Origin of the sequence: Sphingobacterium sp. UBA5789 (assembly GCF_002418355.1) — a bacterium.
GTDB lineage: Bacteria > Bacteroidota > Bacteroidia > Sphingobacteriales > Sphingobacteriaceae > Sphingobacterium.
Genome location: NZ_DIDX01000001.1, coordinates 576715 through 634385, shown reverse-complemented (window position 1 = coordinate 634385; position 57671 = coordinate 576715). Strand labels below are relative to the sequence as shown.

The following is a 57671-nucleotide window of genomic DNA, read 5'->3' as shown; positions in this document are numbered from 1 at the left end:
GGCAAAGTCCAGACAGAAGCTGGATATTTTTGAATATGAGCGACCTATCGGCATCCAGATCTTTGGATCAGAAATCGAACATATGCGTCAATCTTCCGAAATATGTTCTCTGGCAAATCCGGATCTGATTGATATTAACTACGGTTGTCCCGTAAAAAATGTAGTGTGTAAGGGTGCCGGTTCCAGTCTGCTTCAGGATATAGACAAAATGGTAGCCATGACCAAAGCTGTAGTAGAGGCTACTCACCTACCTGTGACTGTCAAGACCCGCTTAGGCTGGGACGATAATACTAAAAATGTTTATGAAGTCGCAGAACGTCTTCAGGATGTAGGCATCAAAGCTCTTTCTATTCACGGACGCACACGGGCACAGATGTACAAAGGACAGGCGGACTGGTCTATGATCAGAGACGTAAAACGCAATCCACGCATCAAAATTCCGATTTTCGGAAACGGAGATATAGATTCTGTAGAAAAAGCTGCTGCCTGGAGACAAGAGTTTGAAGTAGACGGTATCATGATAGGACGGGCTTCTATCGGATATCCTTGGATATTCAGAGAAATCAAGCATTTCTTTGAAACCGGACAACGGTTAGAAGGACCTACAATTGCGGAACGTGTGGAGGTATGTCGCACACACCTTACCAAATCTATTGAATGGAAAGGCGAAAAAACAGGTATTTTTGAAATGCGCAGACACTACGCCAATTATTTTAAAGGTATTCCTAATTTTAAAGAATACAGAATGAAACTAGTGGGGCTTCAGTCGCATCATGAAATTCATGAGGTGCTGGATGAGATCCAACATCAGTTTGCAGAAGAAATTATTTAATCCGTATCCAGGAAACAGACGAACCTCTCCCTAGCCATCTCCTTAAAAATGAGAGGGAATAGCAATTACCAGTTTAAAAAGCAAGTATTAGAATCATCACGAATAGACTTATATTGATTGCAGCGACTTTACTTTGATAAAAAGAACTTCTCACTAGCCCTTCCGACGAGTCGGAACAGGTTTTCCTTAAAAAGGAGAGGGAAATATTCTCATCGTTTCAGAACAGCTCTTATTTTCTTATGCTCTGCAATAAAAATACCTGTCAGAAACAATATAAACAGTCCGTTACCAATAATCAGATTGCGGTCAAATACAAAATTGGACAGGTACGTAATTCCGGCACCTATTAACATATAGGTCAGCATTTTCCCTACTTTATAAGGTATAGGATAATTTTTCTGCCCCCATATATAAGACAGAATCACCATAGATAAATAGGCCAGAAAAGTAACAAAAGCGGCTCCTACATAGCTGTACTTTGGAATCAGAAAATAATTGGCAACGACCGTTATCAATGCCCCTATTCCTGAAATATAAAGTGCATATCGCGTCTGATCTGAGAGCTTATACCACACTGAAAGATTCATATATATACCCAGAAGTACATAGTTAAACAGCAACAGCGGAACAATAAACAGCCCCGACCAGAAAATTTCACGATGGGAAGCGTCACCCTTGATAAAGAATTTCAGCCATTCTATATTAGCCGATATACCCACCATCACGATCATCATCGCAATAACCAGATATTCCATTATAAATGCATAGGTAGACCGAGCATTAGCATTCTTTGAATAAGAGAAGAAAAACGGTTCTGCTCCCAGCCGGAATGCCTGCACAAATATACTGAGAAACATCGCCAGCTTGGATACCGCTCCATATATACCATTATCCCGATCGCCTATTTCTTTTGGCAAATACATAGGCATCACGATCTTATCCAGATTCTCATTGATAATAAAAGAAATATTGGCAATCAGAATCGGAAAGCTATATGAAAGCATGCTTTTGATCAGTTTCCTGTCCGGCTGAAAGCTGAATTGGCGCATTTCCGGCAACAGCAGAATAAGAGTAAGCACACTTGCTACCAGATTGGAGATAAAGACATATCCAATCCAGCCATCCCTAAACCATTCCGCAAACCAGTCTCCGAATGCTCCCCCGTTCGATATAAGTACAGGAACTACCAGAATGAAAAACAAGTTAAGCCCTATCATGGTCAGGATATTGACCAGTTTGATTATGGCGAACCTGATTGGCCGTCCCTGTGACCTGAGTTTGGCAAAGGGCACAACTGCAAGTGCGTCTGCGGCTAAGATAATGGCAAAATATTGAATGTACTGCTGGTAATTACGATTAAATTCTCCTTTATTAAGCAACGCGGAGATTTGCCCCGAGAATACGTTTGCAGTGATGAGAAACAACAGGGCGAAAAAAGCTATAACAATAAAGCTGTTGTTAAATACCTTTTGTTTATCCTTGTCTTCTACCTTCTGAAGATACCGAAAATAGGTTGTCTCCATTCCAAATGCCAACACGGCATTGATCATAGAGGCCCAAGCATACATGTTGGTAAATATTCCATACGCTGCCGGAGGATATTTACTGACATAAAGAGGGGTCATGATGAAATAGAGTAACCTCGAGAAGATGGTACTCAATCCATAAATCATCGTTTGACCGGCAAATTTTTTGAGAACTGACAACGATCTAAGTTTTAATGACTGACTTTCTTTATTACTTCAAAATTTTTGAAGCCTTTCCACTCGCCATCTGTTGCTGAGATTTCCGCAACTTCTGCTCTTTCGGGTCCTTCTTCACAAAACTCAAGCAGAGACTCTAAAGCAAAGTCATCCCCCTCGGCTTCTATATATACAGATCCGTCAGGCAAATTGCTGACAAAGCCTTTTACCCCTAATTGATCAGCGACTGCCTTTGTCGTAAGTCTAAAATAAACCCCCTGTACTTTCCCCCTAACAGAAATATTCCAATGTTTCATATCAGAAACAAAAGTACAGAAGATTTTGAGGAATTGCTACGCTATTCGTTGAACAGTTACATTAGAAGTCAATCTCAGGTTTTCCATGCCTTCCAACAGGATCAATCCCGGTTTTTTACCTACTTCCAGCGAACCTAGCTTATCGTCAAAATTCAGAAATTCAGCTCCGTTAATAGTTGCCCAATTAATTGTTTTAGTAAATTCCAATGCAGGAAAAGCCTCATGCAATACTTTTAATTCTTCCAGAATATCAAGGGTATCGTTAGATGCAAAGCTATCTGTACCCAACACAATCTTCTGGTCATCATTAACAAAATTCATCACTTTAGGCAATGTTCCTTCAATATAAAGATTTGCTTTAGGACAGAAACACCATACAACTTCACGATCCATACGACGTACAAAGTCCAGATCTTTCAATGAAGTATACGTATTGTGCACCAGCATCAGTTTGTTACGAACCGGAAGATTCGGAAGATACGACTGGATAGAATTGCGAGCCTGTGCTTTGAAGTCCGCAATATTGTATCCTATCTGCTCGTAAAACTTCAGAAACTCACCCTGTTTATAACGGAAGAGTTTGTTTTCCGCTTCGCTCTCCTGATTGTGAATACTGATAAGGCTGTCACTTGGGGTAAGTTTTTTGAAAGCTTTTAACAGTAATTTGGAGCAAGAGTAAGGTGCATGTGGCGTAATGGAAGAGTGTGTGTCATTAAAGTGGTATCTCGTTTCCTGTGCCTCTTCAAGCCGGGATTCGACCTGATCTTTATTCAGTCCCATAGCTTCTACGAAGGTGTGATACTTGATACTGCTTCTTTCCTTTACAGCAGCGGAAAAAGAAGTGTTGACATGATCTCCTACAGCCTGGATACCATTGTCATACATCAGCTTGTCAGCTTTCTCGATGTGCTTAATAACTGTCTTTTCATTTTCTTTTCTTGATGTCATCACCGCACTGATAAACTGGGGAAGGCCAGTGCGTTGCGCAATCGCGCCTTTAAGATAGGACAATTCAATGTGGCAGTGGGCATTAATAAATCCCGGTATCAAGACTCCATTTAACAATTCGATCTTTTTACCAACCAATTCTACAGCATCATTGGCATACACCCCTTGAATCACCCCGGAGTCGTCAATAGCAACGACACCCCGCTTAATAGGCAGATTAGTAATCGGCAATACGTAATCGCCAGAATAATATTTAACCATTTTTCTTTGTTTATAAAATGTCCTAAGAGTAGGAGGTTTTACTTAATGTGATACACAAAAGTACTCATTTTATTCTAAAATCCCTGATAATAAACAATTTTTTAAATTGTACTACAAAAGAAAAACTAAAACCTACTAATAAAACTTTTAAATAAAAAGAAAGAACCGTGCCAAGCTTTTTTTTTCACATTATTTTAACATATACCTCATTATTCATCATTAATTTTGCTACCTTCGAACCATCAAATAGGGGTGCCTTGTTCTATGAACACGAATTAAGGCTGAGATTATACCCAACAAGAATATTCTTGTGCACCTGATCCAGATAATGCTGGCGGAGGGAAGAGGTTAGTTAAATTATAACGCTGTTGTAGCCCCTTGCAATAGTTTGTTTAACTCAAAAAAATTCATCTTTATTATCATGATTAAATCATTAATCATCGTTCTGTGGTTCTGCGCGCTTACAACGATCACTGTTGCACAGCAAACATTAACTGTAAAAATTCAGGACAAGTTAAAATCCACGGCACTTCAGGATGCTACTGTCACCCTGACCGGGCGTACCACACAGACACTGACAAGCAATAGTGCAGGTATCGTACAATTTACAAATCTGCAGGCGGACAACTACGTCCTTAAAGTGAGCTATATTGGCTACAACACTGTACAACAAACGGTTCGTCCGGGACAACAGGGACAGATTACAATTGAAATAGAACCCCGTTCCATTCATACAGAAGAGGTGCTCGTACAGGCTACCCGTGCACGAAACAACTCCGCTACTACGTATAAAAACCTGAGTAAAGAGGATATTGCAAAGAATAATCTTGGACAGGACATCCCCTACCTGCTGGATCAGACACCTTCGGTAGTCGTCGGGTCGGATGCCGGTGCAGGTATAGGATATACGAATATGACGATCAGAGGATCCGACAACCAACGCATAAATGTAACATTGAACGGTATTCCGCTGAATGATGCTGAAAGTATGGGTTCCTTTTTTGTAAATCTACCTGATTTTGCTTCTTCAGTAGAGAATATACAGATACAACGAGGAATCGGTACATCTACTAACGGAGCCGGATCTTTTGGTGCTTCTCTGAATATTCAATCGAATACTCTGGAAGAAAATCCATATGTAGAGCTTAATAATTCATTCGGATCCTACAACTCGTGGAAAAACACACTGAAGATCGGATCGGGACTAATCAACAATAAGTTTGCATTTAATGCCCGACTATCACGGATTCTGAGTGATGGGTATATTGAACGTGCTTCTTCAGATTTAAAATCTTTTTATATCGACGGAGGATACTACAGCAAAAAGCATATTGTCAAAGCAATCGTCTTTTCCGGCAAGGAAAAGACCTATCAGGCCTGGTATGGCACACCAGAACCTTTAATCAAGGGAGATCGTGCAGCTTTGGGTGATTATGCCATGGCTATGGAATTGTCCAAACCGGAGGATATCAATCGTCTCCTGCAGGCGGACCGTCGCTACAATATCTACACATACGATAATCAGACTGACAATTATACTCAAACGCACCATCAGTTACATTATACCTATTTCATAAATGATCAGCTGACATTGAACACGGCTCTTCACTACACACGTGGTGCCGGATACTATGAGGAATTTAAAGAAAATGATAAATTCGCCAAGTATGGCCTGCCAGATATCACTATTGATAGTATCACCCATAAGAAAACAGATCTTATCCGTCGCCGCTGGCTGGATAATTACTTCTATGGAGCAACTTACTCGCTTAACTACAATCCGAGCAACGATCTTAAATTTACACTGGGTGGTGCATACAATCAGTATAAAGGAGACCACTACGGACAGGTTATGTGGGCCAAGTACGATACCGTAAGTACTCCGGGGTATAAATACTATGCCGGAGACGCACAAAAGAATGACCTCAGTCTGTTTCTGAAAACAGATTACCAGATCGGCAACTGGCTCTTAATGGCTGACGTACAATATCGTAATATAGATTACAAAATCCGTGGAAATGATGACAAGATCAAAAACATGGATTTTCACTCCAGATTTAACTTTGTAAATCCAAAGGTCGGCTTCACGTACCTGATTAATGCTACATCCAATGTATATGCTTCCTATGCTTATGGCAGTAAAGAACCGGTTCGTAAGGATTTCGTAGAGAACACCAGCGGTGTAGATCCTAAACCGGAGAAAATGCAGGATGTGGAGTTTGGATACCGTCTCCGCAATGAATATCTGAATGTCGGCATTAATGGTTACGGCATGTTTTACAAAGATCAGCTTATCCCTACAGGCGCAATTAACGATGTCGGATCTGCTATACGCCAGAATGTACCGGACAGTTACCGGATAGGGCTTGAATTTGACGGAGCGTGGCGTATTTCAGATCAGTTTACATGGAAAGCAACTGCCGGTCTGAGTCAGAATAAGATTAAAAATTTCGTGGAATATCTGGGTGAAGAGACCATACAGTATACCAAAACTAATATTGCGCTGTCTCCTTCCGCTATTCTTTCAAATGAACTGGCCTATAGCCCGATATCACCGTTGACTTTTGCTCTGGCTTCCAAGTATGTATCCAGACAGTATCTGGACAACTCCTCAGCAAAAGAAAGAAGCATTGATGCTTTCTTTGTCAATAATCTGCGCACGTATTATACCTTCAGCATGTGGGGAATACAGAAAATTGATCTTAGCCTGAGCATTAATAATATTTTCAATGAGAAATATGAAACCAGCGGATATACCTGGGGCTATCTGGATGATAATAAAAATCGTCTTTATTATAATTTCTACACACCGCAGGCTACGACTAATTTTATGTTGGGACTAAATGTCAGATTTTAGAAACTACGGATGTTAACTCCTTATGATCAGGAGTAATAAAGGGGATATTTTCGACTTGAAAATATCCCCTTTGCTATTTTAATTGCCCTTGATAGCCCGGATTATTCCTTCCAGATTTTCATTAAATTCCAGCAGTTGCGCAAAGACTTTGTCATCTTTAGCCATACCGCCATGTTTATTATTCTTTCTGAAAATTTCACGGATCTCATCCAGTCGCTGCTGTTCTTTATCCGTGATCAATCCGGCCACTTCTTTCAGTTTCAGAAGATTTGATTCTGTATCCGCAGTAAGTGTCTGTGATTCACTTTCATAATGCGCCAAAATCAACTGATCAATCTCCTTATCATTCATCATGGGTAATACAGGTGCGACCAGCTTACTCATATTACGGTAAGATCCCTGCATTTTGAAAGGAGGTTCGGTACGGTAACTGTCCTGCATAGCTGCACTCTGAATATACTGCTGATTGACACGAATCACGATATCTCTGATTTTAAGAATATGCCGTAATACATGTATAAAATCATCAATCTCCTGCTTCAGATAATTGCCTTCCAGATCCGGAAGCTGTTCGCTCCCCTGCTGTACATATCCGATCAAAGCATAAAAATCCTGAAAAGATTTACCGGCTATTTTTTCCAGATACGGATTTTCAATAGCGGCATTTTCAATAAGGCTCAGATTGAATAAATGCGCTGTATCGCCTATTACATCTCCCAGATTGTAGACATCTGCTCTGTTTGCCAACATATCCGGAATCTGAAATTTGGAACCACTTTCGGTATACGGATTTCCAGCCATAACGATACAGAAACGTTTACCCCGCAGATCATAGGTCTTACTCTCTCCGTCAAAAATACCGTCTATCTTACGCTGTCCATCCGCCAGAGAGATAAACTTCTGCAAAAATTCAGCACTCAGGTGCTGAATATCATCCAGATAGAGCATTACATTATCGGCCATTTCAAACGAAAGGTTTATCTTTTTCAGTTCTTCCCTTTCACCCGATGTTTTGGCTTCAACAGGATCTATCGAAGTAATAGAATGGCCGATAGTCGGTCCGTTGACTTTTACAAAATGTAAGCCCAGAATCTTAGCCAGGTACTCCATCAATGTTGTCTTTCCGTATCCCGGAGGAGAGATTAGCAGCAACATACCCATACGGGCAGTACGCTTATTGTCTCCCGCAGCACCTAGCTGCTTGGCAAGATTGTTTCCGATCAAAGGAAAGTAAACCTCATTGATCAGTTTATTTCTTACGAATGATGTCAGCACTTTCGGTTCAAATTCATTGATCTTGAGTTGTTTTTCATAAGATTTACCTAGCTCATCTTTCCATTTGGAAAAGGCTTCAAAACGGGGAACACTAACTGTCGCAAAATTTTCCAGTTTCCCTATAAACTGATGGTAATCCAGTGAATAGACTCCCTGATCGAGAATCGGATGATTGCCCTTTAATCCCTCAATCACAGCAGTATCTTTCGCATAAATCCATTCGTAGGCATCCTTTGGAAACAACAGGATTGTAGCCGCTTCTTCCAGATATTTTCGGTCAGCCTCAAATTTGACATGCTCATCAACAAAAGAATGCAGCCAGTTCAGGATAAGATAAAAACGATCCAAAAGACCGAATTGGGCATGGTCCAGATCTGCTTCAAATGATTTTAACAGCTTTTTCTCTTCAAGAAACCGTACAAATGCCTGCTGCAGGAGATGAGCGGATTCGCTCATTGCAAATTTATCATACCTGACAAATGTTCTAAAAAGATAAGCGGCTACCTTTTGCTTCTCTTCGTGCTTTAATGCAACAGGAGCTTTCCAATTTTCTAATCGGAAAAGGATGTCACCGATCACCGACTGAAAGCGGTTTGTCTGCGGAAATGTCTTTAACACCGTCCCTGCACTATGGATTAATGCTTTCAACTTCTGAAGTTCATCTTCGGCTAAACTATGCCAGAATATACAGGCAACAGATCGTACATGTACATCATATCGCAGCAGGTCCAGCTTTTCATCCATCTGTTTGATGACGGCATACAATTGGAGAGCATCTGCATTGTGTACTCCTTTAATATAGGATTCCGTATATTTTTGTTCAACATACTGATTAATAAACTGTTCTGCATTAAAATCAGACTGTCCTGAAGCCAGAAATGCCTGATAAGCCAGATATTCAGCACGATAGACTACTGCATTTTCAGAGACCACTTCCTGATCCCACACATCCTGATAGTTAGCCAGCTCTATGTTTTTAACCGGCTGATAAAAACCTGTACCGGTAAGATGGTAAAACAACTCATTCTGCCTGCGTAGCAAAGTAAGACTGAGAGATTGATTGTTGACGGTGAACTTATGTTTACCTAACGCAATGATGTTTTCCCCGTCGACATAAAGCTCGGACTTATCACGAAGTGTACGTAATGCATCTTCCTGAGACTTCTTAAGCTGATTTTCCAGATTTTCTGCTTTAGAAACATCCTGCAGAGTATGCAGTTCAGAAACCAACTGACGGACTTTATCGATCATCAGATCTGAAGCATAGAAGCTCAGAATATCTTCCCGGGAGGCTAGCGTTTTTGATTTGTTTTCAATATTTTTCAATACCCTTAAGCCGATCTGCTCGAGAGAGGAGGTTCGTTTATTGATCTGCTCGACCAATTGTTCTTTTTTCGTATTGAAGGCCTTTATGATCTCATCTCTTTTATCTGCGATCTTAAGTGCAAAATCATCAAAGCCTGAAAACTTGCTTTCCAGTTCTTCCAGCTGCACGACTATTTTGGTGTAGTAGCTATCTGCCTTTTCGGCAGATGTGGACAACTCCAGATAGTTTACGACTGACTGCTCCAGCAAGGTCAGTTGTGCTGAGAATTCCGCAACAGCTTCCTGACTTTTAAGTGTATTGAGTTTACGTGTCAGCTGTGCCCGTACCTCATTAAGCATAGAGAATATAACGGAAATCTTCTCCACGATTTTAGTGGTCTGCGTAGCATCTTCTATCTTGAGACTATTCAGAATATCAATCAGTAATTCAAGATCTCCCGATATCGTGCCATTGGCTTCTTCGATTGCCTGTGCATCAAACACTTTTGTGATAGCATCGACCTTTACTCTCTGGTCGCTGACTTTTGCTTCGTATGGAGCCAGGGCTTCTTCGCGCAATAAGAAAGCAACAGTCTTATCTGATAAGTCGGTAATAATTGTTCCCAATTGTTCGGACAACTTATCAACAGCAGTCAAATCAATATATCTTACATTCTTGAGATCAATAATTTCTCCCTGCAGTCTGCGCGCATTTGCCAGATGTAGCACGAGTTGATCCAGCGATTCGTATACCGTACTGTTTACACTAAAGATCAGTTCTTCCAGTTTTTTGGAAGTCGTCTGCATGACCTCTTCAGCATGTTTGCGTTGAGCCTGCACTTTGACAAATTCATCAATAGCGGTATTTGCCACTTCCCTGATCTGCGTCAGCGGCGCACCTATATCCATCAATGCATCGTCGTGTACCCAAAAATAAGAGTCCAGCAATGCATTAGACTTTTTCAGAATATCTTCGTATAGACCTTCGTATGAATCTTCCTTATTTACCAGTTGTACCACTTCCTGAGCTTCCGCCATCGCCTGCACAATCTGTTTATTCCCCACCTTATACAGTGGATCATCTTTACGGGACTCATTTTCTTTCAGTACAGCCATGTATGGGGTTTCCCATATCTGCACCTGATGATGACGTGTAGCTTCTGCTTCTGTACGAAAATAGATCAGACTCCCGTCTTTGAAAATGGTAAATCCGTTACAGATAATCGGTGTCTCTACAGATTGCTGTATAATATTGTAGGACATCAGGATATAGGTATTGCTCTTATCCTGAACAAAGACATACAGAAAATCCTCTCCGTTTGGAGAAGCAATCTTTCTCAGAAACTGTACATCGTCCAGCTGGGCATCAAATGTCTTATTCGTTCCATTCTGCAGATAGTATCCGTTTGAGAAGATTACACCCTGATTATCAGGCAACAGAATAGCGGATTCATTGAGAGACCTGAGATTGACAACTTCTTTGGTTCTGAGGTTGAAAATAAATGCTCTGAATTCTTCCTGATAGGGTTTGATACGGATAGCAATCAGGTTGCCCAAGTCAGCATAATAGTATTCTGCATCATCCAGCTGCTGATCGAGATTCGTTACTTTTTCCGAGTAAATTCCTTTGCCGCTATCTGTATTATTCTCTATTTTGAAGGTAATATCTCCATGCAATGCTTCTATAAAAACTTTATCCAGAATGGAGATATGAGGGAATTTCCCTAATCTCCTGTCTTCCAGCGAAGTCTTTATCCATTCAAATTCATGCTGAGCAGGTTTTTTGACTTCATGAATACTTCTGTCATCCTGGTAATGTAGCTTTCCATCTTTGATCAGCCATTTAAAAGCTTTCAGATCGTCCGCATTCTTACTAGTCTGAAATATCATATACAGATAGTTCTCTGTACGGCGGAATTTTGAAAAAATAGAATCGCGGTAATATTTATACAGATTCTGATAATCTGCCACAAAATCAGGATCATTAATAAGGTCTAAGGACTGTGCTACAAACTGATCATTCTCGAAGAGGTATACACTGAAAACATCATTCAATTGTATTTCAGTACGCAGTCCGAAGTGTACATTATAACCAAAAATACAGAGCTTATCAAAAGCAATAATACCACGTGCTACACAATTATTTTCTGTCGTGATTCTTTGATTGGCTTTCAGCACAAAACTGGTGGAGTTAAAAACTTCCTTTCTTGCCTGATTCAATTCACGCAATCGTGCGGAAAGATCTTCCTGCTGAGCCAGAAGACGCTTTCTTATGATTTCGTAAGCTCCCGAATCCAATGTACTGGTATGTTGTTGAAAATCTTGTTTTTCTTCCATAAGATTAAAGTAGAAATCTTCGAATTATTTACTTTTTTTAAATTCTATTTCTCTACCACTTTGATAAAGAGTCTTCTCATCAGATAAAAAAGTATTAATAACCTTTTTCTAAATGAGCTGACAGATTGTATCCGGGTACTCCCTTCCATAGAAGAATGCACCTCGGATACAATGTGTTTATGCTATTAAAGTCCCAGCTTCTTATTTGATATACCCAGGTTTTTGGCCATACCGAACAATGAATTTATAAATCCGGCATTTTCATCATCATTTGATTCTTTTGCAGCCTGTTGCAGCTTAATCAATGCCGCAGAGACTGTCAGATTCTTGATATCATTGGATGAGATACCATATTTATCAGCCAGTCCTTTGATCTTTTCTGCCAGATCTCCATTGCCATCAGGTCCTATCAGGGAATTCTTGATGTCCAACGCATGCTTCGAATTATCAATCAGATGATCAAATCCTTTGGAGTTGGATACCTGACGCACAATATTTTCAAAGAACATCGTTTCACCACCCACGATATCGATTTTCGCCGATTTGAGTGCTTCAGACAATACTGCAGACTGCGCGTCAGCAATATCTTTCTGAATATGGATATGCGCCAGTTCTACATCTTTTTCCTTCTGTAACTGCAATTTGAACTCCTCATGCTCTTTACCTACACCGTCCAGCTTCTTCATCGCTTCAGCTTTCTCTTCGATACCGGATGCTTCTGCCAATGCTTTCTCCCGTACGACTTCCGCCTGCATTAATCCTTCTTTACGCATTGCTTCTGCTTTCTTCTCAATAACCATAGCAGCCGCTGTCCCCTGACGTTCTTCTGCTTCGGCCTTAGCAATCATTACTTCTGCCTCCGAAAGACCAATAGCTGCTTCTTCTTTTGCCTGCGCCTCCGCAATGATTTTTCTTGCTTCAGCTTCTTTTGAGGATGCTTCTTTTTTAGCTTCAGCTTCAATCAGCAATTCCTGCGCTTTTTTCTCTGCAATTTTACGTGCCGCTTCCGCATCGATTACTTTTTTCTCTGCTTCCTGTTCTGCCGCTATTTTAGCAGCTTCAGCAGCTTTTACGGTAGCAATTAATTTTTCTTCTGCTTCTTGCGATGCCAGAATAACACCAGCCTGTTTCTTACGCTCTACTTCACGGAATACTTCCAGATCTTTGACACCTTGTTGTTCTTCAATTACCCCTTTTTCCAGTTGTACACGTTCTTTAATGACATTTTGTATTCCTTTTTTCTCCGTCTCGATTGAGCGTTCCTTATCGATCTGAGCCAATGTCACAATACGCAGGCGCTCTGTCTCCTCGAGTGCACGGTCTTTCTCTACACGTTCTGTTTCTACAGCATCTGTACGAAGTTTATTCTTTTCCGCAATAATAATCTGACGCAGCTTATTTTCTTCCTGTACTGCTAAGGATTCTTCTGTCGAAATACGGACAGTTTCGGATTTTAAACGTTCTTCTTCACGCACTTTAGCGATCTCGGCTTCTTCTCTTGCACGGATATTATCAATTTCTCTCTTCTGACGTTCTTCTTTTTCTGCCAGTTGACGATCCAGTTCCAATATTGCCTCACGTGCTTCCACATTCTGTTTTTTGATCACTTTTTCTTCTTCACGACGAATCAGATTGGCATTCATATTCTGTTTTGCTGTCAATTCAGTGATCTTCTTGATCCCTTCCGAATCCAGTATATTTTCAGGACTCATAAACTTGAGCTCCGTCTGTTCGAGATAATCAATCGCACAGTCATCCAGAATATAACCATTCAGATCTGTACCAATGATATTAAGGATTTCATCTCTAAATTCGCGACGTGCTTCATAAAGCTCAATAAAGTCAAACTTCTTTCCGACAGTCTTCAATGCTTCAGAAAACTTCGATTCGAAAATACTTTTTAAGGTCTCCGGATCACTGGCGCGGTCACAACCCAGGTTCTGCGCAACATTGATCACATCGTCAACGGACTTATTGACCCGCACAAAAAAGGCAACTTTTATATCTGCGCGAATATTATCCTTACAAATCAGTCCTTCCTGCTGCATACGGCTAATCTCAATCTTTTTGACAGAGATATCCATGATTTCCATTTTATGAAATACCGGGATGACATACATTCCCTTATTGAAAGCAACTTTGGTCCCTCCGATACCTGTTCTGACAATAGCCTTCCCCTGCGGAATCTTTTTGTAGAACATACTCAGAATAATGAAAAAAGCAAAGATCAGGAAGAAGACTATACCGATACCCAGGAGGACCACCATAGTCAATCCGTCTATAAATAAAAGTGTATTACTAGTCATTGGTTAATTTGGTTTTAGTGATTAAATGTTATCTAAATTAATATCTTTTGTTACGTAATAATATTTCTTGTCTGCCGACTCATCTACAATAATGACCTGATCTCCGTAGCTGATCTTTTGTCTGTCATTGCTCTTCACATTCAGCCGGATGACATCCTGCTGAATCACAAATTCTGCAGACCCGATATGCTCTCCTTCTATGGACGATTTCATCTTTCCTACTCTTCCCATCAGATCAAGTGCCTCCTCACCATTGTATCCGACATTGGCGTATACTCTTACCAGGGGCTTTGATACCCAGTGAAGGATAAAATAAGTCAGAACAAATACGGGAATCAGAATCAAAACAGATTTAGTTCCGTATTCAGCAAGATGAAAAACAAGGGATGAAACGAGTGTTATGATCCAGCCGATAAACTTAAAAAGCGTGATGATTACCATTACGGGGACTTTTCCGATGTTGATATAATCCATCATTTTAGTAAAAAATGAGGGTTCTGCATCAGTGTCCACATTTCCGTCATCCGCAGTATCTGTATCCGGCACATCTGCCGCCACATCCATATTGACATGGGTATCTCCAAAATCAAAACCGTCGCCCATCAGCATGGTAAAAAGCCAGTAGATCAGAGATATACCTGTCAATGCAGTCATGATTGCATTGGACAGCGGGTTAAAAAGCAGGTCAATAATTTCTTTCATCGTTTTATAATTAATCTTGCACTAACACAGTTTCCAAAAGACAGTAAAACCTTCAAAACATTATCCCGGCAGATCGCACCTCTCCGGAGGATACGCTATTCCGGTTTTACTTCATCTTTTTGGAAAGAACGAAAGCAGACGACATCCGTAGATTATGCCGGATTATCCGGTGTAATCCCCAACTGTCGTTTCAGTTCTTCCAGTTCATTACTAACGGATTCAGGACCACCAATTGCTTCGTCTATCTCTTCACGGGCAGTTTTATTGCCTTTGGCAATCTCTCCGTATGCCTGGCTCAGCGCTTCATCTTCTTCCACCTTTTCTTTCATCCGCTCCAGCATACTGATGGTACTGTTGGAATCAATATTTGCCAACTGCTTATTTACCATCTTAGTGGCTGCGGACACTTTCACACGCGCTTTGAGTGTTGTCAGTTCATTTTCCCATTTAGAGATATTGAACTTCAGGATATCTACATTTTTCTGAATTTCTTCAGCAGAAGCTTTGTGAATAACCGTCTGTTTTTCCAGTTCCCGCACTTCCGCCAGCAATTGATTCTTCAATAACAAAGCTTCTTTTGCGAGCGACTCCGCTTTTTCAACTGAAAGCTCTCCTTTTTGATTTTTTTGCAACAGCAAAATTGCCTTCTGCTCAAATTCTGCAGATTCCGCACGTTTCTTATCCGTATTATTCTCTGTACGGATAGCCAGTGCTTTTACTTTGGCATATGCCTCCAAAGCCTGCGCCAGATCATCTTTCATTTCACGGATACCCTGTTCCGTCATTTTGATGGGATCTTCCATCTTCTCTACTACCGAATGGATTTCTGCCTGTCCTATCCGGAAAATTCTCTTAAAAATATTCATTATCTTAATGTTTTGAAAAACTAATTAACTGTTCTTTGTATTCACTCATCAACAGACTCAGGGAACTCAATGCAGCCTGAAATTCATTGAGATCCAGATTATGAATCTGCAGAGTATAGCGATAAATCACTTTTTCACCATCCTCTGTCAGCGCAAACCCTCCGTGAATAATATCACGATTCTTAACGAGCAACTCTTTAAACATCTCCAGACTCTCATTTCGAATTGTAAACAGGTATTGTTCAAAAATGATTATCGGCATAGCTACTCCTACAATTAAATTGCGAATCCCATCCAATTCATTCTCGATAACAAAGACTCCTTCATCTTCATTTTTATGAACAATCTTATACCCTGTTTCTGTGATATATTTTTCAATTTTTGAGAAGCTCATAATTTATTTTTTATATATTGCACATATTGTTTGCATAAAGTTAAATAATGCAAAAATATTTTGCAAATTAATTTTACATATTTTTTCAAAAAATGTCGAATATAGGCTATAATATTAAAAAGTTAAGAAACGTAAAAGGCCTCAGTCAGCAGGCTTTTGCAGAATTGTTTAACTTAACAAGAGGTAACATTTCCTCGTATGAAGAAATGCGTGCTGAACCAAAAATAGATATTGCGCTTAAAATTGCAAATTATTTTAGCATACCATTGAGCAATCTGATTGACAAAAAGCTGTCTGTAAATGAAATTCTCAATTTCAACGACTATTTTGAGGCAAATACTTCCATTGCTCCACCAAAAAATTTAGCAGGCATTCCTTTCCTTTCCCGTGAACGTGTATTTCTGGCTAAAGAATTATACGATAACCTCGAAAGTATTCCTAAAATTTTCTTTCCCTTATATGGACAGGAGAATTATCTTGCTGTAGAAAACAGTCACTTTATACCCAAACATATAGAGGCTAATAATGAAGAAAACAACATTCTGTTCTTCGGCATGTTGCAGGTTGACAATCTGCATACGCTGACAGACAAATTTGGTTTGTACTTTAGCAAAGAAGATTTTTTCATTGGTAAATTCCAACAAAACGGAACGGAGATATCTCTTGTCCTCAACGAATGGAAATCCCAACCGGTTTCTATCGACCAGCTCGGTGACTTCTGGAAACTGGAAGGTAAATACAATCAGATTCCCTGAGTAGCCGGATTTTGTTTAAAAACACAGCAGATCCCGTCTCTCTTTTGAATGCTTGTCTTATGATTTTTATTAATATTGCAGGATGCGAGCAGTAATACAACGTGTAACACAGGCATCATGTACAGTAGAAGATGTCATCACCGGAAAAATTAATCAGGGTCTGCTGATCCTGATTGGTATCGAAGATGCAGATACGGAAGAAGATATGAAATGGATGGCTCAAAAATTTGTCAACTTACGCATCTTCTCAGATGAAAACGGACTTATGAATAAATCCGTCCAGGATATTGATGGTAATATATTACTGATCTCCCAATTTACTTTATTTGCACAGACTAAAAAAGGCAACAGGCCATCCTTTATCCGTGCCGCACGTCCGGAAAAAGCTATTCCGATGTACGAAGCTATGTCGGCCTGCCTGTCTCAACTGTTAGGTAAAGAAGTACAGTGTGGTATTTTTGGTGCGGATATGAAAATTGATCTTCGGAATGACGGTCCTGTCACGATCATTATGAATACACAGGATAAAGATAATTTCTGATGGCGTATCCTATCTGTCCGAAACCTTTACTTTTGATCATAGCCTTGCTATGTGTTCACTTGGCTGCCACAGCTCAGAAACAGGCCAGCATGAACTCATTTAGTCAGGCAGAGCAGCTTTATACAACTTACGAAGCTGAACACGGTAATTATATACAAACTCCAAATGTACGTCTTCATTATCTCAGCTGGGGTAACAGTAAGCACCCTGCAGTTGTGTGGCTGCACGGAAGTCTGACAAATGCATATGAGCTGATGTCTATCGCCCCTCACCTGGCAGATGCAGGATATTTTGTGATTGCGATCGATTATTACGGACACGGACAGACTCCGATTCCGGCACATGAAGTATCCCTTTATCATGCGGCAGATGATGTACATTTTCTTTTGGATAAACTAAACATTTCAAAAGCTTATATCGGTGGATTTTCCAGAGGAGCTTATATAGCCACAGCCTTTTATGATAGCTATCCTTCCAGCGTTCGCGGACTTATCCTGGAAGAAGGTGGTACTGTAGCATTTAACAGTTACTTCCATAAACTTAATGATACTGCATTAGACAGTCTTATTCAAAAACAGACCGCTATTTCTCCACAAAACAACCCTTACCTTCAGGAATTTGAATCCCAACAGGCTGCTTTTGATTTTTTAAAAGATTCAACAGATCAGTCCTCACAATTTGAACTCCTGTCGTGGATTTCAAAGAATAAACAGGGAAAGTGGATCATTTACAAAGATCTGGAACCCTTTCTTGGGCTTTCCACAGCGGAAGATTTCAAAAACACAGTACTTCGACCAAGCAAAAGCCCCATGTTTGCCCGTTCTATAACGTCTATAGATCCGCTGATTATCTATCGTAACCTGCATATTCCGATATTACTTATGGAAGCCTATTCGGAGGCTGATCCATTACCATTCGACGAAGAGAACCGTATATTTACGAAACAGTTCAAACCCTGGGTTACGCATAAAAGATATCCGGACATTGAACACAATATTCATTTTGAACAACCAGAACTGTTTACAAAGGATATTATTGAATTTTTAAATCAACACAATCATGACGATCAAAGAAGCACAGGAGACCATTGATCAATGGATCAATACTACAGGAATACGTTATTTTAACGAACTGACGAATACAGCTATGCTGATGGAAGAAGTAGGTGAAGTGGCCAGGATTATGGCCAGACAATATGGAGAGCAGTCTTTTAAAAAGTCGGATAAAGAAGTGAATCTGGCGGATGAAATGGCTGATGTCCTGTTTGTGCTTATGTGTCTTGCAAATCAGACAGGAATAGATCTGACGGATGCACTGCAAAAGAATCTGGAGAAAAAATCTATACGGGACGCTGACCGACATAAAAATAACGAAAAGCTCAAGTAACAAAGTTTTAACAGCAGGATCTATTTAGAATAAATACAAATAGATTATATTTGTAGATAAGGATGGTTATCAAGGCTAAAATAAAGGATCATAACGAATGGTTATTCTGGGAAGAACTGCCTGAGCACCCGCATGCACAGACAGCAATTTCGGAGAAACACATCGCCATCAACAAATTTCCGATTGATATCTCTACGTATCAGATCTTAAGCCGTGGAATCTTTATCCTGCAGGCTGATATGCGATTTGCGCAGCAGAGTAAAATTATATCCGAAATCGACAGCGAAGCTATTGTCAGCCAGTTTATTCTTTCTAAAAATGATTCTGGAAGAGGTTATACCTTCAGCAAGCATAATATCCGCTATATTCCCTCGCTGTATGAAGAACATGATGTAGAGCCGGGACAGCAATTCCTTTATTTTCTGCTGATCATGACACCGGAGTTTTATAATAATCTGGTCACTATCCCAAGTCCTTTACATGCACTTTTCAAAGAGCGTATGAAAAGTAAAACAGTTACTTCTATCGTAGAGGACGATCTCTTTGCTACCACAGAGATGATCAAGATAATAGAAGACCTGCGCACCACCAATACCAAAAATGAGCTCAAGCAGATTTTTGTCAATGCCCGTGTACTGGAACTGATCATGCTGCAGTTTGAGCAGTTCAATCATGTGGGAGGAAAGCTGGATGACAGCCTTCGGGCAGAAGATATCCAGAAACTGGAAGAAGTACTGCGTATACTGAGAAATCAGTTTGTCAGTCCGCCTACACACAAGCAGCTTTCAAAACTGGTTCTGCTGAATGAGTTTAAACTAAGAAACGGCTTTAAGCAGCATTTCGGTACGACAATATACAATTACATTACACGTATCCGTATGGAAGAGGCAAAACGCTTAATTATACAGGAACAAAAAAACATGTATGAAGTCGGAATAAAGGTAGGTTTTAAACACCAGGCCAGCTTCACACATGCTTTCAAAAAATATTACGGAATTCTTCCGAGTGAACTTATCAGAGGCTAATACGCACTTCCCTCTCTGACAGCTACCAGATCCCGCCAGGACTGCAATTCTTCTACACCAGGCTTACGTTTTCCGAAAATCTGAACAATCAGTTCTCCGTGACTGTCATAGGCCTCGAGCGCATGTACATCTCCGTCTGTGGAAGGTTTGCTTACGATCCAGACCTCTTTGATCTGATCCATATTCAGATGAAGATTAAACTTGGGATCGAGTACATTAAACCAGTTTGCCATCTTTGCTACCTTGTCTACCTGTCCTGTATGGATCTGAATACAACCTTTATTGGCAACAAAAATCATTAATGGCACCTGTAAGGAACTGGCAGATTCTATACGTTCAGTCAAAGATTCCACTTCTATTTGCTTAGTTCTTCCTTCCGGAGCCAGTCGCAACGCCTGCGTACGTTTGAGATTATATTTTCTTAATATTCCAAAAAATTCATGACTGTCTTTCATCGCTAACCAGTCTTTTTGAAAACCTGTCACATCCACTTCGCTATCCGGAATATGAACATCTACATATTCTTTTTCTGATTCCAATGTAAAATAGTTTTGATCTGCAGCTTTAAATCTGCCGACAAGACGGTGATAGGCTTTATGGTCGCTCTCCTCCGTCAGATAAATTTTGTGTACAGCAGTTCCGTTCTGATCAAAAAACTGTAAACCGTAAAGCGGACCCATCCGAACCGCAAATGCATAGTGCCATTGGCTCAGAAAGATACGCAGATCTATATCTTCATCATTGAACAGCAACACATGATCAGTAGCTGTAGGCACGGGATATACACCTTTGCGTTCGTGCACACAGCTTTCATTACGGGTCAAGGCCATTACATAGCCGAGCTGATTTATTTCCTGCAGAATGGAAATCATTTCGGGCTGTAGCAAAACAACATCGTCAGAAAGCTGAGTCAGCAGTAATTGCATTTCACTAACCTGCAAAGCTTTGGCACAATCGTAAATCCGTGCCTTAGGATTTTCTTTTTTATATGCTTCGTATTTTAATTTAAGTTCCATATGTTGATAGTGTTTATAATTTGAATTGAATGTTGTCGCTGTAAATTCAACTGTCATCGGATCTATACGTGGTGTCAGTGTTTCAGGAATAATAGAAACCTGAGAATGTACCCCAAATATGGTAAATATATTTTGCGGAGTAAGGACTTCCATTGGCGCCCCGTCCCACCATTTGCGGCCGGATTTCATCATCAGTACCCGGTCTGCATATTGCGCGACCAGATTAAGTTCATGCAGAATCGCCACAACCGTAAAACCCACTTTCGTCAGAGCCTTTGCAATGGCCAGTGTTTTATGCTGGAACTGCATATCCATACTGCTGATGGGTTCATCCAATAACAACAATACATTCTTTTGATCCCATACCTGCGCTAATACACGCGCCAGATGTACACGTTGCTGCTCCCCTCCGGATAATTGTTGAATCTTACGATCGGAAAGATGATCTACAGCACATATTTTCATGGTCTCCGCTACCGCTATTTCGTGTTGTTCCACTGGTGTTGAAAGGTGATAACGCCCCATTCTTACAATCTCTTCAACAGTAAAGGGCATACTCATTGCATTCGATTGGTGAAGCAATGCCCGGTGTAATGCCAGCTCTTTTAGTTTATAATTCTTTACCGGCTTGCCTTTGAATAACAGTTCGCCATCCGAAGGTTTCAGATCACCGGCAATGAGGCGAAGCAAAGATGTCTTCCCTGCTCCATTTGATCCGATAATCGCTAAGAACTCGCCTTCAGAAACCGAGAAATCAACATCTCTGACAATGGTTCTTCCTTTGACCTGATAAGATAAAGAATGTGCCTGCAACATCATCATAATTACATTTTACTTTTATCCCTAATCAATATATATAAAAACACAGGTGTACCCAGCAGTGCCGTAATTACCCCGATAGGAAGTTCTAGCGGCTGAATAACGGTACGTGATACCAGATCTGACAAGGTAAGAACGAGTGCTCCGGCCAGTGCCGAAGCGACCAGCACATACCGATTGTCCACTCCTCCTACCAGACGTATGGCATGCGGCACCAGCAGCCCTACAAAACTGATAACTCCCGAAAAAGCAACCGCAGCTCCTACAGCCAATGTAGAGAACGTAATCACCAGTACCTTTAGCTTTCCGGTATTGACACCCATCATCTCTGCCTGTGACTCTCCCAAGGCAAATACATTCAACTTCTTCCCGAAGAAGGGTAACGCCACTATAGGAATCAGCACACATGGAAATAAAACTTTTATAGTATCCCAGTTGGCCCCGGCCAGACTTCCCAGTGACCAAAAGGTAATGGAACGAAGTTGTTGTTCCGTAGCCAGATAACTCAGCAATCCGGTAAGAGCTCCTGCAAATGCATTAATAGCAATACCGGCTAACAACATCGTTGCAATATGAGGTTTGCCATCCGTTATAGAAATACGGTACACAAAGAATACAGCCAGTGAAGCTCCCACAAAAGCCGCAAAGGCCAGCATGTAGGAATTGAATGCGGCAGATACAGCTGCTGCAAGCGCTGCCTCAAAAGAAATGACAATGGCTGCAAATAATGAAGCTCCTGTAGAAATCCCCATAAGACCCGGTTCGGCAAGCGGATTCCGGAATACACCCTGTATAGCAGCTCCGCTGACACCTAATGCCGCTCCTACCAGTACGCCAAGCAAAATCCTCGGCAGACGTATCTGATAAATAACATTAGCATTCAGTTCATCCATCGTTCTGTCGGAAAACATATGCAGTTTCTGTAACAGAATCACCACTACATCCTGACTTGGAATACGTATAGAGCCCATACCCAGAGAAAAGATCATTACCAGAACGAGCAATATACTCAGCAAACTGTAAATCAAGATATATTTCATTCCGGACATACTAATTAGCCGATATTTTATCGTGCAATGTACGGATAGCAAGTGGCAGACGAATGCTGAAATTATTGAGCAATGTAGCATCCATCGTCACAATTCGTTTGTTTTTACCGGCTGTAGTCAGATTGACTCCCGGCATTTTGAGAACACCTTCTTTTCCGCCAAGACTGGAAAGACCAAAGTCAAATAATAATATAGCGTCCGGATTGGCAGCAACTAATGCTTCCGTGTTATATGTTTTGAATCCGGTGAATCCTTTCAGTGCATTCTGGCCTCCGGCCAGTTTAATAACAGCATCAACCGCTGTGTTATCTCCGGCCACACTCATCGCTCCGGCACCCCGTGCATAGACAAACATTGTCTTTACTGCTTTTTTGGATTTTGAAGCCGCAACGGCCTGATTGATATCCTTCTGTAATTGTGTCGCCAAAGTATTGGCTTGCGTACTCATATTCACAGCACTACCTACTGATTTCACTAACTGCACTACGCCATTAACCGTAAATTCCTGCTTTATTAATGCTACCCGTATTTTCAGTGCTTTTAACTGGCTCTGGACATCGGGATTAAGTTCACCTTCTATAGCCAATACCAGATCCGGACGAAATGCAGATACTCCCTCCGCAGATACAGATCTGTTTTTACTCACTTTTGGGAGAGACTTTACATAGGCAGGATAATCACTTGTTACATCTGTAGCAACAATAGATTTACTTAATCCCAAAGCATCCACGACCTCTGTAAGTGTACCATTCAGACTGACAATACGTTTGGGTACAGATTGCTGAGCAAGACTTACCTCTCCGGACAACACCAGTATAAGTGCAATAAAAAAAATGTTTAACCTCTGCATATTTATATGATTTGATATTTTTTCATGAATTTGAATACAACAAAGCAACCCTTTATTTAAACCAATTCCAAATAGATTACTGCATAAGAATACATCTGAAAGAGGATGTGAAAACAACTAAATTTTAAAAATAAAACACTGTAAAACAACTATTTATAATCCTAATACCTGATTACGATCGAAACATAAAAATACGTTTTGAACAAAATAAAATACAGAATAAACAAATAAAATTACAGATAACATAAATACTTTATGGCAAAGTTTGATGATACTTGCAAAGTTATTTAGATTTATTACAAATAAAAATTGAAGTATTTTATTTCTCTTATTCTCATCATGATGTCTGTTGCAGGAAACATACAGCTTGCACAAGCCCAGAAAAAAAACGTATTCACGGGGATCGTCCTCGATGAGTCAGGTCATCCTGTACCTCGTGCATCTGTTATTCTGGAGCCGGATCATATTGTTGGTTCAGCAGATGAAAAAGGAGTATTTCGGTTTAACAAGCTTTTTCAGGGCACCTATCAGTACAGTATATCAGCCATTGGTTTCGTCACCGATACCGGGTCGGTATACATAGCGGGTACAAGCGGTGCCCAGCGCGAATTTGTACTTAAAAAATCAAATAAAGTATTGGATGAGGTCGCCATCACACAAACTAACAAAGCCAGACCTACGCTTATAGATCCGGCCAATGCAGCCATGCCGGTAACTGTAATAGATCGAAAAACAATCGAACTGATGGGTAGCAGAAGACTGGATGAGATACTGAAAGAACAAACGGGTATTGCTATTGTAAATAATACTTCCGGTGGTGCGCGGTCTGTAGGTGTGCAGATGCAGGGATTCTCAAGTCAGTATATTATGATTCTGATCGATGGACAGCCTATGCTGGGACGCAACTCCGGAAACTTTGATCTGTCCCGCATATCGGTGGCAAATATAGAACGCATAGAAATTATAAAAGGAGCATCTTCCTGTCTCTATGGAAGCGATGCTTTAGGCGGAGCAATCAATATCATTACCCGTCTGGGAGCGATTACCCCTCAATTGCATGCCAGTCTCAACTATGGAAGTTTCCAGATTCTGGATGCCACACTAGAAGGAGAAACATCATTTAATAACGGTAAGGGCTCTGCTCTTGTATCTGCTAATTATTATCATACCAATGGATTTAATAACAATAAACAATATATGGAAGGGGGAACTAGCGTTCCTCCGTATACTAACATGGCTATCCAGGGAAAAGTGCGCCATCAGATCGGAAGTGATCAGCAGCACATCGGATGGAACGCCAGACTGAACACCCGATCTTCGGATATGACGCGAGTCTACAGTGAGAATTACGCTACAGAAGACAGACAACGCGAACATGATTTTAACACTTCTGTCTATTTTGACAAAAGATTTAATGAACAGTGGAAATCATTATCAACTTATTATTTCTCTTACTACAAGTCTGATATCAATGTCAGGACGCAGCAACAGCAGGCAACACTGACAAATGATAAATTTAGCCAGTACATCCACCGCCTGGAACAGCAGGTAGCATATAACAGTGAAACTTTTAATGCAACTTTCGGAGCCGGATTTAATCAGGAACATATGGAAGCTGTCAATAACTTTGCAGCACGTAGCCAGAACTCTTACTTTGCTTATTCTCAAGGCAACAAAGAACTTCTGGAACAGCTCAAGCTGACAGCAGGACTGCGCTATGATTATACGGAAGGATTTGGCGGAAAACTAAGTCCAAGCCTGGGACTTCAGTATACCGTAGTTCCTCAGCTAATTCTGAAGACTGGCATCGGAAGCGGCTTTAAAGCTCCTGATTTTAAATCCAGATATCAGGTATTCTATAACCCGGCGGCCAACTATTATGTCATAGGTAATGAAGTATTACAGGAAACATTGACAAGAATGGAAGAAGCAGGTGAGATTTCGGAGATCAGAAAATATGTTGTCAATCAATTGGACCGTAATCTTCAGGCGGAAAAGAATACATCATTCAATGCCGGATTTACCTGGCAGATCAGTAAACAATATACTGTAGAAGGCAGCTATTTTCACCATAAACTCAAAAACCAGATCAACAGCATACAGGTCGCTACCGGAACACGGAATATGGCCGTTTATTCGTACCAGAATCTACCTGAATCGGTCAATAAGGGGTTTGATGTAACAGTCACAGCTCAGCCTGCAGAGCATCTGACACTCAATGCCGGCTATCAATACCTTATCGCTAAAGATCTCAGTGTAGAAGACAGTATACGCGCAGGGAACTGGCCATATAATCAGAATATACACGATCCAGCTACAGGCAACTCCTACCCTCCTACAGCAAAAGATTACTGGGGACTCGAAAACCGCTCGAGACATCAATTCAATGTAGGCCTTATGTATACCTTCAAACCCTGGAATATGACACTCAATCTCAGAGCCAATTTCAGAGGGCGTTATCCTTTCGGAGATGCAAACGGCAACCAGTTTATAGATAGATATGATGTATTTGTCAATGATCATATCCTCTATAATGCAACTATAGAAAAGAAATTTGATAAGCTCCCGTTAACAATCCGGCTTAACGGAGAAAACTTATCCAACTATATAAATTATCTCATACCTGGTCAGGTCGGAAGGACACTGATAGCAGGCATATCTTACAGATTAATAAAACACTAATCATGAACAAATTCAGATACGCTATTATTTGCCTTACAGCAATGATTTTATGGACAGGCTGTTCCAAATCCAATGACGGTCCCAATGTCGAACTGAGTGATGGTACCAGTACAGTGATTACTGACCTGGCAGGAGATGTAGACGCTTCTGTAGGTAACAGTGCTCCCGGAAAAGAAAAACGCGATTTCCATACTTTTCTCTTCCGGTTTTCGGACCAGAAACAAACCTGGTTAAAGACAGCAGCCGATTCGGCTAAATATATTAAAGGAACAGACTGGGATATTGCATTTTCCGGTTTATACAACAGTACTTTATTTATTAATAATGGTCAATTAACAGGCAATCCTGCATTTGGCAATACATCCCGACATAAGGTAATACTGATGAAAGAATCTTATGACAAAGTCAGTACAGCGCCAAGTGATGCAGATTTTGACAAGAGCCAACTCAATGATTTTGGAATGATCATAAATGAGGATTCTCAGGGTTGGTATGATTACAATGTCACTAATCATCTTGTAGTTGTAGTACCAAACAGAACTTATGTGATCAGATTAACGAACGGAAAATATGCCAAACTACAAATTGTAAATATCTATAAAGGCAATCCACCGGCTGTCACTGATCTTAACTGGCCGGCGCCGTACTTTACATTCAAATATTTCGTCCAGGAAGACGGATCTAAAAATTTAAAAACCAAGTAATTTATTCTAAAAATTAATACGATATGTTAAACGAGCAAATCAAAGAAGCGACAAAGCAAGGACACCAGGAATTAGAAAAAACGGTTGTATATAAGCTAAAGGCGATTGAAAACAATGCAGATTATGCTGATCTGCTAAAACATTTCTATGTATTCTTTTCAGGGATAGAGCAGCAAATAGACAATTTAATGCCGGAAAGCCTGAAACCTTATTATGCTGTGAGAAGAAATGCATCCCATATTGCACAGGATATTGAAGCTCTGGGTGGATCTCTGGCAGAACTTCCTTCAGTAGTTCTTCCTCCACTCCACAATGCTACACAAGCTATAGGCGCACTATACGTGCTGGAAGGCTCTATTATGGGTGGACCTTATATTGTCAAAATGCTGCAACAAAGAGGCATTGAAACAGGTTTTAATTTCTTCAATGGCTATGGGGAACAATCGCACCAAAACTGGGCTAAGTTTACCGGAATTATCAATGCGGAAGTAACAGAGGAGGCAGCTAAAGAAGAAGCTATTACTGCAGCTCAACAAACCTTTTCTTCTTTCGGACAAACTTTTAATGCAAATATCTTATCCTAAATAATTTTAAAAAAAATGAAATTTACTCAAACCCTTAAACATAGCTTTGCTATTTCACTTTTAGCGTTAACAACTCTTGGATTTAGTTCCTGCTCAGATAACAATAATGATGTTGTACCTGATACTGAATTGAAAGATACACAAGCAAAAGTTCAAAGCCAAACACTGACACCTTCAACTGATTCAATTTTTTACAACATAAAAGCAAATGCCACATCACCAAAGGCTAATGCGCTATTTTCTTTTGCGGGTAAATTTTATAATTTAGATATTACTCCTACTGATTCTGCTAATTACCGTTTTGGCTATTTTGATTCTAAGGCTGCTTCTGTAGATGATATCAACTTAAGTGTTTTAGATACTGCCAAAATTCAATTAGCAAAAACCTTAACAATTAAGATCATTAATAATACTTTTCCTTATACTAATGTTCCGAACTCTTGGTATACATATAATGCACAGAATCATGTGTTAACTCCTATTGCTAACAGATATGCAATTCTTTATAAAGCACCAAAAGGAACTAATTTTAATAGAAAAGTAGAAGAAGCATTTATTGTTCAGTTAAACTCTATTACTCAAAATGATGATCCAAAAACAAGAGCAGTAACAAGTTTTATAATAAAATCTAAAAACTTTACTAAATAACTCTAGTTTTTAAATAGAGAATTATAGGAATTGTTCTTTTATTGATTGACCATTCGATAGCACCGTATTTATTTTTGGAGAATAAATACGGTTTTTTGCTTTTATTAATTCAGCAAAATGCCGGCACCTAAAGAAAATGTAGCAATAGAAGATCCGACTTCATTTAATCGGGTATGTGTAGATTCTCCATTTGAATAGAATAACTGATCTGTACCGTTTTTAGCATTTAGCAGACTATTGTATCGTGCAGAAGCCAAAAAATAAAGTTTAGATGTGGGACTGTAAGTGACATCGAAGACTCCTGACCATTGAGGAGCATCAATCTTGTGCTTAAAACTCACCGGGTGAGCAAATTCCTCTCTCAAATTCCAATTGGCAACAGCAGTATACTTATTTAAGGCAAACTGCGGACTTAAGGACATTTTCCACTTTGGACTTATCACTTTACCCAACTTTAGACCTATTCCCCCTCCCAGCAGCTTACTTTTATATGTACTTCTAAGATCCAGAGTAGGATCAATCATCGTCAATGAGGTATACTGATATTGAGGAAATACATAACCTTCTACATCTATTCCGCCTCTCCACAGCAGATAATTAAGTTGTAGCGTCGCAAAAGAAACATTCCCTTCTCCGCTATCGTATGTCATGTCCCTATCTACCAGCGTTCTATTGTCTCCGGAATAATCTACATCGCGGACAGTTCCGGATACAATAAAGCTATGTTCAGCCTGTAAGGAAAGCTTAATTCGCGGATGCAAAATGACAGAAAATCTGGCCCCTGCACCCCAAGCTACATTATCCTTCCAGGTCAGCTCCGAAAGAATATTCGGGTTATTACCATCTATATTTCCGGCTATTGACCAGTTGCTGTTAATCAGATCGACTTTAGGGTAAACAGAAATATCAATATTGTTCTGTGCAGATACCATAGTACCGTTCACTGTAAAAGAAATCAGGATTAACAGTACGTAATAAAGAGATTTTATCGCTTTCGACACCATTTGAGACTATATAAACTAAAGCATGAATATACAACAATAAACGAATGTATCCATGCTTTAGATTTTTTTAAAATGCAGGGCCAATCTGTGCGCCGTCTGTATTCGGTATACTGACCAGAAACTCTGTTGTAAATTTTTATTTTGGAATATCAGCCATACAATATCAGATAGGGGAATCCGTTATTAATAAACCAAAATAACAATAACACAGTAATCATTATTGTGCTATAAAAAAAGGGATATCTGATGCAGATATCCCTTACTTGTTTTTATTCTTTTAAAGCTTTCTATCAGCGCGTTTTGCTGTATGTACCGACTTTAGATCCATTATCCAGAATCATATTTACTTCCAGTTTCCTGTTATCCGCCTTTACGTGAATAAGTGTCCGGTTTCCCTCTTTAGGTCCACCTCCAATAAAAATTGGATAAGAATGTTTTGCGGTAGCTTCATGAAACCCGTAAGTGTGCGTATGTCCGCTGATCACGACATCCACTTTATATTTATCAAATAAGGGTGCAAATAAGCGTTGTACTTCCATTGGTCCATGCCATTCTCCGGAATAAAATGGCGGGATATGCATAACGACCACCCGGAAAGCGCTCTTTCTGAATGCATCTGAAGCCATTACTTTTTCAGCCCATTTTGCCTGATCGATACGATACTGATCAAAGTCCACTACGCCGGCATATACTTCTGCTGTATCCGGTTTATCCTCTCCGGTATCCAGCATCAGCCAGGAGACAGGCCCTCTGCGAAATGTTCCGTAATACGTATTGTCCTCATATCTGAAAAAGGTTTTAAAATCTCTCGAATAAGCACCTCTTGTCTCATGATTGCCTCTCAGCATAAAAAATGGTTTTTCGCTGGCAAACCGCTCTCCCAGTGGAGTAAGCAGTTTATCATAAAGGTCTTCTTCATTAGTAACGTAATCAAACATATCGCCATTCAGAATCGCAAAATCGAATTCCGGTTTACCTGCAATATCCAGCAACTGTCCGTAGGAATGTGCTCTTCCATGTACGTCATTATAGATAACACAGGATGTAGTTTGACTATTTGCATCCGGAGTTTTAAATACATATAAGGAACTGCTTATCTCTTTGCCATAAACGACTTTGTAGGCTTCAAACGTGAGGATTTCCTTTGCATATACCCGATACTCATATGTCTTACCAGGTTGCAGCCCCGTTATTGTCAGTACTGTACTGAGGGTATTGGCATTAATAAGTCCGTCTTCAGACTGAACGATTTTCCGAAATTGTTGCTCTCCCTGTGCTCTGACTTCCAGCCAGGTAAAACCTTTACGATTAATATGAGTCATGACAGTCACCTGATCTCCCTGCAGATCCTGCAGATAAGGTCTGACGCGAAAATCAAAATCCTGTTGTTGTATAGTGTGTGCGAATGCTTGCTGATGAGCAGATAACGCAAATGTTGCCGAAGCAACGCCCATTGATTTTAGAAAATATCTTCTTGTATTCATAATAGATTTAAGGTATCAAAAAGACCGGCTGGTTATAAACCGGTCTTCAGGTTGTTCAAATATAGCTATTCCCAAAATGGATTCTGAACCAAATTTTCATTCAGTTGCAGTTCCTGAGTCGGTATCGGCCAGAGGTAATCTTTCTTTTCATCAAATACTTTTGCTATATGCGCATTGACAATTATATTCCCTGAGGTTCCGTTTTCCAAAATGATCTCACTTCCCAGTTTTAGAAGCTGAATGCCGGAGGCTGTAGGCTTATTCCCCTCATATATCCACACATCCATCTTGCCGTCTCCATCCAGATCAAACTGTCCGGTTGAAGGAAAATACATCCCTTTAAACTGACGTGTCAGAATCGGACCAACTTTCCATCGCATAATATCATCCCAACGGAAAGATTCCATGACCAGCTCAATTCTTCTTTCCCTGCGGATTTCCAGTACAGCACCTGCCTGACTTCCTTTTACATTTGGGTACTGTGCCATCAGATAGGCATCTGGATTAGCTGTTGCATCAGTGAGCAGCATATTAGGCATAGACACCCGATCACGAAGTAATTTGACAGACCTGTCAATATCAGCCTGGGAAAGATCGTCGAGTTCAGCTTTTGCTTCTGCATAATTTAAAAGAACTTCTGCATAACGAAACAAAGGCATATCATTTTCAGAACGGTTGTAGGAGTCATACCGTACATCGCCCACAAACTTGATCAGCTGATAGCCCGTTACCGAATTACCAAAATTAGGTGTTTGCACTGCAGTACCACCGATTCTCTTATATCCCGGTGTGCGAATGGTCTGTGACAGACGCGGATCCCGATTCTGTGTCTCCTGATAAAAGGACATCGTTGCATATCCAGGTTTATCTGTAAAACGGGAGCCATCCCGCATCAGATACGTATTGACGAGGTCTTTGTTTAGTCCCGGTTTACCGTAAGAAGCGGTGATTGTATAATAATTGACATTGTGCCAGATCTGCAATCCGTCACTGTACTTACGGGCCAGTATGATCTCACCATCAATGGCATTGACAGACGAAAACAGTTGCTGATACCCCATATTGTCCGTTCCCTGATAGATACTGTATACGTTGCCATCCATCACCTGTCTGGAAGCCGCAGCTGCAAGCTCCAGAAAACGTTTAGAATCCGGCAAATTCAGGTCTGTATGGTATTTACGAAAAGTACCTTCGAATAATGCTACACGGGATTTTAAAGCTAAAGCAGTCCATTTGGTTACTTTTTCAGATGATTTGGTAGCACTCAGATTCGCTATGGCAAAGTCCAGATCCGCTATAATGGAATCCATTACCAGTGTTCTGGAATCTCTTTTCTTCAGTAAAGCTTCCATATCGTTTTGGTCGATCGCCTTAGAATACCAGGGCACATCTCCAAATCGCTTGACTTTATCAAAGTAAAAATAAGCTCTGAAAAAGCGGGCTACTGCTCCGTATTTATTCGCTATTTCAGGAGCTAATGTTCTGTTGTAATTCTCTAAAAAGAAATTAATATTCCGCAGATTATCCCAGGTCCAGCCTCCACCACTCACCGGCACCTGACGCTTACCCGTGACCTGATCCGGCAGGGTATTTTTTACAATATTATCAATATCCTCATTATACACTCCTTCTGCATCGGGCAGAGAATTGTAAAAAGAATTACAATATAATGCCAGATCATTTTCTGATCTGAAATAGTTTTCCGGAGTCAGTTTATCCTCCGGAGAGCGATCCAGATAGTTTTTTTCACAGGAAGTAACCGCAATCAATCCTGCAACAACTAAAATATATGAATATAGTTTCATCATGTTAAGCCTAAAAAGTTAAGTCAATACCAAACGAAAATGCCTTGGAAATAGGGTACGATCTGCCGTTCACTTCCTGCGCTGCCTGTTCCGGATCAATATAATCGGAACGCAATTTGGTCGCTGTCCAGAAATTCTCTCCGGAAACAAATACTCTTGCTCTTGATATTTTGACACGTTGCAGCAGTTTATCACTCAGGCTATAGCCTATAGTCAGATTTTTCAGCCGGATATAGGCCAGATCCTGCAGATACCGATCATTTTTTACATTCAGCGATCCCCTGTTGTTCAGGGCAATATATCCTCTCATGAGCGGATAGTAAGCATTTGGATTTTCAGGAGTCCACACATCATCTGCAAAGTCTTTCGGAACGAAGGAATAATATGGCCGGGAATAGGGCCCCCAGAATTTATCTGAATTAGATCCCGGATACCAATGTTGACGTCCGATCCCCTGAAAGAATGCCGATACATCAAATCCATTCCAGCTTGCACCCAGATTTACACCAAAGGTATAACGGGCCCGATCATTTCCGATGATCACCTGATCTCCAGGTTTACTAAGCGTATTGTCTCCCTGATTCACAACACCGTCCCCGTTGACATCTACAAATTTGACATCCCCGCCTTTGAGCTTAGACCATTCTCCGGGAGCCGACAGCCGAACAGCATCAACATAGTCCTGATTTATTTTCCAGCTGGCAGCTTCTGCATCTGAAGCAAATAAGCCATCTACGCGATATCCCCAGATTTCACCCAGCGACTGCCCTACGTAATAGTTACTCAGCAACATTTTGGGATTATCAAAACGGGTAATTTTAGCTTTGGAATCAGACAGACCAACTGAAAAATTATATTTAAAAGGTTTATCTGCCACTGTTCTGGAATCATTCCATGCTACAGCAAGTTCCCAACCCCTGTTTTCCAGATCTCCCGCATTCATCTTCGGAGTAGCTGCTCCGAATACAGCCGGCAATGTTGGTCCCGGGATCAGCATATCCAGTGTTTTGCGAATAAAATAATCAAAGGTTACATTCAGACGGCTGTTCAGAAAAGCCATATCCGTTCCGAAGTTCAACGTATTCGTACGCTCCCAGGTCAGATTACTGGAGATAGGTGTTGGTGCAGATATATATTGTGTCTTTCCTCCTCCTGTGATATAATTAGACCTGCCACTGTTCATCAACGAGATGTAACCATATTCATCCGCTTCCTGCGCATTTCCCAGTTCACCATATGAACCACGGAGTTTGAATTCGTTTACATACTGTTTCAGATTTTCTGCAAACGACTCTTCCGTTACTCTCCACCCTGCAGATACAGAAGGGAAGAATCCAAATCTTTGCTTACTTGGAAACTTAGATGTACCATCATAACGGCCATTCATCTCAAACAGATATTTACCTGCATAATCATATGTGAATCTTCCAAAATATCCTTCCAGTGCCCATGTACGGCTTCCACCGGTAGTCTGCATATTGCCATAGCCCAGATCAAAATCATTCAGATCTTCCGACAACAAACCGTCTACGACACCACCGATAGCATCCCATTTTTGTTGCTCTCTGTTGTACCCTAATACAGCTCCGAAATTGTGCTGACCAACGGTCTTATTGTAATTGGCAAAAAGGTTAATGGCATGTTTGGTGTACACGGGGGTAAGTTTGAAATGTCCCAAAAACGGAAACGGTGAAAAACGCTAAAAGTTGCTTTCATTGCGTCAAAAGGACGTTTTTAACTGTTTAATTGAAATTGTAGGGAATTTTGAAATGTCCTAAAAGGTTAATTTGATGTCCCTTTTACACAGATTTACAAAATGAAATGTAAACAGGTAGTACAAACGTTACTGCAATCTGTAAAAAGTTTCGCCAAACTACCCTAACCCGTATTTTTTGCTTGGTCCTCGTTTCCTTCAATTCTTTGTCTAAATACATCTATTAGGCTCTTTTGAGATTTTATAAGGTCTTTCTGCGTATTAATTACCTCATTTAGAGCATCTATTACACGATCCCTTTCATTAAGTAATTTTTCCAAATGAATTCTACCTAAATCGGGATTTGTTTGATTTAAACTTGCGCTTTCCTCTAAATTAGGTGCCTTATTAGATGCCATTTTAGATGCCAATTTATTGACATGTGAAAACTCCTTAATATTTGAATTTTCTTTATGAATATCTTTTGATAGATCTAAGGTGTATATATTTTCAATTGTTGTGTGAAAATAATTCACAATCAACATGAGTTTATTTAATTTTGGTTCAGTTCCTCTTTCATAGCTGGCCACATTATCCCTTGTTAAGCCAAATAGCTTACCGAAATCATTCTGATTAAGATTTAATGATTCACGTAAATACAAAAGATTTTCTGCCAACAAACTCATTACATAATTATGTGAAAATAATTCACTATTCTTTTGATATGTGAAAATAATTCACATATATTTGTTTCTGTTAATGAGAACAAAGGTAAATTAATTATGGTCACAAAAGCAAAAGAATATAAAAAAGCCTATAGAAAGGGTTTGCCTACCATGATTGCACAAAGTGTGGGATGCTCTGCAAAGTATGTTGAACAAGTCTTAAAAGGTGATCACGATGATCGTGATACCGAGATTGTAAGAAACATCAAGCATAAAGCTTCGGAAATAGAAAATATATTAAAAAAATAGATATGATATTGCTGAACAATATATTGTATCTCACAATGTCTGAAATTAATCAGTCAGGTATTGCTTATTGGACAGCTCAAAAGTGGTCAATAAAAATTAAGGATCCTAATGATCTTCGTTGTGATCTATTTCCTTATGAGCAGATTAAACCTAAATATCAGGAACTCATAAAGAATCATTTTGGTGATGTTTATATATATCAAGCTCACCAATTGATTAAACAGTATTTAAAACCCGATAAAACAGCATTTGATTTCTTTAGTGGCCACACTCTTGAAAATGGTGAGGGTCTTCCTGAAGGACATATAGAAAAATATACAACCGCTGCAAAGTGGCTTAATATGTTAGTAGAAATGTTGTCTGTAAGATCCGGTTTCATTAAAACATATAATATGTCCAGAGCGCAGTTTTGGACATCAACATGTGCGATTATAGTAGCTGAAGGAATTTATCTTCCTTCTTCATACAAAAGACTTTCTGAAAAGGTTAGAAATTATGTCGATCGTGGATATATAGAAATTATCAGTGATAGATTTGATAAAAAGAACCGTCAAATAATTACCCCTGAAGTAGGTGAATGGCTTATCGCAAGATATTCAAGCCAGGTTAACAAATGTCGCATTGAAGATCTTTGGTTAGAGTATAACCAAAAAGCTAAAAATAACGGTTGGAAACGGCTTGAAACTGAAAAGTCAATATATAATTTCCTTCACCGTCCGGAAGTAGAATATCGTTGGTATGCCGGTCGATATGGTGAATTAGAATTCAAAAAGAAATTTGGCATTAAGCAGAAACGTGAACTACCGACATGGCGTGATGCATTGTGGTATAGTGACGGTACAAAAGTCAATTACTATTATAAAACTGCTTCCGGGTATGCTGCAAAGCTTATAGTATATGAAATTATTGATGTGTATAGCGAATGTTTCCTGGGTTGTCACTTTGCATTCTCTGAAGATCACGAAGCCCAATATTTTGCATATAAAAATGCCATCATGTTTAGTATGCACAAACCCCATGAGATCAGATATGATAATCAGGGAGGTCATAAAACTTTAGAAAATGGAGATTTTCTAAAGAGATTGGCGAAAATCAGTCACGTTACACAGCCTTACAACGGTAACAGTAAATCAATTGAGAGTGTATTTGGACGATTCCAAACACAGCACCTGTTTAAAGATTGGTACTTCACTGGCCAAAACGTGACTGCCAAAAAACAGGAAAGCAAAGCAAATATGGAACTTATTCTGGCTAACGTTAAGAACCTTCTTTCTTTAGATCAGGTAAAAGAACAATATATAATGCGCCGGAATGAATGGAATAACGAGTTACATCCAAAATTAGGCATACCACGAATAGAAGCTTATCAAAAAAGCCAAAATCCAAAACCTTACCCTGTAGATTATTTGGATATGATAGATATGTTCTGGATAACATCTGCAGATCATCTTACATATTATGCTGAAGGTATTAAGCCAACGATAAAAAGTAAAGAATATCATTATGAGGTTCTTAATAGTAAAGGTTTACCGGATATGTCCTTCCGGAAAAAATACATCGGGCAAAAATTCTATTACCGCTACGATCCTGCGGATCTCTCACACATTAGACTGTATATAAAGGGTTCTGAAGGACTTCAGTTTGTCGATGTGGCTCAACCTAAAGTAAGTGCGCAAACAGCCGTTCAGTGTCAGCAACCTGGTGATATGGAACACATCAACAACATGATTGATGCAGCTAAACAGGAGCGTGTTGATAATTGGACAGCTTTACTGTCATTACAGGAGAAATACGGAGAAAAAGCAGAACAGCACGGGCTTAAATCGCCAAAACTTAGAGGTATCAGCTCGGGAAAGAAAAAGGCTAAAAAATCACCAGTAAAAGAAAAAGTTCCGGTCAATGACCTTGGAAACTGGTACAAAGATCAAAGTAATGATGATTACGATCCATTAGACCACTATTTGAAATAAAAAATCCCCGGGATGGCAGTCCCAGGGACACAATTAATAAATAAATATTAACCATTTAACACATCAAAAGTATGACAAATGAACAAAAGCACGAAATCAGATTATTAACAATCGACTTCGTAAAATCACATCGGTCTCAAAATCAGGCTGCAGCAAGCCTGATCGGCGTTTCAAGTGCTACCTTGACGCAAGTTAAAAATGAAAATTGGCAGCTTATCAGCGATGAAATGTGGAATAAGCTCGGTAAACAGGTTGGCTATACTGCCCCTGATTGGGTTTATACTGACACAGCTGTAAGTAAGAAGATTATTTCACATATGGAACTTGCACGTGATCGTAAAGTCAGCAATATTTCATCAATTATTGCGCCTGCAGGATCTGGTAAAACCTTCACAGCAGATTACTTTGCGTCTCAATGCAAAGATGCTATCCTGGTAAAGTGTAAGCGAGGTTTGACCGTGCGCAAGTTATATAAATTGATCCTCCGTTCGATGGGCTTTAACCCTGAAGGATATCGTATGGATGATTTAGAAGAAATGATCTATACCCGTATAACTCAACGGGCTAATCCAACTTTGATTTTAGATGAAATTGACAAAGCAAAACCTGAAGTATGGTTAGAGCTGATCTGTCTGTACAATGAGTTTAAAGATAAGTGTAACATTGTCACTCTTAGTACGCCAACATTCAGAACCAAGATCGAAAATGGTGTGCGGTCCGGAAGATTAGGATTTGACGAATTACACAGTCGTTTAGGGGGTTCATTTATCGAAGTTGGCAGTCCTGATTCTTTTGCTGTTGCTGCGATTAGTGTCGCAAATGGTGTAGCAGATCCTTCGTTGATCAGTAAGATCACCGAATCATGTATTCGCATGGAAAAATGCGATTTGCGTGTCGGTTCCGACACAATTAAAGCGATCAAATTAAAAAAAAATAAAGCTGCTTAATGAAAAATACCAATATGATCAATGCTGTACGTAGCGTACAGCATGATGCAGAAAGTAGAGTTCTTTTAATTACTGGAATGAGTAAAGAAGAAATGTTCTGGTTTAAAGTTGATCAGTGCATAGCTTATTTTCAATCCAAAGCACCCAAAGATGTAGATTTTCTACTAAATAAAAAGATCATCTGGAACTGGTGGTTAAATCAGTGGGCTGTTCGTGATCTGCAATTCATTGAAAAATACGGAAATAGTAAGTTTAGCACCCTTCTCAAAAAGAAATATTTGCTGATCAATGATATTGATAGCCTTACTATCAGTCCCCGAAAACTTGCGCTTGAAAAAAGCCTGGTTAAGACGCTTAAAACAGTTGTCAAAAATGAAGAAAGGAGTTTAAAAGATGCTTGATCATAATCACCTGGTTAAATCTTCAGAAATCATAAGCACTGCAGAGCAGAGTTTAAGTTTATTATTTGGTCGTCCCGTATATGTTCGTTTTGATTTTTTAAACATGTCGCTATCTCCGGATCTGATCGTCAATATTGTGGCTGCGTCATGCGGTATTACACCCTTTCAACTTCGTTCAAAGGAAAAGAAAGATGATTTTGCCGTCGCTCGTTACCATTGCTTTAATCTTATGTATCGCCTTTTAAGCATGACCAAATCTGAAATAGGCAGACAGTTTGATCGTGGTCATGATACAGTCATACACGGCTTAAAAATGTTCGACACCATGTATGATACATATCCACAATTCAAGGCTAAAAACATAGAAATAGAACGTGAAATCCTTAAAGCTCTATCGTTATGAAAATCACATTTAAATTAGATCGCCGTCAGCTGCTAATCTGGTTGAATAGTATTGATCTGGCTATGGGAGCAGGTCTATTAACTAATAATGCATTGTCAAAAATGTTTGTAGCTAATCTGGTTAGTTTAAAACAACATTTAACAATTGCTTCAGTTATTGTTAAGCAAAAATACTCTGTTAAAGCCAATGTTTCTGACTGTCTTGCATTTCAGTTTCTAAGCGAAACTTTTGTCCTTCCACTTTCTGAAACTGATCAGGTAGTTATTAATCAAATTATAGGAATTATTGATCAGAAAACAGCATGACACGGATATCTAAAAAGAGGGGCCCTAAACATCTGAAATCATTCTTAAAACATGAATATGGGGTTATGATGAAGAATAACCTGGTTATTATAGATTCTCCACATATACCTGTTTTAGATGGTGCAGTTCGTCAGGTTTTTGATAATTACATACCGTGGAAACTATTTATCAATCATCATGGATATAAACGTTAAGCTATGTATATACCAAATCAATCAGAATACAATCGATTACAGCAGTTTGCTCGTAAAGTTGACTACAATATAGCACTTGACCTGGTGCATGATTCCATTTTAATCAGTACTTCATTCGAAGATTGCCTGAAGAAGATATCAGGAGGAAAGTACTATTATTCGACCTGCAAACTTATCCCTGAAACACGAAAAGTTATATCAGAAACACAATGCAAGGTTTGTAAAGAAATTCTACCTGAATGTATGTTTCCAAGGATAGCTAAGAGGGCCAAAATATCATATTTATATACATGTAAAAAATGTATGGCTGCATGGAAAAGGGAATATTATAGGAAGAATATAGAATCTTTTCGAGAAAAGAAAAATGCAAGCAACAGGCGGTATATGGCCAAAATCAGGAAGCATGAAGAATATAAAGAATATATAAGAAAATATAGAGAGGAAAATAGAGATAGAATCAGAGAAAAATCAAGGATTTATGCAAGGTTTTGGAGGGCTAAAAAAAAAGAACAGCTAAAACTACAAAAGCTAAATCAATCAAACTAAAAATTATGGATACAAGACTAAAAGGCAGACCGGATTTTATAGTCATTGATGACAAAGAATCTGAATATGAAAACTGGTTAAGAAATCATCCGGAAGCTGATCCGGAAGCAATCCGGGAGATACAAAGGAGGTTGCGAGAAATAAGATTAGAAAAGCATTTAAACACTACTAAAACAGTAAAATAATGATTAAAGAAGATTATACACTCGAGGAATTGGAGCAATTACTCGCTGAAAAAAAGAAAGCAGAGAAAGTAAAACAGGAACGTGAGCAAAAGAAGTACTTAAAGGACAAAGATAATACTTTAGACGAGCTTTATTCAGCAGCTGAAGATCTTAGTCTGACATTAGGCCGGTTTAAAAATCTTGTCCATCTGCAGATGGAAGATCAGGCTGTGAAAATGGCTAACTATGGTTCTATCAGAACCAGTTCAAAGGGCGGTTTTACCTTAACTCACACAGACATGACAAAGCGTATCATACGGAGACGTGATACAGATCCTGTATGGGATGAAAGGGGCCATAAGGGTGTGGAACTGGTGCGTGAATTCCTTTTTGATTTTGTAAAAAAACGTGATACCAAACTATTTGAAATCCTTCTTTCATTCATTGAGAAAAATGTTAAAGGAGAATTAGAGTACGCAAAGGTTATGTCTTTATTGCAGCATGAAGATAAATTTACCGACCCAAGATGGAAGGAAGGTTTGCGCCTGGTTAAAGAATCATATTCCCTTAGCTTAAAAGGTTTTGCTTATGATTTTAAATTCAAAAATAAAGCCGGAAAGTGGATCAGATTAGAACTAAACTTCAGTGCAATATGAAAAGACAGGATATAAAACATGTAACTACGGGTTTTATCATGCTGTTTACAGCATTGATTATGGCCTTTGTCGCAAAAAAATACGAATCAGAAAGTATGTATAAAATAGAATTCAGCCAAAACAATCAGGATGTAACTATTTGGTGCGACATTAACGGATTAGTAACAGATGCATCCGTCAATAAAGGTCAATGGACATATCGTGGCGTATACAATATTGATGACCTGAAGGAAGGTAGTTTGATGCAGTATTATGACCTGGCTAATGATACTTTCTTCCAGGATTCTGTACGCATTATCGCAATTACAAAAAAATAACCCTACTATGGAGCATGTCCGGGATCGTATCCCGGATAGGGTTCAAACTAAATTTTAGTATATGAAAAATGTAATGATTGATATAGAAACATTGGGTACTAAACCGTATTCAGTGATTTTGAGTATCGGAGCTATAGAATTTGATATCAATACAGGTGAAATCAAAGATACATTCTATAGAGTTATTAGTACCAGAACCAGCCATGAAGCAGGGTTGTTGACCGACTTAGATACAATAAAGTGGTGGTTATTACAAAACGATGAAAGTCGTGATAAACTATTAAAGGGCGAATCTTATTTGATTCTTTCATTGGTTGATTTAATGCTTTTTGTAGGTGAGAATAAAAATACCTGTGTTTGGTCTAATTCTCCATCTTTTGATTTGAGCCTGATACGTAATGCATGTGAACGCACATCGATTAATGTATCGTGGGAATTCTGGCAAGAGCGAGATGTAAGGACAATTTCATCTTTAATGCCTTCAATACGCAAAAGCATGATTTTCGATGGTATTACACATTATGCTATTGATGATTGTAAACATCAGATAAAATACCTTGTAAAAATTTTAAATAAACTTAAATAATTTGAATTGTTATGGCAGTAACAAAAAAGAAAAAAACCCCAAAGAACCATTCAGTAAAAGATATATACGAATGGAAATTTGATGAAGTTGAATTAGATCAACTCTGGAAGGATCATCTTGGAGATATCCCCAAAGGTGCAAAAATCCTTGTAAAAGGTGATGCGAAAAACGGAAAAACCGAATACCTGGTTCGTATGTGCTGCGCATTTATGGAATCCTCATTAAAGGTCAACTTTAACAGCCCTGAACAGGGTAAATCTAAATCCTTTCAAAACGCAGCAATTAGAAATAATCTGGCTCAATATATGGGACTTGGAAAGTTTATATTTTGCGAAAAGTCTCAACGTGCTTTTGAAATTTGGTTCCGCCGGTTATGTCAGCCAAATTCAGGCAATGTCTGTGTCCTGGATTCTGCTGACTATATGAATTTGACAGTTGAGCAGATGAAACTTTTGTTTGAGAGGTTCCCTAATAAAATTATCATTATTGTTTCCTGGAAAGCTAATCCAAATCTAAAAAAATTCGAACATTTAGTTGATGCAATCATTGATGTGAAGGACTTTAAAGCGTCACCAGTTGGAAGGTTCGGCGGTTGGAAGGAACTTATTATATGGGACAAAAAAGGTCCAAAACAATTAAATAACCAATTAACACTTTTATAGATCATGAATAAAATACAAATAACACCAAAACAGGCTTTACAATATAATATAATGCTTAATGCATTGAAAACAATAAGTAAATCTTTTCAGACAACTGATCAGATTCGTAGAAATAGTGAAAAAGATTACGGATTAGATTATGTTGATGCTTTGGAGATGTCGTATGAAAATATCCAAGTACTAGCTAAATCAGCAAGTAAAAATGTTAAATCAATTTAATATTTATGAAAAACGAAGTTGAAAAACCATATAACAGTTTGATACAGGAGCGTAACGAAAGAAATGCCTTTATTAATAAAAAGGCTTCTGAAGCACACAAATTAATAAATTCAGATTATGCCATCACAAGTAATTTTTAAGCGTTTAATGGCTGTTTTAACACGTCATAAGCTACAACCTCGCAGACATGCTTTGTGTTGGGAATATTCAGGTAAAAGAACTGAAAGCAGTCGAGATCTGACCGACACTGAAGCAATGAAAATAATTGAAGATCTGGAAAAGCAAACGATCAAAATGAAGCGAAAATTAATTAGTCTGTGTTATGATATTTTGTGGGTGACAACATCGGGTAAAGCTGATGTTGCACGTCTTGATTCCTGGTGCAGAACCTATGGTAAATTTAAGAAACCGCTTAACAGTCTTGTAGCTTCTGAACTTCAGGTGTTAATAACCCAATTTGAAAGTATGAACACGAAGATATTATCTTCGTAACATGGCCAGAAATTCCGATCGTTTAACCTTAAGAAATGAACTTATTTCGAAAGAATATGCACAATTATTTTTTGTTGAAGGAAAACGAGACGAAGTGATATTCGATTATTTGGCTGAAAAGTATTATCTTCAGCCATCTACAATAGAAAAAATTATCCTAAAAATAAGTAAGACAAAATGAAAAAACTAATATTATTAACAGCAACTGTATCAATGTTGTTTATGAGTTGCTCTAAATCAGGGGAGACAATTGAAATTGAAAAAGTAGTCGAAAAAGAAGTTGTTGTAAAAAAGGACGTAATTGATGATTACATTAAATTAGCTTATACAGGTGGTTATAGTGATGATCAATTAAAACAGATTCGAATAAACTTAATTACAAAACTGAAAGATTTTGTTAATGGTTCCGGATCAGTATACGAAAGTCATAATTTTTACTATGGTCGTAGGCATTTCAATAGTACAAGCTCTTACACAGGTAACTTTCTAATTACGGTGTCAATTGAAAAATTTCAACCAAAAGAAGTAAGCACATATATTGATGGTAGAACAGCCTTTAATTTAGATTCTATCAAAGCCCCTTCAGGTCAACAATTGTCAGTAGTACAAACCTTTTTTGAAAATCAATACATCGGAACATTGAGCAAACAAGAAGTATTAAATTTAAAATAACACCAATAAAAAAAGCCGCTTTAAAGCGGCTTTTTTATTTCTCCATCTACCTGAAGATCCGGTGTAACCGGTATCAGATTTTTCTTTGAAGGTATACATTTTTTATAATCAAAGCTATACGATGTAATGTTTTCGATCAAATTCCCGTGATTATTATCAATTTGCGTGTTAGTGTTTAGCATAGGTGTACAACCAGGTAATGCTGCCCCATCCATAAAGCCCTCCAATTTATCCAGTAAATCCAAAGATTGAAGTGCATCTGCACCATCAGCCTGATAATCATAGCAATCAGTAACTAGGTGTATTCGCAAAGGTACATTACCAGATTTTTGAGTTTTATTAACTCGGGTCCATTCCACAATTCCAAATTCTATAAATGTTGCAGGCCGTAAAAATGGCACTTCATCTTCGATGTTCATAATCTGTTCATTCCATAGATCGACATGCTGTACATCCGGCAATTTATTCAGGATGTATTCTTTGATTGATAGATACAATTCTTTCATTTATTTAATGTATAATATGCGTTTAAGTTCATATTCAGACTTCATCAGAATTCTTTTATTGACAAACTCTGAAGGTCCCATATATTGCCGTTTGGGTATTACTGTGTTAACCCTTCTCTTATGTGCCTTTACAATTACAGAAGTTACAGAAGCTTGTCTACCTCTTCCAGTGCGCCTGTATCTGCGCCTGAAGGAACCAACGTTCTGAACCGCCCGGATACGTCCGCCTTCATTATGAATTTTTGCATAGGGAAGCGGAGATCCTACAACCACATAACCCAGGCCAACACGAAGCACCCGGATAGATCTGCGTAAAGCCCCGGACTTAATAAGAATACCACGCCTTGACTTTTTTCGATTTTCATACTTACGTTTTTTCCAACGTTCCAAACGTGAATCACTTATCCATCCCTGACGTGTAAAGGAATCCTTATAAAAGTTTACGGCTATGTTTCCTACAAACCTGGGATAATTTGATTTGAACGTCCGGAAAGCTTCCATTTGTCTTTTAAATGGAAGCTTTCTGCTTGATGATATATCAACGGATCCGGCCATTACTCAACTGCTAATGAAGTATCTGAAATCATTTTCAATAATTCCTCCTGGATCATTCGACCGATATCCTGTGCTGCACCTTGAATATTGGTGGCGTTTACTGTCATTCCAGGAAGTAAGTTTTGTATTGTGATATTAACGGTCCTTGTACCTCCGGAACCGGACACACCGCCCCCGGATCCCTTTTTGTTTTTTCCTCCATCAATAGGATCAAAGTCCAGTCCTGACAAACCTTTTGGTTTTGCTTTAGGTGTCAGTTTATCCGGAAATTCCACATCCAAAATGCTGCTGAAAACCTGGTCACGAACAGCCTTTGCCTGGTCTTTTTTGATCTTTCCGATATCTGCTATTTCCCAATTCTTAATACTGTCAATAGCCCCGGTTATATCGAAAGTCATAATTTGGCCCATCAGTTTTGCCAACTTCATAAACATTTCACCCATCCATACCAGGTAAGGCCGGATTTTAAAATAATAGCTTTCAAATGCGTTACCTGCCTTATCCTGGGCTGTGATCATGTTCATAATTCGTCCAATGGTCTGATCATATATGTTAATCAGTAACATGAAACCTGCAGTACCTATTTTAAGCGTAATCGATAGGATATTGCCAATAGTTGATATCAGATCCCGAAATACAATACTTCTTTCATTAAGCTGATCAATACGTTCAATGATAGCTAATACCTTATCTCCGGTTGCGGACAGCATCGGTAAAAACTTCTCTCCAAATTTCTCCCATATGACCAAAAATTTATTATTAACAATCGCCCAGGAATCCCCCGATTGAGCTGCGTTTTGATATGCAGCATCAGCAGCACCCACACTGTCAATCGTACCGTTTACAATCTCACGGAAACGATCTGCGTTTTGGGACATGGAAGCAAAAGCCCCTGCAGCTTCCATATCAAGTCCCAAAGCTGCAAGCTTTGCAATTCGTTGCTTATCCGTTAATCCGTCCATTTTTACGGTCAACTGATCAACAATTTTTGTAAGTGGAAGAATCTTTCCACTTTGGTTAAAGATGGCCACACCCATCTTGTTAAATGCATTAATCCGGTCGGGATTGGATAGAGCCTTTGTAGCATTTTCCATTAAAGTTGTTGCTCTCTCTGCAGTTGCTCCCTGGGCGGTCAGGTAAGCCCAGGCTCCTGCAGTTTCATCCAGGGCAAACCCGGCATTTCTGGCAGCCGGTATAATCTTGGGAAGATATTGCGCAATATCGTTGAATGATGCGGAACCCTTGTCCACTGTGGCAAACAAAACATCATACACCCGGTTAATACTTTCACCGGACGAATTCATTACCCCAACTCCTGCAGCTGCAGTCGTGGCCATATCGGCAAAACCTGCTTTTCCGGCTCTTAAAGTTGGCTGTAATGCTTTGATGGATTGATCAACGGTTAAACCTGCTGATAGAATATTATTAAATGTTTCCGGAGCCTGATCCAGAAGAGCAACGTTATTACCCCCGGTTTTTAACAGTTGATCTGAAAGTGCCTTCAGCTCCTTTTTTCCAAGTTGTGCCGTTACATTGACTTCGGCCATTTTGGCCTCCCATTCTTCAGCATAATTAGTCGCCTTTTTAATAGCAACACCGGCACCAACTACAGCAGCACCGGCAGCAACATAAGGATTTGATATCAATGCTGCTGCTCGATCTCCCCCGGGAACTTCACCCAATATGTCGCTTATAGCGTCCATATTCTGCACTTTGAACTTCTGCAGATTACTCTTTATTCCATCCAGTGAACCGCTTGCTGCAGAGCGCATACCCTTTAGACGGTTTTCGAACTTATCATTCACGGCCATGATTCTTTTCATCGATTCGGTCCAGAGATCATTAATTCGAAAGGTTGTTGTGCTTTCCTGAGTAGACATATTTTGTTGTTATTTAATTAATTATATACCTTTGTTATTATGACAGGTCAAGAACTTTATAAAAAGCTCTCCAAAAGAGATTATTCCGGTAGTGCTGCAGATTTATATGCACAGCTGCTACAGACTCTCTTTGGCCATATCCAGGATAAACTTTTCCCGTACCTGGAACGGGCTGAAAGTGATAATAAACAACTCGACATTGATCCTTCAGCAGTAGATCAGGATGAATACCAGGAGTCAGATATTATTCTGATTTAGCCGGGTGAAGTTCGTCAGCCAGTTGTATCATTTCTTCATATAATTCCGGCATAACTTTCTTGAAAACCGGGTTTCCACTGAATTTATTTTCAAACATGTGTGCGATAAACTCCGCTTCTTTATAGCCGGGAGTTTTCCAGTAGCTCGAACTGTGTCCCCTTCCATACATCGGATTAAGGGACATAATGGTGTCGGACGCAGCACCACACATATTCATAAGATCATATTTACCCTTCTCATAGGCATGCTCTCCCATGCTATCAATCCGGGTTGATAGCTCTTTGTATAGCTTGTTATCATCTTTTGAGAAAATACCTCTGTATTTATCCATCAGGTTTTTAACCTTATTAGATTTTTGAAATCCGTTAGACCAGTCAGCAGCGTGTCCATACTCGTGATATACTACGGCTTCGGCATACCATTTTGAGTTTTTCCGGCGATCATCAACAGGAATGTGAACAAACCAGTTTGTCGGATCAAAATAGGCTCCCCCGGTTGTTCCTGATTTAAATCCAACTTTAGAATTCAGATAACTGAAGATTTCTTTATTAACAGTAATACCTAATTTTTTGGCATAATCTTCAATCCCTTCAGGAACAAAACTTCCGGATTTGCGGACAACTTTTTCCAGTTGCTTTTTGATTTCCTTTTTATCATCTGCAGGAGCTGAATAATACGGGTGGCCATCAGGGTATAATTCACCCGTTGCTGCCATGTTTACCCTGAACATTTTAGGAAGGATAGGTAATTTTTTATCCTTCATATCTGTGACCTTACCATCCACAGCCTGACAATCACATCTACATCCCCAATCATTAGGCGGATAATAGGTTAACCAGAAACTGTCATCAATTGGCCGTACAATGCCATTTAATGCCCGGTGTGCCTGGCGTACCCGGCCATCACCTGCAGTAACATATTTCAGGTTCGGAACGATATCAATATTATGTTGATACTCTACCCATCGGGAAGCCATCTGACTGGTAGCTATAGCGTGGTTACGCTCTACCCGGAGACGATCAGTATTGTATATTTTCCCAACTTTGCGAGCTTCTTTAAAAAAGTCGGATTCCGATCGTAGTTTGCCGTCCTGATCTACAAGTAAAGCAGACACGTCTTTGATCATCTGGTAGTCTGCAAAGCCGGAAAATAGCCATACATTTTGTTGCAGGTTTCGTATCATGCGGATATCCGGAGAATCATAATCCGTTCCGATAAATCCATTTCCGAAACCTTCGAACATAGCATCGCTCAATATCTTTGCCCGTGCAGCGGTAGTGTCCTGGTTGATCGTCTTTTTCTTGCCTTTGTGAAGTTGTTTTATTAGATCCTCAAAAGCATTGTCTAAATCCGCCCATCCTTCAGGTTCCTTTTCGTCTGCATTCTTACATACCTTAGCGTGATTATATCCGGATTGATATAATAGATTTACGGCGTTGTTATAGACCGCCCGGTTTGCCGGCCCCGGGCGGTCCTTTATTTTTTTGGTTCCGAATCCTCCTGTGTTACTTCAGTGTCTGCAGATTCTTTTTTTCCAATGATCTTAACATTAAATGTCTCTTCAACTTGTACCGGGTCAATTTCAAATCCCATTTCACTAACACCTTTGAAAATCTTTAGTTTATCTTCCAGATTTTCGGGGTTGTCCCATTGGAATACGTCCATTTCCGGATTAATTTTATAGCCCACTTGTGCCATGATTGGCATCAGCTTATCGTTAATCTCGAAATACATGAATCGCATGTCTGCAAGGGTCGTTTGTTCCTGGGTACTTTCGACAACCACTTCAGCCTTTGCCCTGGATCCTGAATTATTAGATGTTTCAGCCTGGGAGTTAATCAGTAATGCCAATTCCTCGTTAGCAGCTTTACGCTTTTGGTTGAATACCTCAAAAGCATCTGTCTGCTTATTTTCCTTGACATCTAATTCCGTATCCATAGGAAACAAAGCGTGACCGGCTTGCCCTAAATCCCGAAGCCAGGCATTAATAGCAGCACGTACTTTTGAATCGGTACTGGCAGTTTTTGCAATACGAATCGGAATACCGAACATCTCTTCGAACTGATCCCATGAAGCCCAGGAATGTTTACGCAGGATATAAAGAGGTGCTGCAGCGTCTAGTAATCCAAGCCAACCGCCTTCACCTACAGGTGTGCAGTACTGCGCAAAAGGATCATCCAGGTAGGAAAATGTTTTCTCTCCGGTTAGGTCTGTAAGGATCGCATTCCATTCCGGAATAACATGCGCCCGGGGTATGATATCCACATCTTTGATTTCACCGTTTAATATAGATTTTATATAAGGCAACGAGTGGCCATAATATAGATAGTGGTGCGTATGTTTAGCCCATTTATAAAACCAGGCTTTATTAAACATATCGGTCTTATCCTTAACCTCCTTTTTAGTCGAATAGTCAGTAATCTTAAAGGTTTTATTAAGGATTCGATCTGTTCTTTTATTGGTTTCACTAATGATAATCGCATCGGTCATCATCATCTCATCATACAGCTCTGTTAACTGCTTACGTCTTGGACGATCTGTATTCAGGGCAGCTGCTCTTGCGGACTGCCAAACGGCAATTTCTTTTTTGTACGATGAATGCTGCGATTTGATAATCGACACCATAAACCCGGCCGGATCCTGCTGCCATCTTTCATTAGATCCGGTCTTTTTAGTAGCATTTTGGATATCCGGAGCAGGATCGAAAATAGACGATTTAAGCGAGTTTATTCCTTTGTTGAATAGATTTACTATGTTGCTCATTATTGTGTGTTTGTGAAGTGCTTAAACAGCGTTTAAATAGTGTTACCATCCTTGACTATATTTCTGATTGCTTCCGCCCAGAAAAAAGTAATCTGTACCGCCCTGATCAGGTAGTTCGGGAAGATCAGGATTAAGTTTTCCTGCAGCTACCCGGTTCAGCCAGTCGATAGCAGCTTCATATCTAATTGCTCGTAGCTCCGGGACATTACGAGGTGAAATATTGCTATGCAAATGATACAATGTGATATCGATCAGGTACATCAGGATCAGGCTATTTCTCTGATCACCTTCTTTGTTAAAAATCTGGCTTACATCGTATCTGGAATTCAGGTAACTTTCCATTTCTGTCTGCGCCATAAGTTCAGCTTTTGGCAGTCCATTTGTATTCTTTACAGTATTAAGAATCTCCGATCTAATTTGTGCGCTGTAATCGCTTTCCGTGAGAAATGGCATTATTTATCGTCTCCTTTCTTTATTAGCTGATCATACTTTTTCTTTAAGTCGTTGTACTGTCTTTTCAGTGCATCGATTTCTTTTCTAAGACTTTCATTTTCGTTGGTCTTATTTTGACTTTCCTTGTTTGACTCGTTATACTCTCTGCGCCAGTAATCAACATCTGATTGCAGATCGTTTTGCCGATTAATTGAATGTATAACCTGGTCCTGAAGTTTAAATACCAAGTCCTGCAGCTGCTGAATAAGTTTACTATTAGCATCGATCTTATCTTTCTTACTCAAAAAGAAATGATCCAGTATCTTATGTAGAAGCCCCCCAGTAAGGAGCATACCTGCGATTTGTAAAATAGATTCTACCATCCGTTGTTATTTTGATGTCGTTCAATAATTGGTTCGAAATTTTCATCTGGTTTATGCATATCCAAGTAGTAAAATGCACCTTCATCAGCATCCGGAGAATCGTCCGGACTGTTATATCCTGGTTCAATTCCTTTCAACTGATTATTACCTTCAATCATATCAGCATTATGTAACTCATCCAGGTTAAAGTAATTTTCATTATTACTATATGAGGGTTCCATTTTCACGATGCGGACATATTTATTTTCTTTGGATCTACAATCAACCAGTACAACTAATTCCCGTTTTTTAGCTTTCCTGCGATTTTTGTTGTGTTCTGCAAGTGCTGATTTTAAGGGCTTATTGAAAAACTGTTTTTCCATATACCAAAGAATCGCTACACCTGCAGGCAGTTTATCTTCTACATCACTCATCCATTGAAAGGCGTCTATTGTTGGAGACCTGCGCACAAAGGATTTTAAACAGTGTCTCTGCCAGTCCTTAGAAGCGGTTTCAAAACCGCCCCACACCCGAACAGCCTTAAAATCCGATTTGGGGTTATTCTCAAAAGATGGGTCGAAATATCCAATGATAATTTTATACCTCTTTAACAGGTGCCACATCTTGATCCAGTGAAGCATTTTGTCTTTAAATATTTCACCTTCTACATGATTTTCGTGGAAGAATTCCCTGCGCCCGATAACTGTACCGGCCATTTCAATTTTGGAGTTAATTTCTGCCAGGGTGTAACGGCTCCAGGATGGTTTGCCGGTTTTGGGATCAATCGCAAAGATTTTAGAATGATAAATTCCTTTACGTTTTGGCGCACCGGGTTTAATGTCACCTACAAAATGCGCTAAGATACTTTGTGCATGAATCCTATTACCGGCCATGATTAAAGTACCGCCTTTTTTCGTGTCCAGGGCAAAGAATAACGCACCTAAAATTTTTGTCAGAACCTTTTTAACTCTCTTTTGGTTGTGTACGATATCATCATCATCTATATCGTCTATGGCTGCATAATTAGGACGTTTCTCGCCCTTCCTTGCACCACGTGGAGTTTGATCCCTACCTATGGCTAAAAATCGTATTCCTTCACGTGTTGTGAACTCCCCATCAGACCAACTTCCGGCATTATACTGCTCACCAAAATAATAGGCAAATAGTTCATTGTATTGAAGTTGAGCCTGCAGATCTGCAAGAAGGTTGCAAGCATCGTTTTCATTTTTACCCATTAAAATCATTCCGTTCATGGTTCCATTGGCGATCATGAACATAGGGATACCTATAACAATATGTACAGACTTGGCGTGCTCCCTGGGCCATTCAGCAGCTGCCATAAGATTAGGGTTATCAGGCGGACGTTTCCAGAATAAAACCTTGTTTGCCAGATTTACCTGAAAATCTGCACAATCAGTTTTTCCGTCGTCACAATACATGGAAAGAACAGTTTTGAAAAACAGATTGTAGTCTTTCAAAAGCATTTTTTTTGTTGCTTCCTTTTCTTGTGGCGTTTCATTGAGCTTCTTTGCAGAGCTTCTTTGAACCTGATCACACCATTTAAGCCATTCCTGATAATCCCTTTTTTGAACCTCTGCCATGACTTATTTACTAATCTGTTCGTCCACAAATTCCTTCATATATCTGTTGATCAATTTGGCGGTTTCCGGATCTTTTGGAAATACATAATTGGTGAAAGCTTTAAAGACATTAAACATCTGGCTAATGGTGTACTTTTTATCACTGATCACCTCGACAACCCGGGCGAGTTTAGCCAGGGCATCTGCTTTAATGTCCTTGCCTTCTAAGGTCATATCATGCATAGCCTTATAGATGTTGGTAATGATCTTATGAGATGTGATAGCGGTAGCACCCTTGAGTTCGTCCCACAAACCGTTTTGCTTCCACCTGGTGAAAGTTTTAGGAGCTACACCAACGATTTCACAAATTTCATTCTGTGTTTTGTCGGTACTCATAAAGAGGTCAAATGCAATCTCTTTTTTGTCGTCGTTTGATAATTTATCCTTCGCCATAATGACAAAAGTGCTGTGCTTTTAGGGCTTAAAAAACCGTGTTCCGCAATGAATGCGCTGATCAGCGCATTCATTGCGCTAATCCGGGAAATGAAGGATTTTGGCGTTTTGAAAGCGGTTTTTTTCGCTTCACTTTTGGACTTTACGAAGTCAGATGAGCAAAAAAATTATCAAAGATTGGTATGAAATAAAAAATGCGGCAGACATGCCCGAGGTCATGATATACGGTTTTATCGGACCTTATGAAGAGGTTGATTATGTCAGCTTTCAGGCAGAGATCCGCAACCTGGCATTGACACATAAATCCGTGCGTGTCCGGATCCACTCCGGGGGCGGATCTGTCATTGACGGACTTCCGATGTATGACTGCCTGATATCTTCTAAAATGCAAATTGAAGTAGTTATCGAAGGTTTAGCAGCATCGATGGCCGGGGTACTTTCCCAGGCCGGCCACGTTCGCAAAATCAATAAGCACGGAAATATAATGATCCATCAGGTCAAAGGCGGTACATATGGTACAGCTGATGATCTTATCGCATATGCAGACCTGGTTAAAGAACGCCAGGACCGCATTAAAGAAATCTTTGTTCAAGCGACCGGACAACCTGCAGAAACAGTAGAATCCTGGTTTAATCGTACTACAGATTGGTGGATTAATGCACAGCAGGCCCTTTCTCTGGGTTTGGTCGATGAAATAATCGATGAAGGTCTTCAGGCTCCTGTACCTGAAAATAAACTGGTAGATGAAAGATCTGTCTACGATATCCTTTCGAATTCTTTAAAAAATCAAAATCAAAATACAGACACAATGAACGAGTTACAAAAGAAAATTCTCGCATTACTGGTCTCCCGTGGCGTGGTTAATCTCAATAACGCTACAGATGATCAGCTGATAGCAGCTGTAACAGCAGAGCTTCAGAAACTTGAAAACAAAATCACAGGGTTTGAAAATTCGATCGCCCAGGAAAAAACAAAACGTGCTAATACTCTGGTTGAAAATGCTGTAAAAGACGGTAAGATCACTGAAGAGGAACAGGCTGACTGGAAGGATCTTGCAAATTCCAATTTTGAATTAGCCGAAAAGCAACTTGCAAAAATCCAAGTCGCACCAAAGAATGTGACCGTATCTGTGGGGCTGACAAACAGTGGTAAATCAAATGCTGCAGCTGCTGATGATCGTGCAAACTGGACTTATCAGGATTATGCACAGAAAGATCCTACTGCCCTGGCAAACATGCAGACAGAAGATCCAGAGAAATTCAAAGCCCTGGTTGCCGGAGTTAGAAACGAATTAGTTAACAAGGGTGCAATTAAAAACTAATATGAAAACAACACTTTATAATTTAACAGCAGTGCTATTCAATGCCATTATCGGTATTGGGGTAGCTATGATTTGTGGGTTTAATCCTTATTTAGGTGCAGCAATTGTCAATCTTTTGGCGGTTCTGTTTGCACTCTATAAATTCTATTATTCAGGTACACCTTTATTTTCTCGTGGAAGTCTGTTTGTGGGTCTGCTTCATGAAATTTGGTTATCCAAGTTAATGGAGAAATTCTATCCAAATGGAGCCTGGTTAACAGAAGGACAGAATATGACCGAATTTGTTGAAGCCAACAAAATTCACCTGGGTGATTGTGGTGTCGATCCGGAGGTACTTATTAATAACACTACGTATCCAATTGAAGTATCGGAACGGGTTGATGCGCACCTTGAAATGGTTCTAGATTATTTTGATACCAAAAATACTGTAGTTAGAAATGCAGAGCAGGTTCAATTGAAATATAATAAGTTAGAATCTGTTGTTCGTGGTCATCGTATGGCCCTGTTTACAGCGAACATAAAAAAGGCTGCACATGCTTATGGGCCACAATCCAATAGTGCAGTAACTCCGATTATTTCACTTGGTTCAGGATCCATAATTGATGCTATTATTTCTGCTCGTGCAGCATTCAACAATGCCGATGCGCCTACTGAAGGACGTATTTTGTTGTTAACGCCTGATCATGAGGCTAAAATCCAAAAAGAAGATAAGGTTCTTTATAATCAGGTCTTTGGTCAAAATGGATCTAGTAATTTGTACGGATTTAAGACATTTAGTACTACGGTAACGCCTACATATTTAGCCGATGGAACTAAAAAGGTGTTTAATGCTGCACCTGCAGCAGGTGATAAAAAATCATCTCTTTTCTATCTGGCATCGGAAGTGATGTATGCAGACGGTGAATACGATATGTTTTCACGCTTGAAAGATCCGGAAGCTCGTGGCGATATTGTCGGATTCCAAAAACGCTTTATTGCGGTGCCAATTCGCAATAAATATTTAGGGGCTATCATCGATTAATTCTACTGTCATGGATATAAAAAAAATAGCAAAAGAATGCCTGGAATTTAATAAGGAATTCGAGCAGGTGCATGTGACCTCTGATGGGACACCATTTTTAAACCTAAGTGCTGCTAAGTATCATGGTAGTAAGCAAAATGACACTAAGGTATCTACATTTGATCGGGATGAAATTTTCGACAAACCGGGTCAGCAAAAGGCTGCAGATGTGATCACCTCTATCAGCACGGCTGAAACCATCGAAGATCTGGAAAGTATTCTACCTGAAGGTGAAGACCGTAAAAGCGTGCTGAAAGCTTACGAAGCTAAAAAGCAGGAACTGGAAAAGGAGGATCAGTAATGAATGCTAAAAAGATTATAGCAATCGCAACGGGCTATATTGGCATATTGGAGAAACCGGGTAATACCGGTTTCTATAATGCGCCATTTGAAGTCAAAATGCGTAAGGTCGGATTTTACACCGGTGCGCCCTGGTGTGCATTTTTCACAAAGCTTGTCCTGGTTGAATCTTATATGTCAGATACCGCTTATGCAGCTGTACTTAACAGCACTTTAACCGGTGGTGCAGTCGATTCTTATAACAAGTGTAAACGTAATGGTATCCCAACCGGAACGGTTCCACGGCCGGGTGCTATTGTGGTTTGGAAAAATGGAAACGGTCCGGCCGGTCATATCGGTGTGGTGGTTTCAGTGGATGGTAATACGATGACTACCATCGAAGGGAATACTAACGCTTCCGGATCACGTGAAGGGGATCGTGTTGCCAAAAAACTTCGAACTGTTAATCGTGATTTTCAGAAGTCCGGTCTTAATATCGTTGGTTATATCTATCCAAAGGGGGTCTAAATGAAAATTAAGAAAAATGTAAAAATCATTTTTGTGGCCTTCCTTGCGGTACTTTCTCTTATAGGAATTTTTGCAGGGTGTAAGTCGCAAAAGCTTCCAAATGAGCAGCTGATAATCCGGGATAGTACCATCGTAAAAGAGGTTGAAATCAAGGTTCCAAAACCGGGCAATAGTGCCGGTGCAGAGTTTCCCCTGGATTCGCTTATCCAACTTTTAAAAGAAGGTAAGACGGGCGAACCTTACAAAAAGGAAAACCTGTCAGCGGACGGGAAAATGAATCTGCAGTACTGGATCGATGAACTCGGAAAGGTGCAGATCCGTTGTAAGACCCAGGACGAAATTTTAACGGTACTTGCCCAGGAGATAACCAGAATTCGAAATGAGAAAAAAACGGTAATCCGGGAAGTTGAAAAAACGCCATTTTGGAATTACATCCTTTTCGGTGTCCTGGGAGCAGCACTAATTATTTCACTATTTAAACGCTAATAAAACATGTCACTTTCAGACGTAAAGGTAAAAAAGGCTAATGGCGGTTTAGGTCGCCGTACACCTACTGCAGATGGGGTCAGCGCATTGCTGACTACAGGTGTAGCGGTAGCCGGTAAGCTTGTCCTGGGGACATCTTACAAAATAAAAAATGCGGCAGACATTGAAGCTCTGGGGATCAATCAAGCATATGATACAGCAAACAAGGTATTGTTGTACTACACTATTTCAGAGATTATCAGAATCAATCCTAATGTCACGCTGTGGCTTATGGTTGCCCCACAGGCAACGGTTATGGCTGATCTGGTAGATCCTACTAAAACCTACGCTGCAAAGCTTTTAGCTGATGCAGAATATACCATCGTACAAATTGCCGTTTCCATCAACCCGGCTGAAGGTTATACGCCTGATCCTTCCGGAGGATTGGATTCCCAGGTACTGGCTGCAATTCCAAAAGCACAGCAACTCGCATTCTATGCAGATAGCGTTCATGCGCCCGTCAGTGCAATAGGCTTAGAGGGCAAAGGATTTAACGGAACTATTACTGCAGCCACGAATCTGCATACATTGGAAAGCAATAAGGTGTCGGTGATCATTGCACAGGATCTTTCATCTGCAGCTGCTGTCAGTCATCCTTCACATGCTGCCATTGGCACCTGGTTGGGTTGCGTATCCAAAGCTGAAGTGAATGAAAATATCGGATGGCCAGAGCGTTTTCCATTGGCAAGTAAAGTTACCGGATCATTTTTAAAAGCAGGTTTATCAGGCGGAACTTCAATAAGTTCTTACACCGGTGAACAGCTCGATCAGTTAGATGATAAAGGCTACATCTTTGCCCGAATCATTCCACAACTACCTGGTGTTTATTTCAACGATTCGCATACCTGTACGGTATTGACTGATGATTATAATCGTGCGGAACTTAACCGCACAATGGATAAGGCAATCAAACAGATCCGTTCAGTATTACTTCCAAAATTGCAGTCTCCCTTACTGGTAGATGAAGAAACAGGATATCTGCAACCTGTAACAATAGCAGTTTTCACAACGGATGCAGAAAACGAGATTACCAACATGAAGCGTGCAGGCGAGATCTCCGGAGGGTCGGTTTACATAGACCCAGCTCAAAATATATTAACATCCGACACACTGGATGTCGATGTTGAAATCATCCCTACGGGATCCGCTCACACGATTCGTCTTAGAATCGGATTTAATAACCCATTTAAACAAAATTAAAATGGCTATAACACAAGATTGTTTAATTAACGGAACTTCCTATGCCTGGAATAACATCGATTTTCCCGTTTTCGGAACGGTGATAGAAGGTATAACAGCAATTTCTTATAAAAAGAAGCAGGAGAAAACCAATAATTATGGGCGAGGAAAAAAGCCTGTAAGTCGTGGTCGTGGTAAGGAAGAATATGAAGCATCTATCACTGTAGAGATGAAAGAATCGGAATGGATGCGTATCGCTGCAGGTGGTAGCCTGTTGGATATTAAACCATTCAACATTCCTGTTACATTTTCCGGTGATGGTGTTAATCTAACTACGCACACATTGATTGCCTGC

61 protein-coding genes (2 of these 61 only partly in view) are annotated in these 57671 nt (G+C 39.7%); 36 read left to right on the top strand and 25 right to left on the bottom strand.

Annotation, left to right across the window (positions count from 1 at the left end; all coding sequences use genetic code 11):
- Positions 1-832: the 3' portion of a tRNA dihydrouridine synthase DusB gene (gene dusB / locus B4B65_RS02770; protein ID WP_003008630.1), read on the top strand. Its footprint begins 164 nt before the window's first position; only the last 832 of its 996 coding nucleotides appear in the window; its start codon lies beyond the left edge, outside the window; its stop codon occupies positions 830-832.
- 209 nt (positions 833-1041) lie between these two features.
- On the opposite strand, the gene B4B65_RS02765 is transcribed toward dusB, so the two are convergent.
- From B4B65_RS02765 to B4B65_RS02755, 3 genes are read right to left on the bottom strand one after another with little or no spacing between them, the layout of a single operon-like run.
- A complete protein-coding gene (locus B4B65_RS02765) occupies positions 1042-2505 on the bottom strand; it encodes a lipopolysaccharide biosynthesis protein (protein ID WP_293914063.1) in 1464 nt (487 codons plus the stop codon).
- A gap of 44 nt (positions 2506-2549) precedes the next feature.
- Positions 2550-2831 carry an acylphosphatase gene (locus B4B65_RS02760; RefSeq protein ID WP_201681392.1) on the bottom strand — a complete coding sequence of 94 codons (282 nt, stop codon included), beginning with the start codon at positions 2829-2831 and terminating at the stop codon, positions 2550-2552.
- Positions 2832-2867: 36 nt separating this feature from the next.
- On the bottom strand, positions 2868-4040 hold the full coding sequence (locus tag B4B65_RS02755; RefSeq protein ID WP_201681391.1) for an amidohydrolase family protein: 1173 nt from the start codon (positions 4038-4040) through the stop codon (positions 2868-2870).
- Positions 4041-4461: 421 nt separating this feature from the next.
- Here B4B65_RS02755 and B4B65_RS02750 point away from each other — a divergent pair, with 421 nt between their 5' ends.
- Positions 4462-6897 carry a TonB-dependent receptor gene (locus tag B4B65_RS02750; protein ID WP_293913206.1) on the top strand — a complete coding sequence of 812 codons (2436 nt, stop codon included), beginning with the start codon at positions 4462-4464 and terminating at the stop codon, positions 6895-6897.
- 78 nt (positions 6898-6975) lie between these two features.
- Here the strand turns inward: B4B65_RS02750 and B4B65_RS02745 are convergent, their stop codons facing one another.
- The 5 genes from B4B65_RS02745 to B4B65_RS02725 all read right to left on the bottom strand — a co-directional run bounded on the left by B4B65_RS02745 (position 6976) and on the right by B4B65_RS02725 (position 16082).
- The gene (locus tag B4B65_RS02745) at positions 6976-11814 is read right to left on the bottom strand and encodes a DNA repair ATPase (RefSeq protein ID WP_293913204.1); all 4839 of its coding nucleotides are present in this window, start codon (positions 11812-11814) and stop codon (positions 6976-6978) included.
- Positions 11815-11999: 185 nt separating this feature from the next.
- Positions 12000-14120, bottom strand: a complete 2121-nt coding sequence (locus B4B65_RS02740; protein WP_293913202.1) for a flotillin family protein — start codon at positions 14118-14120, stop codon at positions 12000-12002.
- 21 nt (positions 14121-14141) lie between these two features.
- The gene (locus tag B4B65_RS02735) at positions 14142-14822 is read right to left on the bottom strand and encodes an OB-fold-containig protein (RefSeq protein ID WP_293913200.1); all 681 of its coding nucleotides are present in this window, start codon (positions 14820-14822) and stop codon (positions 14142-14144) included.
- 152 nt (positions 14823-14974) lie between these two features.
- Positions 14975-15688 carry a PspA/IM30 family protein gene (locus tag B4B65_RS02730; protein ID WP_201681386.1) on the bottom strand — a complete coding sequence of 238 codons (714 nt, stop codon included), beginning with the start codon at positions 15686-15688 and terminating at the stop codon, positions 14975-14977.
- Between the two features lie 4 nt (positions 15689-15692).
- Positions 15693-16082 (bottom strand): hypothetical protein, encoded by a 390-nt coding sequence (locus B4B65_RS02725; RefSeq protein WP_002997592.1) that lies wholly within the window; start codon positions 16080-16082, stop codon positions 15693-15695.
- A 92-nt stretch (positions 16083-16174) separates the two neighbouring features.
- Here B4B65_RS02725 and B4B65_RS02720 point away from each other — a divergent pair, with 92 nt between their 5' ends.
- The 5 genes from B4B65_RS02720 to B4B65_RS02700 all read left to right on the top strand — a co-directional run bounded on the left by B4B65_RS02720 (position 16175) and on the right by B4B65_RS02700 (position 19789).
- Positions 16175-16837 (top strand): helix-turn-helix domain-containing protein, encoded by a 663-nt coding sequence (locus tag B4B65_RS02720; protein ID WP_201681385.1) that lies wholly within the window; start codon positions 16175-16177, stop codon positions 16835-16837.
- An 82-nt stretch (positions 16838-16919) separates the two neighbouring features.
- Positions 16920-17378 carry a D-aminoacyl-tRNA deacylase gene (dtd, locus tag B4B65_RS02715; RefSeq protein WP_293913196.1) on the top strand — a complete coding sequence of 153 codons (459 nt, stop codon included), beginning with the start codon at positions 16920-16922 and terminating at the stop codon, positions 17376-17378.
- Positions 17378-18469, top strand: a complete 1092-nt coding sequence (locus tag B4B65_RS02710; protein ID WP_293913194.1) for an alpha/beta fold hydrolase — start codon at positions 17378-17380, stop codon at positions 18467-18469. The genes dtd and B4B65_RS02710 overlap by 1 nt, the downstream gene beginning before the upstream one ends.
- Positions 18438-18764, top strand: a complete 327-nt coding sequence (locus B4B65_RS02705; protein WP_003008656.1) for a nucleotide pyrophosphohydrolase — start codon at positions 18438-18440, stop codon at positions 18762-18764. Before B4B65_RS02710 ends, B4B65_RS02705 begins: the two co-directional genes overlap by 32 nt.
- 62 nt (positions 18765-18826) lie before the next feature.
- The gene (locus B4B65_RS02700; RefSeq protein WP_293913191.1) at positions 18827-19789 is read left to right on the top strand and encodes a helix-turn-helix transcriptional regulator; all 963 of its coding nucleotides are present in this window, start codon (positions 18827-18829) and stop codon (positions 19787-19789) included.
- On the opposite strand, the gene B4B65_RS02695 is transcribed toward B4B65_RS02700, so the two are convergent.
- Genes B4B65_RS02695 through B4B65_RS02685 form a run of 3 tightly spaced genes read right to left on the bottom strand, consistent with a single transcriptional unit; the run spans position 19786 to position 23523 of the window.
- Positions 19786-21627: a heme ABC transporter ATP-binding protein gene (locus tag B4B65_RS02695; RefSeq protein ID WP_293913189.1), complete on the bottom strand. Its 1842-nt coding sequence runs from the start codon at positions 21625-21627 to the stop codon at positions 19786-19788. The two genes, B4B65_RS02700 and B4B65_RS02695, sit on opposite strands and share 4 nt — an antisense overlap.
- A 2-nt stretch (positions 21628-21629) precedes the next feature.
- The gene (locus B4B65_RS02690) at positions 21630-22664 is read right to left on the bottom strand and encodes a FecCD family ABC transporter permease (protein WP_293913187.1); all 1035 of its coding nucleotides are present in this window, start codon (positions 22662-22664) and stop codon (positions 21630-21632) included.
- Positions 22665-22674: 10 nt separating this feature from the next.
- Positions 22675-23523 (bottom strand): heme/hemin ABC transporter substrate-binding protein, encoded by an 849-nt coding sequence (locus tag B4B65_RS02685; protein ID WP_201681379.1) that lies wholly within the window; start codon positions 23521-23523, stop codon positions 22675-22677.
- A gap of 309 nt (positions 23524-23832) precedes the next feature.
- Between B4B65_RS02685 and B4B65_RS02680 the strand changes: the two genes are divergently transcribed.
- The 4 genes from B4B65_RS02680 to B4B65_RS02665 are packed head-to-tail and all read left to right on the top strand — an operon-like array spanning position 23833 to position 28141.
- On the top strand, positions 23833-26205 hold the full coding sequence (locus B4B65_RS02680; RefSeq protein ID WP_293913185.1) for a TonB-dependent receptor: 2373 nt from the start codon (positions 23833-23835) through the stop codon (positions 26203-26205).
- A 2-nt stretch (positions 26206-26207) separates the two neighbouring features.
- Positions 26208-26909: an HmuY family protein gene (locus B4B65_RS02675; RefSeq protein WP_293913183.1), complete on the top strand. Its 702-nt coding sequence runs from the start codon at positions 26208-26210 to the stop codon at positions 26907-26909.
- Between the two features lie 23 nt (positions 26910-26932).
- Positions 26933-27493, top strand: coding sequence for a biliverdin-producing heme oxygenase (locus B4B65_RS02670; RefSeq protein ID WP_293913181.1), 561 nt, complete (start codon positions 26933-26935; stop codon positions 27491-27493).
- Between the two features lie 15 nt (positions 27494-27508).
- Positions 27509-28141 carry a hypothetical protein gene (locus B4B65_RS02665; RefSeq protein ID WP_293913179.1) on the top strand — a complete coding sequence of 211 codons (633 nt, stop codon included), beginning with the start codon at positions 27509-27511 and terminating at the stop codon, positions 28139-28141.
- Positions 28142-28245: 104 nt separating this feature from the next.
- On the opposite strand, the gene B4B65_RS02660 is transcribed toward B4B65_RS02665, so the two are convergent.
- The 5 genes from B4B65_RS02660 to B4B65_RS02640 all read right to left on the bottom strand — a co-directional run bounded on the left by B4B65_RS02660 (position 28246) and on the right by B4B65_RS02640 (position 34813).
- Entirely contained in the window at positions 28246-29145 is a 900-nt protein-coding gene (locus tag B4B65_RS02660; RefSeq protein ID WP_293913177.1) for a hypothetical protein, read from the bottom strand.
- A gap of 290 nt (positions 29146-29435) precedes the next feature.
- Positions 29436-30629, bottom strand: a complete 1194-nt coding sequence (locus tag B4B65_RS02655) for a metallophosphoesterase (protein WP_293913175.1) — start codon at positions 30627-30629, stop codon at positions 29436-29438.
- A gap of 65 nt (positions 30630-30694) precedes the next feature.
- A complete protein-coding gene (locus tag B4B65_RS02650) occupies positions 30695-32434 on the bottom strand; it encodes a RagB/SusD family nutrient uptake outer membrane protein (protein ID WP_293913173.1) in 1740 nt (579 codons plus the stop codon).
- 10 nt (positions 32435-32444) lie between these two features.
- Entirely contained in the window at positions 32445-34088 is a 1644-nt protein-coding gene (locus tag B4B65_RS02645; RefSeq protein WP_293913171.1) for a SusC/RagA family TonB-linked outer membrane protein, read from the bottom strand.
- A gap of 224 nt (positions 34089-34312) precedes the next feature.
- A complete protein-coding gene (locus B4B65_RS02640; protein WP_293913169.1) occupies positions 34313-34813 on the bottom strand; it encodes a helix-turn-helix transcriptional regulator in 501 nt (166 codons plus the stop codon).
- Between the two features lie 96 nt (positions 34814-34909).
- On the opposite strand from B4B65_RS02640, the gene B4B65_RS02635 reads away from it, so the two are divergent.
- The 17 genes from B4B65_RS02635 (at position 34910) to B4B65_RS02555 (ending at position 43635) form a co-directional block, all read left to right on the top strand.
- Positions 34910-35101, top strand: a complete 192-nt coding sequence (locus B4B65_RS02635; RefSeq protein WP_293913167.1) for a hypothetical protein — start codon at positions 34910-34912, stop codon at positions 35099-35101.
- Positions 35102-35136: 35 nt separating this feature from the next.
- Positions 35137-37071, top strand: a complete 1935-nt coding sequence (locus tag B4B65_RS02630) for a hypothetical protein (RefSeq protein ID WP_293913165.1) — start codon at positions 35137-35139, stop codon at positions 37069-37071.
- A 71-nt stretch (positions 37072-37142) separates the two neighbouring features.
- A complete protein-coding gene (locus B4B65_RS02625) occupies positions 37143-38018 on the top strand; it encodes an ATP-binding protein (protein ID WP_293913163.1) in 876 nt (291 codons plus the stop codon).
- On the top strand, positions 38018-38419 hold the full coding sequence (locus tag B4B65_RS02620) for a hypothetical protein (protein ID WP_293913161.1): 402 nt from the start codon (positions 38018-38020) through the stop codon (positions 38417-38419). Before B4B65_RS02625 ends, B4B65_RS02620 begins: the two co-directional genes overlap by 1 nt.
- A gap of 103 nt (positions 38420-38522) precedes the next feature.
- Entirely contained in the window at positions 38523-38822 is a 300-nt protein-coding gene (locus B4B65_RS02615; RefSeq protein WP_293913159.1) for a helix-turn-helix domain-containing protein, read from the top strand.
- Positions 38819-39127, top strand: a complete 309-nt coding sequence (locus tag B4B65_RS02610) for a hypothetical protein (RefSeq protein WP_293913158.1) — start codon at positions 38819-38821, stop codon at positions 39125-39127. The genes B4B65_RS02615 and B4B65_RS02610 overlap by 4 nt, the downstream gene beginning before the upstream one ends.
- 65 nt (positions 39128-39192) lie before the next feature.
- The gene (locus B4B65_RS02605) at positions 39193-39321 is read left to right on the top strand and encodes a hypothetical protein (RefSeq protein ID WP_293913156.1); all 129 of its coding nucleotides are present in this window, start codon (positions 39193-39195) and stop codon (positions 39319-39321) included.
- A 3-nt stretch (positions 39322-39324) separates the two neighbouring features.
- Entirely contained in the window at positions 39325-39867 is a 543-nt protein-coding gene (locus tag B4B65_RS02600; RefSeq protein ID WP_293913154.1) for a hypothetical protein, read from the top strand.
- A 5-nt stretch (positions 39868-39872) separates the two neighbouring features.
- A complete protein-coding gene (locus B4B65_RS02595; protein WP_293913152.1) occupies positions 39873-40052 on the top strand; it encodes a hypothetical protein in 180 nt (59 codons plus the stop codon).
- Positions 40052-40687 carry a DUF3164 family protein gene (locus B4B65_RS02590; protein WP_293913150.1) on the top strand — a complete coding sequence of 212 codons (636 nt, stop codon included), beginning with the start codon at positions 40052-40054 and terminating at the stop codon, positions 40685-40687. Before B4B65_RS02595 ends, B4B65_RS02590 begins: the two co-directional genes overlap by 1 nt.
- Positions 40684-41004, top strand: a complete 321-nt coding sequence (locus B4B65_RS02585; RefSeq protein WP_293913148.1) for a hypothetical protein — start codon at positions 40684-40686, stop codon at positions 41002-41004. The genes B4B65_RS02590 and B4B65_RS02585 overlap by 4 nt, the downstream gene beginning before the upstream one ends.
- Positions 41005-41065: 61 nt before the next feature.
- Entirely contained in the window at positions 41066-41590 is a 525-nt protein-coding gene (locus B4B65_RS02580; protein ID WP_293913146.1) for a 3'-5' exonuclease, read from the top strand.
- Positions 41591-41601: 11 nt separating this feature from the next.
- The gene (locus B4B65_RS02575) at positions 41602-42252 is read left to right on the top strand and encodes a hypothetical protein (RefSeq protein WP_293913144.1); all 651 of its coding nucleotides are present in this window, start codon (positions 41602-41604) and stop codon (positions 42250-42252) included.
- A gap of 3 nt (positions 42253-42255) precedes the next feature.
- On the top strand, positions 42256-42471 hold the full coding sequence (locus B4B65_RS02570; RefSeq protein WP_293913142.1) for a hypothetical protein: 216 nt from the start codon (positions 42256-42258) through the stop codon (positions 42469-42471).
- 5 nt (positions 42472-42476) lie between these two features.
- Positions 42477-42611 (top strand): hypothetical protein, encoded by a 135-nt coding sequence (locus B4B65_RS02565; RefSeq protein WP_293913140.1) that lies wholly within the window; start codon positions 42477-42479, stop codon positions 42609-42611.
- Between the two features lie 7 nt (positions 42612-42618).
- Positions 42619-42963, top strand: coding sequence for a hypothetical protein (locus B4B65_RS02560; RefSeq protein ID WP_293913138.1), 345 nt, complete (start codon positions 42619-42621; stop codon positions 42961-42963).
- A 177-nt stretch (positions 42964-43140) separates the two neighbouring features.
- Positions 43141-43635 carry a hypothetical protein gene (locus B4B65_RS02555; RefSeq protein WP_293913136.1) on the top strand — a complete coding sequence of 165 codons (495 nt, stop codon included), beginning with the start codon at positions 43141-43143 and terminating at the stop codon, positions 43633-43635.
- 20 nt (positions 43636-43655) lie between these two features.
- Here B4B65_RS02555 and B4B65_RS02550 read toward each other — a convergent pair whose 3' ends face one another.
- Genes B4B65_RS02550 through B4B65_RS02540 form a run of 3 tightly spaced genes read right to left on the bottom strand, consistent with a single transcriptional unit; the run spans position 43656 to position 46576 of the window.
- Positions 43656-44141, bottom strand: coding sequence for a hypothetical protein (locus B4B65_RS02550; protein ID WP_293913134.1), 486 nt, complete (start codon positions 44139-44141; stop codon positions 43656-43658).
- The gene (locus B4B65_RS02545) at positions 44142-44696 is read right to left on the bottom strand and encodes a phage virion morphogenesis protein (RefSeq protein WP_293913132.1); all 555 of its coding nucleotides are present in this window, start codon (positions 44694-44696) and stop codon (positions 44142-44144) included.
- Positions 44696-46576, bottom strand: coding sequence for a phage tail tape measure protein (locus B4B65_RS02540; protein ID WP_293913130.1), 1881 nt, complete (start codon positions 46574-46576; stop codon positions 44696-44698). The genes B4B65_RS02545 and B4B65_RS02540 overlap by 1 nt, the downstream gene beginning before the upstream one ends.
- A gap of 39 nt (positions 46577-46615) precedes the next feature.
- Here B4B65_RS02540 and B4B65_RS02535 point away from each other — a divergent pair, with 39 nt between their 5' ends.
- A complete protein-coding gene (locus tag B4B65_RS02535; RefSeq protein WP_293913128.1) occupies positions 46616-46834 on the top strand; it encodes a hypothetical protein in 219 nt (72 codons plus the stop codon).
- On the opposite strand, the gene B4B65_RS02530 is transcribed toward B4B65_RS02535, so the two are convergent.
- The 6 genes from B4B65_RS02530 to B4B65_RS02505 all read right to left on the bottom strand — a co-directional run bounded on the left by B4B65_RS02530 (position 46821) and on the right by B4B65_RS02505 (position 52424).
- A complete protein-coding gene (locus tag B4B65_RS02530; protein ID WP_293913126.1) occupies positions 46821-48089 on the bottom strand; it encodes a phage minor head protein in 1269 nt (422 codons plus the stop codon). The two genes, B4B65_RS02535 and B4B65_RS02530, sit on opposite strands and share 14 nt — an antisense overlap.
- A 221-nt stretch (positions 48090-48310) precedes the next feature.
- Positions 48311-49597 carry a phage portal protein family protein gene (locus tag B4B65_RS02525; RefSeq protein WP_293913124.1) on the bottom strand — a complete coding sequence of 429 codons (1287 nt, stop codon included), beginning with the start codon at positions 49595-49597 and terminating at the stop codon, positions 48311-48313.
- A 42-nt stretch (positions 49598-49639) separates the two neighbouring features.
- The gene (locus tag B4B65_RS02520) at positions 49640-50050 is read right to left on the bottom strand and encodes a phage protein Gp36 family protein (RefSeq protein WP_293913122.1); all 411 of its coding nucleotides are present in this window, start codon (positions 50048-50050) and stop codon (positions 49640-49642) included.
- A complete protein-coding gene (locus tag B4B65_RS02515) occupies positions 50050-50412 on the bottom strand; it encodes a hypothetical protein (RefSeq protein ID WP_293913120.1) in 363 nt (120 codons plus the stop codon). The genes B4B65_RS02520 and B4B65_RS02515 overlap by 1 nt, the downstream gene beginning before the upstream one ends.
- Positions 50406-51992 carry a hypothetical protein gene (locus tag B4B65_RS02510; RefSeq protein ID WP_293913118.1) on the bottom strand — a complete coding sequence of 529 codons (1587 nt, stop codon included), beginning with the start codon at positions 51990-51992 and terminating at the stop codon, positions 50406-50408. The genes B4B65_RS02515 and B4B65_RS02510 overlap by 7 nt, the downstream gene beginning before the upstream one ends.
- Before the next feature lie 3 nt (positions 51993-51995).
- On the bottom strand, positions 51996-52424 hold the full coding sequence (locus B4B65_RS02505) for a hypothetical protein (RefSeq protein ID WP_293913116.1): 429 nt from the start codon (positions 52422-52424) through the stop codon (positions 51996-51998).
- 154 nt (positions 52425-52578) lie between these two features.
- On the opposite strand from B4B65_RS02505, the gene B4B65_RS02500 reads away from it, so the two are divergent.
- The 7 genes in view from B4B65_RS02500 to B4B65_RS02470 are tightly spaced (at most 10 nt apart) and all read left to right on the top strand, a layout consistent with a single transcriptional unit that may run on beyond the window.
- Positions 52579-53745, top strand: a complete 1167-nt coding sequence (locus B4B65_RS02500; protein ID WP_293913114.1) for a Clp protease ClpP — start codon at positions 52579-52581, stop codon at positions 53743-53745.
- A gap of 1 nt (position 53746) precedes the next feature.
- Positions 53747-54766, top strand: coding sequence for a hypothetical protein (locus tag B4B65_RS02495; RefSeq protein WP_293913112.1), 1020 nt, complete (start codon positions 53747-53749; stop codon positions 54764-54766).
- A gap of 10 nt (positions 54767-54776) precedes the next feature.
- Positions 54777-55106 (top strand): hypothetical protein, encoded by a 330-nt coding sequence (locus B4B65_RS02490; protein WP_293913110.1) that lies wholly within the window; start codon positions 54777-54779, stop codon positions 55104-55106.
- The gene (locus B4B65_RS02485; protein WP_293913108.1) at positions 55106-55612 is read left to right on the top strand and encodes a CHAP domain-containing protein; all 507 of its coding nucleotides are present in this window, start codon (positions 55106-55108) and stop codon (positions 55610-55612) included. Before B4B65_RS02490 ends, B4B65_RS02485 begins: the two co-directional genes overlap by 1 nt.
- Positions 55613-56098, top strand: a complete 486-nt coding sequence (locus B4B65_RS02480; RefSeq protein ID WP_293913106.1) for a hypothetical protein — start codon at positions 55613-55615, stop codon at positions 56096-56098. It begins immediately after the preceding gene.
- A 6-nt stretch (positions 56099-56104) separates the two neighbouring features.
- Positions 56105-57337 (top strand): DUF2586 family protein, encoded by a 1233-nt coding sequence (locus B4B65_RS02475; protein WP_293913104.1) that lies wholly within the window; start codon positions 56105-56107, stop codon positions 57335-57337.
- 1 nt (position 57338) lies between these two features.
- On the top strand, positions 57339-57671 hold the 5' portion of the coding sequence (locus B4B65_RS02470; protein ID WP_293913102.1) for a hypothetical protein. Its footprint extends 93 nt past the window's final position; the window shows 333 of its 426 coding nt (coding positions 1-333); the start codon lies at positions 57339-57341; its stop codon lies off the right edge, out of view.

Bases quoted from the DNA above. Each gene is read 5' to 3' on its own strand.
- B4B65_RS02690 (WP_293913187.1), bottom strand. From the start codon at position 22,664: ATGAAATATATCTTGATTTACAGTTTGCTGAGTATATTGCTCGTTCTG.
- B4B65_RS02750 (WP_293913206.1), top strand. From the start codon at position 4,462: ATGATTAAATCATTAATCATCGTTCTGTGGTTCTGCGCGCTTACAACG.
- B4B65_RS02695 (WP_293913189.1), bottom strand. From the start codon at position 21,627: ATGATGATGTTGCAGGCACATTCTTTATCTTATCAGGTCAAAGGAAGA.
- B4B65_RS02740 (WP_293913202.1), bottom strand. From the start codon at position 14,120: ATGACTAGTAATACACTTTTATTTATAGACGGATTGACTATGGTGGTC.
- B4B65_RS02555 (WP_293913136.1), top strand. From the start codon at position 43,141: ATGAAAAAACTAATATTATTAACAGCAACTGTATCAATGTTGTTTATG.
- B4B65_RS02590 (WP_293913150.1), top strand. From the start codon at position 40,052: ATGATTAAAGAAGATTATACACTCGAGGAATTGGAGCAATTACTCGCT.
- B4B65_RS02570 (WP_293913142.1), top strand. From the start codon at position 42,256: ATGAATAAAATACAAATAACACCAAAACAGGCTTTACAATATAATATA.
- B4B65_RS02625 (WP_293913163.1), top strand. From the start codon at position 37,143: ATGACAAATGAACAAAAGCACGAAATCAGATTATTAACAATCGACTTC.
- B4B65_RS02575 (WP_293913144.1), top strand. From the start codon at position 41,602: ATGGCAGTAACAAAAAAGAAAAAAACCCCAAAGAACCATTCAGTAAAA.
- B4B65_RS02475 (WP_293913104.1), top strand. From the start codon at position 56,105: ATGTCACTTTCAGACGTAAAGGTAAAAAAGGCTAATGGCGGTTTAGGT.
- B4B65_RS02535 (WP_293913128.1), top strand. From the start codon at position 46,616: ATGACAGGTCAAGAACTTTATAAAAAGCTCTCCAAAAGAGATTATTCC.
- B4B65_RS02525 (WP_293913124.1), bottom strand. From the start codon at position 49,597: ATGAGCAACATAGTAAATCTATTCAACAAAGGAATAAACTCGCTTAAA.
- B4B65_RS02720 (WP_201681385.1), top strand. From the start codon at position 16,175: ATGTCGAATATAGGCTATAATATTAAAAAGTTAAGAAACGTAAAAGGC.
- B4B65_RS02595 (WP_293913152.1), top strand. From the start codon at position 39,873: ATGGATACAAGACTAAAAGGCAGACCGGATTTTATAGTCATTGATGAC.
- B4B65_RS02650 (WP_293913173.1), bottom strand. From the start codon at position 32,434: ATGAAACTATATTCATATATTTTAGTTGTTGCAGGATTGATTGCGGTT.
- B4B65_RS02495 (WP_293913112.1), top strand. From the start codon at position 53,747: ATGAAAACAACACTTTATAATTTAACAGCAGTGCTATTCAATGCCATT.
- B4B65_RS02490 (WP_293913110.1), top strand. From the start codon at position 54,777: ATGGATATAAAAAAAATAGCAAAAGAATGCCTGGAATTTAATAAGGAA.
- B4B65_RS02665 (WP_293913179.1), top strand. From the start codon at position 27,509: ATGAAATTTACTCAAACCCTTAAACATAGCTTTGCTATTTCACTTTTA.
- B4B65_RS02675 (WP_293913183.1), top strand. From the start codon at position 26,208: ATGAACAAATTCAGATACGCTATTATTTGCCTTACAGCAATGATTTTA.
- B4B65_RS02610 (WP_293913158.1), top strand. From the start codon at position 38,819: ATGAAAATCACATTTAAATTAGATCGCCGTCAGCTGCTAATCTGGTTG.
- B4B65_RS02480 (WP_293913106.1), top strand. From the start codon at position 55,613: ATGAAAATTAAGAAAAATGTAAAAATCATTTTTGTGGCCTTCCTTGCG.
- B4B65_RS02710 (WP_293913194.1), top strand. From the start codon at position 17,378: ATGGCGTATCCTATCTGTCCGAAACCTTTACTTTTGATCATAGCCTTG.
- B4B65_RS02760 (WP_201681392.1), bottom strand. From the start codon at position 2,831: ATGAAACATTGGAATATTTCTGTTAGGGGGAAAGTACAGGGGGTTTAT.
- B4B65_RS02765 (WP_293914063.1), bottom strand. From the start codon at position 2,505: ATGATTTATGGATTGAGTACCATCTTCTCGAGGTTACTCTATTTCATC.
- B4B65_RS02505 (WP_293913116.1), bottom strand. From the start codon at position 52,424: ATGGCGAAGGATAAATTATCAAACGACGACAAAAAAGAGATTGCATTT.
- B4B65_RS02615 (WP_293913159.1), top strand. From the start codon at position 38,523: ATGTCGCTATCTCCGGATCTGATCGTCAATATTGTGGCTGCGTCATGC.
- B4B65_RS02685 (WP_201681379.1), bottom strand. From the start codon at position 23,523: ATGCAGAGGTTAAACATTTTTTTTATTGCACTTATACTGGTGTTGTCC.
- B4B65_RS02735 (WP_293913200.1), bottom strand. From the start codon at position 14,822: ATGAAAGAAATTATTGACCTGCTTTTTAACCCGCTGTCCAATGCAATC.
- B4B65_RS02635 (WP_293913167.1), top strand. From the start codon at position 34,910: ATGGTCACAAAAGCAAAAGAATATAAAAAAGCCTATAGAAAGGGTTTG.
- B4B65_RS02565 (WP_293913140.1), top strand. From the start codon at position 42,477: ATGAAAAACGAAGTTGAAAAACCATATAACAGTTTGATACAGGAGCGT.
- B4B65_RS02655 (WP_293913175.1), bottom strand. From the start codon at position 30,629: ATGAATACAAGAAGATATTTTCTAAAATCAATGGGCGTTGCTTCGGCA.
- B4B65_RS02725 (WP_002997592.1), bottom strand. From the start codon at position 16,082: ATGAGCTTCTCAAAAATTGAAAAATATATCACAGAAACAGGGTATAAG.
- B4B65_RS02485 (WP_293913108.1), top strand. From the start codon at position 55,106: ATGAATGCTAAAAAGATTATAGCAATCGCAACGGGCTATATTGGCATA.
- B4B65_RS02640 (WP_293913169.1), bottom strand. From the start codon at position 34,813: ATGAGTTTGTTGGCAGAAAATCTTTTGTATTTACGTGAATCATTAAAT.
- B4B65_RS02630 (WP_293913165.1), top strand. From the start codon at position 35,137: ATGTCTGAAATTAATCAGTCAGGTATTGCTTATTGGACAGCTCAAAAG.
- B4B65_RS02700 (WP_293913191.1), top strand. From the start codon at position 18,827: ATGGTTATCAAGGCTAAAATAAAGGATCATAACGAATGGTTATTCTGG.
- B4B65_RS02605 (WP_293913156.1), top strand. From the start codon at position 39,193: ATGATGAAGAATAACCTGGTTATTATAGATTCTCCACATATACCTGTT.
- B4B65_RS02510 (WP_293913118.1), bottom strand. From the start codon at position 51,992: ATGGCAGAGGTTCAAAAAAGGGATTATCAGGAATGGCTTAAATGGTGT.
- B4B65_RS02745 (WP_293913204.1), bottom strand. From the start codon at position 11,814: ATGGAAGAAAAACAAGATTTTCAACAACATACCAGTACATTGGATTCG.
- B4B65_RS02730 (WP_201681386.1), bottom strand. From the start codon at position 15,688: ATGAATATTTTTAAGAGAATTTTCCGGATAGGACAGGCAGAAATCCAT.
- B4B65_RS02520 (WP_293913122.1), bottom strand. From the start codon at position 50,050: ATGCCATTTCTCACGGAAAGCGATTACAGCGCACAAATTAGATCGGAG.
- B4B65_RS02705 (WP_003008656.1), top strand. From the start codon at position 18,438: ATGACGATCAAAGAAGCACAGGAGACCATTGATCAATGGATCAATACT.
- B4B65_RS02545 (WP_293913132.1), bottom strand. From the start codon at position 44,696: ATGGCCGGATCCGTTGATATATCATCAAGCAGAAAGCTTCCATTTAAA.
- B4B65_RS02660 (WP_293913177.1), bottom strand. From the start codon at position 29,145: ATGGTGTCGAAAGCGATAAAATCTCTTTATTACGTACTGTTAATCCTG.
- B4B65_RS02580 (WP_293913146.1), top strand. From the start codon at position 41,066: ATGAAAAATGTAATGATTGATATAGAAACATTGGGTACTAAACCGTAT.
- B4B65_RS02500 (WP_293913114.1), top strand. From the start codon at position 52,579: ATGAGCAAAAAAATTATCAAAGATTGGTATGAAATAAAAAATGCGGCA.
- B4B65_RS02550 (WP_293913134.1), bottom strand. From the start codon at position 44,141: ATGAAAGAATTGTATCTATCAATCAAAGAATACATCCTGAATAAATTG.
- B4B65_RS02585 (WP_293913148.1), top strand. From the start codon at position 40,684: ATGAAAAGACAGGATATAAAACATGTAACTACGGGTTTTATCATGCTG.
- B4B65_RS02540 (WP_293913130.1), bottom strand. From the start codon at position 46,576: ATGTCTACTCAGGAAAGCACAACAACCTTTCGAATTAATGATCTCTGG.
- B4B65_RS02560 (WP_293913138.1), top strand. From the start codon at position 42,619: ATGGCTGTTTTAACACGTCATAAGCTACAACCTCGCAGACATGCTTTG.
- B4B65_RS02515 (WP_293913120.1), bottom strand. From the start codon at position 50,412: ATGGTAGAATCTATTTTACAAATCGCAGGTATGCTCCTTACTGGGGGG.
- dtd (WP_293913196.1), top strand. From the start codon at position 16,920: ATGCGAGCAGTAATACAACGTGTAACACAGGCATCATGTACAGTAGAA.
- B4B65_RS02620 (WP_293913161.1), top strand. From the start codon at position 38,018: ATGAAAAATACCAATATGATCAATGCTGTACGTAGCGTACAGCATGAT.
- B4B65_RS02670 (WP_293913181.1), top strand. From the start codon at position 26,933: ATGTTAAACGAGCAAATCAAAGAAGCGACAAAGCAAGGACACCAGGAA.
- B4B65_RS02600 (WP_293913154.1), top strand. From the start codon at position 39,325: ATGTATATACCAAATCAATCAGAATACAATCGATTACAGCAGTTTGCT.
- B4B65_RS02755 (WP_201681391.1), bottom strand. From the start codon at position 4,040: ATGGTTAAATATTATTCTGGCGATTACGTATTGCCGATTACTAATCTG.